The organism is Kineococcus gynurae (assembly GCF_042433995.1).
GTDB lineage: Bacteria > Actinomycetota > Actinomycetes > Actinomycetales > Kineococcaceae > Kineococcus > Kineococcus gynurae.
Map to the genome: position 1 here is coordinate 1 of NZ_JBHLUI010000012.1, position 56,118 is coordinate 56,118.

Annotated in this window: 56 protein-coding genes (1 of these 56 only partly in view); 35 read left to right on the forward strand and 21 right to left on the reverse strand. The window is 74.0% G+C overall.

All coding sequences use genetic code 11. The features are described 5' to 3' along the window. The 8 genes from ACFFKU_RS15975 to glgX form a co-directional block, all read left to right on the forward strand. A partial coding sequence (locus ACFFKU_RS15975) for an HNH endonuclease signature motif containing protein (RefSeq protein ID WP_380139475.1) occupies positions 1–499 on the forward strand: 499 nt, incomplete at its 5' end. 217 nt (positions 500–716) lie between these two features. Beyond that, a complete protein-coding gene (locus ACFFKU_RS15980; protein WP_380139476.1) occupies positions 717–1,112 on the forward strand; it encodes a glyoxalase superfamily protein in 396 nt (131 codons plus the stop codon). Then, on the forward strand, positions 1,109–1,816 hold the full coding sequence (locus tag ACFFKU_RS15985) for a dihydrofolate reductase family protein (protein WP_380139478.1): 708 nt from the start codon (positions 1,109–1,111) through the stop codon (positions 1,814–1,816). The genes ACFFKU_RS15980 and ACFFKU_RS15985 overlap by 4 nt, the downstream gene beginning before the upstream one ends. A gap of 48 nt (positions 1,817–1,864) precedes the next feature. Next, positions 1,865–3,085: an acetate/propionate family kinase gene (locus tag ACFFKU_RS15990; protein WP_380139480.1), complete on the forward strand. Its 1,221-nt coding sequence runs from the start codon at positions 1,865–1,867 to the stop codon at positions 3,083–3,085. A gap of 25 nt (positions 3,086–3,110) precedes the next feature. Then, the gene (gene pta / locus ACFFKU_RS15995; protein ID WP_380139482.1) at positions 3,111–5,222 is read left to right on the forward strand and encodes a phosphate acetyltransferase; all 2,112 of its coding nucleotides are present in this window, start codon (positions 3,111–3,113) and stop codon (positions 5,220–5,222) included. Positions 5,223–5,447: 225 nt separating this feature from the next. After that, positions 5,448–7,061, forward strand: coding sequence for a DEAD/DEAH box helicase (locus ACFFKU_RS16000; protein WP_380139484.1), 1,614 nt, complete (start codon positions 5,448–5,450; stop codon positions 7,059–7,061). Positions 7,062–7,177: 116 nt separating this feature from the next. Next, positions 7,178–7,621, forward strand: coding sequence for an OsmC family protein (locus tag ACFFKU_RS16005; protein ID WP_380139485.1), 444 nt, complete (start codon positions 7,178–7,180; stop codon positions 7,619–7,621). Positions 7,622–7,727: 106 nt separating this feature from the next. Beyond that, complete coding sequence (glgX, locus tag ACFFKU_RS16010) at positions 7,728–9,764, forward strand: glycogen debranching protein GlgX (protein ID WP_380139487.1); 2,037 nt, start codon at positions 7,728–7,730, stop codon at positions 9,762–9,764. A 3-nt stretch (positions 9,765–9,767) separates the two neighbouring features. Here the strand turns inward: glgX and ACFFKU_RS16015 are convergent, their stop codons facing one another. Further along, positions 9,768–10,604, reverse strand: coding sequence for a DUF4394 domain-containing protein (locus tag ACFFKU_RS16015; RefSeq protein WP_380139489.1), 837 nt, complete (start codon positions 10,602–10,604; stop codon positions 9,768–9,770). Positions 10,605–10,741: 137 nt separating this feature from the next. Here ACFFKU_RS16015 and ACFFKU_RS16020 point away from each other — a divergent pair, with 137 nt between their 5' ends. From ACFFKU_RS16020 to ACFFKU_RS16035, 4 genes are all read left to right on the forward strand, one after another. Then, the gene (locus ACFFKU_RS16020; RefSeq protein ID WP_380139491.1) at positions 10,742–12,331 is read left to right on the forward strand and encodes a metallophosphoesterase family protein; all 1,590 of its coding nucleotides are present in this window, start codon (positions 10,742–10,744) and stop codon (positions 12,329–12,331) included. A gap of 94 nt (positions 12,332–12,425) precedes the next feature. Then, the gene (locus ACFFKU_RS16025; protein ID WP_380139493.1) at positions 12,426–12,644 is read left to right on the forward strand and encodes a hypothetical protein; all 219 of its coding nucleotides are present in this window, start codon (positions 12,426–12,428) and stop codon (positions 12,642–12,644) included. An 89-nt stretch (positions 12,645–12,733) separates the two neighbouring features. Further along, a complete protein-coding gene (locus ACFFKU_RS16030) occupies positions 12,734–13,354 on the forward strand; it encodes a hypothetical protein (RefSeq protein ID WP_380139494.1) in 621 nt (206 codons plus the stop codon). Positions 13,355–13,356: 2 nt separating this feature from the next. Next, positions 13,357–14,352, forward strand: coding sequence for an inorganic phosphate transporter (locus tag ACFFKU_RS16035; protein WP_380139496.1), 996 nt, complete (start codon positions 13,357–13,359; stop codon positions 14,350–14,352). 79 nt (positions 14,353–14,431) lie between these two features. On the opposite strand, the gene pstB is transcribed toward ACFFKU_RS16035, so the two are convergent. From pstB to ACFFKU_RS16075, 8 genes are all read right to left on the reverse strand, one after another. After that, on the reverse strand, positions 14,432–15,211 hold the full coding sequence (pstB, locus tag ACFFKU_RS16040; RefSeq protein ID WP_380139498.1) for a phosphate ABC transporter ATP-binding protein PstB: 780 nt from the start codon (positions 15,209–15,211) through the stop codon (positions 14,432–14,434). Between the two features lie 56 nt (positions 15,212–15,267). Beyond that, on the reverse strand, positions 15,268–16,353 hold the full coding sequence (pstA, locus tag ACFFKU_RS16045; protein WP_380139500.1) for a phosphate ABC transporter permease PstA: 1,086 nt from the start codon (positions 16,351–16,353) through the stop codon (positions 15,268–15,270). Continuing rightward, on the reverse strand, positions 16,350–17,306 hold the full coding sequence (pstC, locus tag ACFFKU_RS16050) for a phosphate ABC transporter permease subunit PstC (RefSeq protein ID WP_380139502.1): 957 nt from the start codon (positions 17,304–17,306) through the stop codon (positions 16,350–16,352). The genes pstA and pstC overlap by 4 nt, the downstream gene beginning before the upstream one ends. 154 nt (positions 17,307–17,460) lie before the next feature. Then, complete coding sequence (gene pstS, locus ACFFKU_RS16055) at positions 17,461–18,570, reverse strand: phosphate ABC transporter substrate-binding protein PstS (protein WP_380139503.1); 1,110 nt, start codon at positions 18,568–18,570, stop codon at positions 17,461–17,463. A gap of 254 nt (positions 18,571–18,824) precedes the next feature. After that, positions 18,825–19,805 (reverse strand): NUDIX hydrolase, encoded by a 981-nt coding sequence (locus tag ACFFKU_RS16060; RefSeq protein ID WP_380139505.1) that lies wholly within the window; start codon positions 19,803–19,805, stop codon positions 18,825–18,827. Continuing rightward, positions 19,802–21,976, reverse strand: a complete 2,175-nt coding sequence (locus ACFFKU_RS16065; RefSeq protein ID WP_380139507.1) for an RNA degradosome polyphosphate kinase — start codon at positions 21,974–21,976, stop codon at positions 19,802–19,804. Before ACFFKU_RS16065 ends, ACFFKU_RS16060 begins: the two co-directional genes overlap by 4 nt. A gap of 48 nt (positions 21,977–22,024) precedes the next feature. Then, complete coding sequence (mshD, locus tag ACFFKU_RS16070; protein ID WP_380139509.1) at positions 22,025–22,933, reverse strand: mycothiol synthase; 909 nt, start codon at positions 22,931–22,933, stop codon at positions 22,025–22,027. Beyond that, entirely contained in the window at positions 22,930–23,817 is an 888-nt protein-coding gene (locus ACFFKU_RS16075) for a response regulator transcription factor (RefSeq protein ID WP_380139511.1), read from the reverse strand. The genes mshD and ACFFKU_RS16075 overlap by 4 nt, the downstream gene beginning before the upstream one ends. Positions 23,818–24,077: 260 nt before the next feature. Between ACFFKU_RS16075 and ACFFKU_RS16080 the strand changes: the two genes are divergently transcribed. The 5 genes from ACFFKU_RS16080 to ACFFKU_RS16100 all read left to right on the forward strand — a co-directional run bounded on the left by ACFFKU_RS16080 (position 24,078) and on the right by ACFFKU_RS16100 (position 27,748). Next, positions 24,078–24,854, forward strand: coding sequence for a hypothetical protein (locus ACFFKU_RS16080; RefSeq protein ID WP_380139513.1), 777 nt, complete (start codon positions 24,078–24,080; stop codon positions 24,852–24,854). A 184-nt stretch (positions 24,855–25,038) separates the two neighbouring features. Continuing rightward, positions 25,039–25,572, forward strand: coding sequence for a heme-binding beta-barrel domain-containing protein (locus ACFFKU_RS16085; protein ID WP_380139515.1), 534 nt, complete (start codon positions 25,039–25,041; stop codon positions 25,570–25,572). Next, positions 25,569–26,651, forward strand: a complete 1,083-nt coding sequence (gene ygfZ / locus ACFFKU_RS16090; protein ID WP_380139517.1) for a CAF17-like 4Fe-4S cluster assembly/insertion protein YgfZ — start codon at positions 25,569–25,571, stop codon at positions 26,649–26,651. Before ACFFKU_RS16085 ends, ygfZ begins: the two co-directional genes overlap by 4 nt. A gap of 97 nt (positions 26,652–26,748) precedes the next feature. After that, positions 26,749–27,330, forward strand: a complete 582-nt coding sequence (locus tag ACFFKU_RS16095; protein WP_380139518.1) for an RsiG family protein — start codon at positions 26,749–26,751, stop codon at positions 27,328–27,330. A gap of 61 nt (positions 27,331–27,391) precedes the next feature. Beyond that, the gene (locus ACFFKU_RS16100) at positions 27,392–27,748 is read left to right on the forward strand and encodes a DUF2516 family protein (RefSeq protein WP_380139520.1); all 357 of its coding nucleotides are present in this window, start codon (positions 27,392–27,394) and stop codon (positions 27,746–27,748) included. Here ACFFKU_RS16100 and ACFFKU_RS16105 read toward each other — a convergent pair. Continuing rightward, on the reverse strand, positions 27,733–28,032 hold the full coding sequence (locus ACFFKU_RS16105; protein WP_380139522.1) for a hypothetical protein: 300 nt from the start codon (positions 28,030–28,032) through the stop codon (positions 27,733–27,735). The genes ACFFKU_RS16100 and ACFFKU_RS16105 overlap by 16 nt on opposite strands. Before the next feature lie 73 nt (positions 28,033–28,105). Here ACFFKU_RS16105 and dtd point away from each other — a divergent pair, with 73 nt between their 5' ends. After that, the gene (dtd, locus tag ACFFKU_RS16110) at positions 28,106–28,543 is read left to right on the forward strand and encodes a D-aminoacyl-tRNA deacylase (protein WP_380139524.1); all 438 of its coding nucleotides are present in this window, start codon (positions 28,106–28,108) and stop codon (positions 28,541–28,543) included. Between the two features lie 2 nt (positions 28,544–28,545). Further along, a complete protein-coding gene (locus ACFFKU_RS16115) occupies positions 28,546–29,061 on the forward strand; it encodes a macro domain-containing protein (RefSeq protein ID WP_380139526.1) in 516 nt (171 codons plus the stop codon). A 21-nt stretch (positions 29,062–29,082) separates the two neighbouring features. Here the strand turns inward: ACFFKU_RS16115 and ACFFKU_RS16120 are convergent, their stop codons facing one another. After that, positions 29,083–29,865, reverse strand: coding sequence for a class I SAM-dependent methyltransferase (locus ACFFKU_RS16120; RefSeq protein WP_380139528.1), 783 nt, complete (start codon positions 29,863–29,865; stop codon positions 29,083–29,085). A 144-nt stretch (positions 29,866–30,009) separates the two neighbouring features. Between ACFFKU_RS16120 and mshA the strand changes: the two genes are divergently transcribed. From mshA to ACFFKU_RS16135, 3 genes are all read left to right on the forward strand, one after another. Beyond that, positions 30,010–31,317, forward strand: a complete 1,308-nt coding sequence (gene mshA, locus ACFFKU_RS16125) for a D-inositol-3-phosphate glycosyltransferase (RefSeq protein ID WP_380139529.1) — start codon at positions 30,010–30,012, stop codon at positions 31,315–31,317. Beyond that, positions 31,314–32,066 (forward strand): phosphoglyceromutase, encoded by a 753-nt coding sequence (locus ACFFKU_RS16130; RefSeq protein ID WP_380139531.1) that lies wholly within the window; start codon positions 31,314–31,316, stop codon positions 32,064–32,066. Before mshA ends, ACFFKU_RS16130 begins: the two co-directional genes overlap by 4 nt. Positions 32,067–32,129: 63 nt before the next feature. Further along, on the forward strand, positions 32,130–33,197 hold the full coding sequence (locus tag ACFFKU_RS16135; RefSeq protein WP_380140266.1) for a glycosyltransferase: 1,068 nt from the start codon (positions 32,130–32,132) through the stop codon (positions 33,195–33,197). A gap of 18 nt (positions 33,198–33,215) precedes the next feature. On the opposite strand, the gene ACFFKU_RS16140 is transcribed toward ACFFKU_RS16135, so the two are convergent. Further along, positions 33,216–33,857, reverse strand: a complete 642-nt coding sequence (locus ACFFKU_RS16140; RefSeq protein ID WP_380139533.1) for a hypothetical protein — start codon at positions 33,855–33,857, stop codon at positions 33,216–33,218. A gap of 23 nt (positions 33,858–33,880) precedes the next feature. Then, a complete protein-coding gene (gene phoU / locus ACFFKU_RS16145) occupies positions 33,881–34,549 on the reverse strand; it encodes a phosphate signaling complex protein PhoU (RefSeq protein ID WP_380139534.1) in 669 nt (222 codons plus the stop codon). Between the two features lie 183 nt (positions 34,550–34,732). Between phoU and ACFFKU_RS16150 the strand changes: the two genes are divergently transcribed. Both ACFFKU_RS16150 and ACFFKU_RS16155 read left to right on the forward strand, forming a co-directional pair. After that, positions 34,733–35,974: a sensor histidine kinase gene (locus ACFFKU_RS16150; protein ID WP_380139536.1), complete on the forward strand. Its 1,242-nt coding sequence runs from the start codon at positions 34,733–34,735 to the stop codon at positions 35,972–35,974. 14 nt (positions 35,975–35,988) lie between these two features. Beyond that, complete coding sequence (locus tag ACFFKU_RS16155; protein WP_380139538.1) at positions 35,989–36,669, forward strand: response regulator; 681 nt, start codon at positions 35,989–35,991, stop codon at positions 36,667–36,669. 67 nt (positions 36,670–36,736) lie between these two features. Here ACFFKU_RS16155 and ACFFKU_RS16160 read toward each other — a convergent pair whose 3' ends face one another. Further along, the gene (locus ACFFKU_RS16160; RefSeq protein ID WP_380139540.1) at positions 36,737–37,384 is read right to left on the reverse strand and encodes a hypothetical protein; all 648 of its coding nucleotides are present in this window, start codon (positions 37,382–37,384) and stop codon (positions 36,737–36,739) included. Between the two features lie 253 nt (positions 37,385–37,637). Here ACFFKU_RS16160 and ACFFKU_RS16165 point away from each other — a divergent pair, with 253 nt between their 5' ends. Genes ACFFKU_RS16165 through ispF form a run of 3 tightly spaced genes read left to right on the forward strand, consistent with a single transcriptional unit; the run spans position 37,638 to position 39,306 of the window. Then, on the forward strand, positions 37,638–38,120 hold the full coding sequence (locus ACFFKU_RS16165; RefSeq protein ID WP_380139542.1) for a CarD family transcriptional regulator: 483 nt from the start codon (positions 37,638–37,640) through the stop codon (positions 38,118–38,120). A 2-nt stretch (positions 38,121–38,122) separates the two neighbouring features. After that, positions 38,123–38,815: a 2-C-methyl-D-erythritol 4-phosphate cytidylyltransferase gene (ispD, locus tag ACFFKU_RS16170; protein ID WP_380140267.1), complete on the forward strand. Its 693-nt coding sequence runs from the start codon at positions 38,123–38,125 to the stop codon at positions 38,813–38,815. Beyond that, positions 38,812–39,306: a 2-C-methyl-D-erythritol 2,4-cyclodiphosphate synthase gene (ispF, locus tag ACFFKU_RS16175; RefSeq protein ID WP_380139544.1), complete on the forward strand. Its 495-nt coding sequence runs from the start codon at positions 38,812–38,814 to the stop codon at positions 39,304–39,306. Before ispD ends, ispF begins: the two co-directional genes overlap by 4 nt. Here ispF and ACFFKU_RS16180 read toward each other — a convergent pair. Next, a complete protein-coding gene (locus ACFFKU_RS16180; protein WP_380139546.1) occupies positions 39,296–40,474 on the reverse strand; it encodes an AI-2E family transporter in 1,179 nt (392 codons plus the stop codon). The genes ispF and ACFFKU_RS16180 overlap by 11 nt on opposite strands. A 67-nt stretch (positions 40,475–40,541) precedes the next feature. Between ACFFKU_RS16180 and cysS the strand changes: the two genes are divergently transcribed. The 3 genes from cysS to ACFFKU_RS16195 all read left to right on the forward strand — a co-directional run bounded on the left by cysS (position 40,542) and on the right by ACFFKU_RS16195 (position 43,550). Further along, on the forward strand, positions 40,542–41,954 hold the full coding sequence (gene cysS, locus ACFFKU_RS16185; RefSeq protein ID WP_380139548.1) for a cysteine--tRNA ligase: 1,413 nt from the start codon (positions 40,542–40,544) through the stop codon (positions 41,952–41,954). A 3-nt stretch (positions 41,955–41,957) separates the two neighbouring features. Further along, positions 41,958–42,929: a 23S rRNA (guanosine(2251)-2'-O)-methyltransferase RlmB gene (gene rlmB / locus ACFFKU_RS16190; protein ID WP_380139550.1), complete on the forward strand. Its 972-nt coding sequence runs from the start codon at positions 41,958–41,960 to the stop codon at positions 42,927–42,929. A gap of 66 nt (positions 42,930–42,995) precedes the next feature. Beyond that, positions 42,996–43,550, forward strand: coding sequence for a MarR family winged helix-turn-helix transcriptional regulator (locus ACFFKU_RS16195; RefSeq protein WP_380139552.1), 555 nt, complete (start codon positions 42,996–42,998; stop codon positions 43,548–43,550). A gap of 13 nt (positions 43,551–43,563) precedes the next feature. Here the strand turns inward: ACFFKU_RS16195 and ACFFKU_RS16200 are convergent, their stop codons facing one another. Beyond that, positions 43,564–44,838 carry a DUF4032 domain-containing protein gene (locus ACFFKU_RS16200; protein ID WP_380139554.1) on the reverse strand — a complete coding sequence of 425 codons (1,275 nt, stop codon included), beginning with the start codon at positions 44,836–44,838 and terminating at the stop codon, positions 43,564–43,566. Between the two features lie 139 nt (positions 44,839–44,977). Then, on the reverse strand, positions 44,978–46,054 hold the full coding sequence (locus tag ACFFKU_RS16205; RefSeq protein WP_380139556.1) for an ABC transporter ATP-binding protein: 1,077 nt from the start codon (positions 46,052–46,054) through the stop codon (positions 44,978–44,980). A gap of 302 nt (positions 46,055–46,356) precedes the next feature. On the opposite strand from ACFFKU_RS16205, the gene ACFFKU_RS16210 reads away from it, so the two are divergent. After that, entirely contained in the window at positions 46,357–46,839 is a 483-nt protein-coding gene (locus ACFFKU_RS16210) for a cation:proton antiporter regulatory subunit (protein ID WP_380139558.1), read from the forward strand. A gap of 7 nt (positions 46,840–46,846) precedes the next feature. After that, positions 46,847–48,058 (forward strand): cation:proton antiporter, encoded by a 1,212-nt coding sequence (locus ACFFKU_RS16215; RefSeq protein ID WP_380139560.1) that lies wholly within the window; start codon positions 46,847–46,849, stop codon positions 48,056–48,058. Here ACFFKU_RS16215 and otsB read toward each other — a convergent pair. Further along, positions 48,018–48,794, reverse strand: coding sequence for a trehalose-phosphatase (gene otsB, locus ACFFKU_RS16220; RefSeq protein WP_380139562.1), 777 nt, complete (start codon positions 48,792–48,794; stop codon positions 48,018–48,020). The two genes, ACFFKU_RS16215 and otsB, sit on opposite strands and share 41 nt — an antisense overlap. Further along, the gene (locus ACFFKU_RS16225; protein WP_380139564.1) at positions 48,791–50,236 is read right to left on the reverse strand and encodes an alpha,alpha-trehalose-phosphate synthase (UDP-forming); all 1,446 of its coding nucleotides are present in this window, start codon (positions 50,234–50,236) and stop codon (positions 48,791–48,793) included. Before ACFFKU_RS16225 ends, otsB begins: the two co-directional genes overlap by 4 nt. Positions 50,237–50,386: 150 nt before the next feature. On the opposite strand from ACFFKU_RS16225, the gene ACFFKU_RS16230 reads away from it, so the two are divergent. Next, positions 50,387–52,219, forward strand: a complete 1,833-nt coding sequence (locus tag ACFFKU_RS16230) for a serine/threonine-protein kinase (RefSeq protein WP_380139566.1) — start codon at positions 50,387–50,389, stop codon at positions 52,217–52,219. Between the two features lie 494 nt (positions 52,220–52,713). Here the strand turns inward: ACFFKU_RS16230 and ACFFKU_RS16235 are convergent, their stop codons facing one another. Next, positions 52,714–53,019 (reverse strand): GNAT family N-acetyltransferase, encoded by a 306-nt coding sequence (locus ACFFKU_RS16235; protein WP_380139568.1) that lies wholly within the window; start codon positions 53,017–53,019, stop codon positions 52,714–52,716. 56 nt (positions 53,020–53,075) lie between these two features. Between ACFFKU_RS16235 and ACFFKU_RS16240 the strand changes: the two genes are divergently transcribed. After that, complete coding sequence (locus ACFFKU_RS16240; protein ID WP_380139570.1) at positions 53,076–53,567, forward strand: DnaJ family domain-containing protein; 492 nt, start codon at positions 53,076–53,078, stop codon at positions 53,565–53,567. Positions 53,568–53,648: 81 nt separating this feature from the next. On the opposite strand, the gene ACFFKU_RS16245 is transcribed toward ACFFKU_RS16240, so the two are convergent. Beyond that, complete coding sequence (locus ACFFKU_RS16245; protein WP_380139572.1) at positions 53,649–54,698, reverse strand: LacI family DNA-binding transcriptional regulator; 1,050 nt, start codon at positions 54,696–54,698, stop codon at positions 53,649–53,651. A 453-nt stretch (positions 54,699–55,151) separates the two neighbouring features. On the opposite strand from ACFFKU_RS16245, the gene ACFFKU_RS16250 reads away from it, so the two are divergent. Further along, positions 55,152–56,118, forward strand: the 5' portion of a protein-coding gene (locus ACFFKU_RS16250; RefSeq protein ID WP_380140268.1) for an extracellular solute-binding protein. The gene runs 317 nt beyond the window's last position; 967 of the gene's 1,284 nt are visible here — the first part of the coding sequence; it begins with the start codon at positions 55,152–55,154; the stop codon falls past the right edge of the window.

The following is a 56,118-nucleotide window of genomic DNA, read 5'->3' on the forward strand; positions in this document are numbered from 1 at the left end:
CCCGGTGACGCACGTCCGGACCCACCGCCCCGCCTCCAGCACCACCGTCCACGTCACGATCGCCGCCCGGACGTTGCTGGGGTTGGACGACGAACCGGGTGAGGTCGCCGGGATCGGCCCGGTCCCCGCCGCGCTGGCCCGCGCCCTGGCCGCCGACGGGGACTGGCGAAGAGTCCTCACCGACCCGGTGACGGGCGACGTTCTGGACGTCTCACCTCGGGTCTACCGTCCCGGCGCCGCATTACGCCGTTTCGTGCAGGCGAGGGACAAGACGTGCACCACGCCGGGCTGCCTGGTGCCCGCGATCGATTGCGACCTCGACCACCGGGTCCCGTTCGAGGAGGGCGGGCGGACGGTCCGGTCGAACCTGCACGCTTCCTGCCGACGGCACCACCGGCAGAAGACGATGTACGTGTTCGAGCACCGCGCTGCCCACCGACGCCGGGTCTGCGACGCCGTGACGTCGAGCTGGGGCGGCGGTGACGCGCCCCCGTTCTGAACGACGGGAAACGGCCCGGCTGAAGATTCCCCGGGGTCTGCAGCTGACGGACGCGGCCGATCGGGCGCAGGGTGCAGCGGGAGGAACGGCGTTCCATCTGGACCGGCCAGGCCAAGATCGGACTCGGGCGGGCCCGGATCCTGGTGAGCCGGGCCGGTGGGGAGCCCCGCGGCCGACATCTTGACGCCCGAGAGGTGCCGCTCTCCACAATGACGTCATGACGACACCCCGACTCGGGTCGGTCGTCCCCGTCCTGCGGGTCCAGGACGGGGACCTCGCCCTGGAGTTCTACGAGGACCGGTTGGGTTTCACCCGGCAGTGGGAGCACCGTTTCGAACCGGATCTTCCGCTCTACACCCGGATCGCGCGGGACGAGGCGGTGCTCGACCTGTCGGAGCACTACGGGGACGGGACCCCGGGCACCGGGGTCTGGATCCCGGTGCACGACGTCCGGGCCCTGCACGCGGAACTCCTGCCCCGGTTGGCGCCACGACAACGGCCCGGGATGGACGAGGACGCGCCCGGTGGTCCCACCTTCGCCGTGCTGGACCCGTTCGGGAACGTGCTCCGGTTCTGCGGGACCGACGGGACCGACGGGTCGGGGCTGTCGTGAACGACCAGGGCGGACTCGTCCGGGTCCACAACTTCAGCGTCTCGCTCGACGGTTTCGCGACGGGGGAGGGGCAGAGCCTCGAATCCCCCTTCGGTCACGCCGGGCACCGGTTGCACGAGTGGGCCTTCCGGACCCGCACGTTCCGGGCCATGTTCGGCGCCACCGGCGGCAGCGTCGGGGTCGACGAGGCGTTCGCGAGCGCCTGGGACGGGTCGATCGGTGCGGAGATCATGGGACGCGGGAAGTTCGGTCCGCAGCAGGGGCCCTGGGCCGACCACGAGTGGCGGGGGTTCTGGGGCGAGGAGCCGCCGTTCCGCACCCCGGTCTTCGTCCTGACCCACCACCCGCGCCCGTCGTTGGAGATGGCCGGGGGGACGACGTTCCACTTCGTCGACGCGACGCCGGCCGAAGCCCTCGCCCTGGCCCGGGAGGCGGCCGGGGGCCGCGACGTCCGGATCGGGGGCGGACCCAGCACGGTCCGGGAGTTCCTGGCGGCCGATCTGGTCGACCACCTGCACGTGGTGGTGGTCCCGATCCTGCTCGGCCGCGGGGTGCGGCTGTGGGACGGGCTGGAGGGCGTCGAATCGCGCTTCGACGTCGAGGCCACGGCCTCCCCGACCGGCGTCACCCATCTCACCTTCACCCGCCCCGCGCCCCCGGTCGCGCCCCCGGGAGGTCCGGCGGAGGGAGACCTGACAGGCTGACCTCCGGAGGATCAGCGGGCGCGGGCCCGACGGACCTGGGGGTGGGACGTGTCGGACGGTCACGGCTGCGTCGTCGTGGTGAACTGCGGCAGCTCGTCGGTGAAGCTGGCGCTGGTCGACCCGCGGACGGGGCGACGACCCGTCTCGATCCTCGGCGAGCGGTTGGGCAGCGACGACGCCGTGCTGCACGTCAGCACGGCGGACGGGAAACGTTCCCTCGCCCCGGGCCGCTCCGACCATGCGGGGGTGCTGGCCGAGGCGCTGCCCTTCCTCACCGGGGCGGGCATCGACCTGCTCGGGGTCGGGCACCGCGTCGTCAACGGGGGTGCGCGCTACAGCGCCTCGGTGCCGGTGACCGACCGGGTGCTCGCCGACATCCGGGAGCTCTCGGCCCTGGCCCCGCTGCACAACCCGGCCAACGCGGCCGGCATCGACGCGGCCCGGGCGGTGCTCCCCGACCTGACCCACGTCGCCGTCTTCGACACGGCCTTCCACCAGACGATGCCCCCGGTCGCCTACCGCTACGCCGTCCCCGGGGCCTGGTTCTCCGACCTCGGGGTCCGGCGCTACGGCGCGCACGGCACGAGTCACCGCTACGTGTCCGCCCGGGCCGCCGAACTCCTGGAGGCCTCGGGGCGGTCGGTGAACGGGTTGCGGCTCGTGGTGGCCCACCTCGGCAACGGGTGCAGCGCGACGGCCGTCCTCGGCGGTCGCTCGGTCGACACGACCATGGGGTTGACCCCGCTGGAGGGTCTGGTGATGGGGACCCGCTCGGGCGACGTCGACGCGGGGGTCCTCGACCTGGTGGCCCGGCGCACGGGGGCCGACGTCCACGAGATCGTGCGGCAGCTGAACTCGGAGTCGGGGCTGCTGGCCCTGTCCGGTCTGAGCAACGACGTGCGCACGTTGACCGAGCAGGCCGGGGCCGGGCACTCCGGGGCCCGGCTGGCGCTCGACGTGTTCGTCTACCGGGCGGCCAAGCACGTGGCCGCGCTCACCGTTCCCCTGGGCGGGCTCGACGCCCTGGTCCTCACGGGCGGGGTGGGGGAGAACGCCGTCCCCGTCCGTTCGGCCCTGCTCGCCCGGTTGTCGCACCTCGGGTTGCGCGAGGACCCGGCGCTGAACGCCGACCACGGCCGGGGGTCCGACCCGCGCGGTCGCATCACCGAGCCCGACCCGACCGATCCCGCCGCACCCCTGGCGATGGTGGTGCCCACCGACGAGGAACTGCTCATCGCCCGCGACACGGTCGCGCTTGTCCCCGCCTGAGCCCGCCCCGCCCGAGGAGACCCTGATGGCCCGCACCCTGCTCGTCGTCCCCACCGGCCACGGCGCCGGACTCACCTCGGCCTGCCTCGGGCTGGTGCGCGCCCTGGACGCGCGCGGGGTCGACGTCGGGTTCGCGAAGTCGCTCGGTCAGCCGGGGCGCCGCATCGACGCCGGCCACGACCGGTCCAGCTCCCTGGTCCGGTTGGTCACCTCGCTGAGCCCGGGGGAGCCGGTGGCGGCCGAGACGGTGGCCGACCTGCTCAGCCACGGGCAGGTCGACGACCTCATGGAGCAGGTCCTCGCCCGGTTGGAGGACGACCTCGCCGCGCACGACGTCGTCGTGGTCGAGGGGCTCGCCCCGACCCCGGGCGTCCTCTACTCCTCGCGCATGAACCAGGCCCTGGCGACCGCGCTGGACGCCGACGTCGTGCTGGTCGGCTCGGCGGGGATCGACGGCTCGGAACCGGGTGCGGCGGAACGGATCGCCGAGTCGATGGCGGTCACCGCCGAGACCTACCGGCGCGGGGAGGGGTTCCGCGTCATCGGGGGGATCGTCAACCGCTGGCCCGTGCCCGACGACGTGGACGTGGCGACCAGCCGACGGGCGGCCCTGCGCGGGGCGCTGGAGGTGCACGGGATCCCGCTGGTCGCGGCCGTGCCGTTCCGCCCCGACCTGACCTGGCCCCGGGTGCGCGACCTGGTCCGGGAGCTCGACGTGACCGTGCTGACCGCGGGGGAGCAGACCCGGCGGATCAAGGAGGTCGTGGTCGCCGCCCAGGCGGTGCCCGGCATGCTGCCGCTGCTGCGCGAGGGGCGCCTCATCCTCGTCCCCGGTGACCGGCACGACGTCGTCATGTCGGCCTGCCTGGCCGCGCTGAACGGGACCCGCCTGGCCGGGCTGCTGCTGACCGCGGGCGTCGAGATGGACCCGCGGGTGGCCGACCTCACCGCGGCCGCGGCCCAGACCGGGCTCCCGATCCTGCTCTCGGAGCGCAGCACGTACGCGACCGCCTCCGCGGTCGGCAACCTCGACCCGGAGGTCCCCGCCGACGACGCCGAACGGGCCCGGGCGGTGTCGGCGGCGGTGGCCGACGCGCTGGACCCGTCCTGGCTGACCGCCCTCCCGACCCCGCAGCACGCCCCGCGGCTCTCCCCGGCCGCGTTCCGCCGTCGGCTCACCACGCTGGCCGCCGAGCGGCAGCAGCGGATCGTCCTGCCCGAGGGGGCCGAGCCCCGCACGCTGCAGGCGGCCGTCATCTGCGCGCAGCGCGGCATCGCCCGCCCGGTGCTGCTGGCCCCGCCCGCCGAGGTCGAGCAGGTCGCCGCCGGTCTCGGCCTGACCCTGCCCGACGGGGTCGAGGTGGTCGACCCGACCGAGGACGTGGAGAAGTACGTCGACGTCCTGGTGGAGGCGCGCAAGCACAAGGGCCTGCAGCCCGACGTCGCCCGCGACACCCTCGCCGACCCCATCTGGCTGGGCACCACGATGCTGGCCGCCGGGGACGTGGACGGCCTGGTCGCGGGGGCCGTGCACACCACCGCGGCCACGGTGCGACCGGCGCTGCAGATCATCCGCACCCGGCCGGGGGCGAGGCTCGTCTCGTCGGTGTTCTTCATGTGCCTGCCCGACGACGTCGTGCTCTACGGGGACTGCGCGGTCAACCCGGACCCGGGGCCCGAGGAGCTCGCCGACATCGCCCTGCAGAGCGCCGCCTCCGCCCGGGCCTTCGGTATCGAGCCCCGGGTGGCGATGATCTCGTTCTCGACCGGGACCTCGGGGGCCGGGTCGTCGGTGGACAAGGTGGCCGAGGCCACCCGCATCGCCAAGGAGCGCGAACCGGACCTCGTCATCGACGGACCGTTGCAGTACGACGCGGCCGCGGTCGCGTCCGTGGCCCGGGCCAAGGCGCCGGACTCGCCGGTCGCCGGGCGGGCCACGGTGTTCGTCTTCCCGGACCTGAACACGGGCAACACGACCTACAAGGCGGTGCAGCGCAACGCGGGTGTCGTCAGCGTCGGGCCGATGCTGCAGGGTCTGGCCAAGCCGGTGAACGACCTCTCGCGCGGCGCGCTGGTCGAGGACATCGTCTACACGATCGCGCTCACGGCGATCCAGGCCAGCGCGCAGCAGGGCTGAGCGAGACCCGGATCACGGCCGGGGGTCCCGGCGGGGGAAGGGGGCCGGGGGTGAAGCCTGTTAAGCTTCTCCAGACGGTTCCATGCCGTCCACTCAGCGGGCGAGTCGCCCGTGAGGTCGCTTGAGTCCATTCCGCCGGACATCCGAGTGCGCACCACTGCTGCGCGCCGATCAATCCCGGGGGACGACCGCGTGCGGCCGACGTCCACGTGGAGCACTTTCTTCATGCCCCAGTACGACCAGTCCACCGACCGTTCCTTCGGCCGTCCCGCGGCCGGCGGCGGTCTTCCCCGCCCTCGTCGCAGCGACGAGCGCGGCCCCCGTCGCGAGTTCCGCGGCGAGCGCACCGAGCGCGACTTCTACGGTGACCGCGACACCCGCGGTGGCTCCAACGGCTTCCGCGGCAACGCCGGCCCCCGCCGTCGGCAGGGCCCGCCGCGCAGCCCGCGGTCCTTCGCCCCGTCCCCGATCGAGCAGGCGCTGACCGCGGCCGAGCAGGTCGAGGTCACCGAGGCCACGTTCGCCGAGCTCGGTCTGCCCGAGGAGCTCGTCGCCGCGCTGGAGAAGCGCGGCATGTCGGCGCCGTTCGCCATCCAGTCCCGCGTCCTGCCCGACGGCATCGCCGGGCGCGACATCCTCGGCCGGGCCCGCACCGGCTCCGGCAAGACCCTCGGCTTCGGTCTGCCGATGCTGGCCCGCCTCGCCGCCGGCCCCCGCAACCGCATCACCGGGGCGCCCCGCGGCCTGGTGCTCGTCCCCACCCGTGAGCTGGCCATGCAGGTCGCCGACGCGCTGCGCCCCCTGGGCGACTCGCTGAACCTGCGGATGTCCGTCGTCGTCGGCGGCGTGCCCTACGGCAAGCAGATCTCGGCCCTGCAGCGCGGCATCGACGTGCTGATCGCGACCCCGGGTCGCCTCGTCGACCTCATCGAGCGCGACGCCGTCTCGCTGGAGGAGGTCCGGGTGGCCGTCCTCGACGAGGCCGACCACATGGCCGACCTCGGCTTCCTGCCCAACGTGCGCTCGATCCTCGAGGGCACCAAGCCGGGCGGGCAGCGGATGTTCTTCTCGGCCACCCTCGACCGCGGGGTCGAGGCGCTGGTGACGGACTTCCTCACCGACCCCTCCTTCCACGCCGTGCCGACCCCGGCCGACGCGGTGGGCAACATGGAGCACCGGGTCTTCGCGGTCCGCCCGCACGACAAGCTGCCGATCCTGACCGAGATCAGCCACCGTCCGGCGCGGTCGATCTTCTTCGTCCGCACCAAGCTCGGCGCCCAGCGCCTGGCCGACCAGCTGCGCGAGGCGGGCGCCCCCGCCGAGGCGATCCACGGCGACCTGCGCCAGTCGCAGCGGTCCAAGGCGATCGACGCCTTCTCGGCGGGGGAGACCCGCGTCCTGGTGGCGACCGACGTCGCGGCCCGCGGCATCCACGTCGACGACGTGGACCTCGTCGTGCACGTGGACCCGCCGAACGACCACAAGGACTACCTGCACCGCTCCGGGCGCACCGCCCGGGCCGGGGCCAAGGGCACCGTCCTCGCGATCGCGCTGCCCGACCAGGTCCGCAAGTACGGCTGGCTGCACCGCGACGCGGGTGTCGAGGCCAACGACGTCGAGCGCGTGGCCGCCGGGGACGAGATCGTCCGTGCGGTCGCCGAGTCCGGCGAGCCCGTGGTGATCAAGCCGCGTCGGACCACCGAGCGGCGCGAGGGCCGGGGCCAGGGTCGCGGCCAGGGCGGTTTCCGCGGTGACGGCCGGGGCCCGCGCGGCCCCCGCCGCGACGGCGGGTTCCGCGGCTCGCGCGCTCCGCGTCGGGACGCCGCCCCTCGCGACTGAGGTCGCTCCACCGATCGCCCCGTCCCCCTGTGGCGGGGCGATCGGTCGTTGTGGAGGATGGAGATCGGGTCCGAGCACCGGGCCCCGTAGGACCATCCGAGCGACGGAGGAACAGCATGCCCACGCGTACCGCGCGCACCGCCTGGAACGGGACCCTCGAGGAGGGCTCGGGCCAGGTCGAGCTCTCCAGCTCCAAGGTCGGCACGTACGACGTCTCCTTCCCGAAGCGGGCCGCGGACGAGGCCGGGGGCACCACGAGCCCCGAGGAACTCATCGCCGCCGCCCACTCCTCCTGCTACGCCATGCAGTTCTCGGCGCTGCTCGCCGAGGCCGGCGGGACGCCGGAGAGCCTCGAGGTGACCGCCGACGTCTCCCTCGGGCCGGACAAGGAGGCCGGCGGGTTCAAGCTCACCGGCATCAAGCTCACGGTCACCGGTGAGGTGTCGGGCATCGACGCCGACACCTTCGCCCGGACCGCGCAGGCCGCCAAGGAGTCCTGCCCCGTGTCCAAGGCGCTGACCGGGGTCGAGATCACCCTGGACGCCTCGCTGGACGCCTGAGCGCCACGAGGTTCCGGACCCCCGTCGACCTCCGGGTCGGCGGGGGTTCGTCCGTCCGGGGCACGTTCGGGTCGCGCTCTTGGGGGGTGTCCAGCACGCTCCTGAGGTGTCCACGAAACCTGATTCCACCCCGTACCCCCTCGGCGTCAGCCTGCGCGAGGGCGCCGTGAACGTCGCCGTGCACTCCGAGACGGCCGAGAAGGTCGAGGTGGCCGTCTTCGACGGTCCCGACGGGGCCGAGCGTCGGGTCGAACTGAGCGAGCGCACGGGCCACGTGTTCCACGGGCTGGTTCCCGACGCCGGCGTCGGCACCCGGTACGGTCTGCGGGTCCACGGTGAGTGGGAACCGGGGGAAGGGTTGCGGCACAACCCGGCCAAGCTGCTGCTGGATCCGTGGGCCCGTGCGGTGGAGGGCATGTGGACCCTGGAGGAGGAGGACTTCGGGCACCTGCACGCCGACCCCGAGGCCCGCAACGACACCGACAACGGCGCGAGCGCGCCCCGGGCCGTGGTCGTGGACCCGGCCTTCGACTGGGGCGACGACCGTGCCCCGCGGACCCCGCTGGCCGACACCGTCGTCTACGAGGTCCACGTCAAGGGCTTCACCCAGCAGCATCCCGACGTGCCCGAGGAGATCCGCGGCAGCTACGCGGGCCTGGCGCACCCCGCGGCGATCGAGCACCTCACCTCCCTGGGGGTGACCGCGGTCGAGCTGCTGCCCGTGCACCAGTTCGTCCAGGACGACCACCTCGTCGAGAAGGGCCTGCGCAACTACTGGGGCTACAACTCGATCGGGTTCTTCGCCCCCCACAACGAGTACAGCTCCGCCGGCCAGGGCGGGGAGCAGGTGCGGGAGTTCAAGGAGATGGTCAAGGCCCTGCACGCCGCAGGGCTCGAGGTCATCCTCGACGTCGTCTACAACCACACCGCCGAGGGCAACCACCTGGGCCCGACCCTGTCGCTCAAGGGCATCGACAACTCCGCCTACTACCGGTTGGTCGAGGAGGAGCCGGAGAACTACTTCGACACCACCGGTACGGGCAACTCGCTCAACGTGTCGCACCCCGCGGCCCTGCACCTGATCATGGACTCGTTGCGCTACTGGGTGACCGAGATGCACGTCGACGGGTTCCGGTTCGACCTGGCGACCACGCTGACCCGGCAGGGTGGCGACGCCGATGTGCACAGCGCCTTCCTGTCCCTGTGCCACCAGGACCCGGTCCTGGCCCGGGTGAAGCTCATCGCCGAGCCCTGGGACACCGCGGGGTACCAGGTCGGGGGGTTCCCGGCGGCCTGGTCGGAGTGGAACGGGAAGTTCCGCGACGACGTCCGCGACTTCTGGCGGGGGCACGGCACGCTGGGCGACCTCACCCAGCGGCTGACCGGCAGCCCCGACGTGTACGAGGCCAGCCGCCGGTCCCCGGTCTGCAGCGTGAACTTCGTGACCGCGCACGACGGGTTCACCCTGGCCGACCTCACCATGTACGACGAGAAGCACAACGACGCCAACGGCGAGGACAACAACGACGGCGAGAGCGACAACCGCTCCTGGAACTGCGGGGCCGAGGGACCGACCGACGACGAGGAGATCAACCACCTCCGCAACCGGCAGCGGCGCAACCTGCTCACCACACTGCTGCTCTCGGCGGGGGTGCCGATGATCCTCGGGGGGGACGAGCTGGCCCGGTCCCAGGGCGGGAACAACAACGCCTACTGCCAGGACTCGGAGATCTCCTGGTTCGACTGGGACGCCGTCGACGACGACCTGCTCGAGTACACCCGGAAACTGATCGCGCTGCGCCGCTGCACGCGGGCCCTGCGCTCCACGGTGTACCGCGGCGACGGCCGGGACGGCAGCGCGGACGCCGTCATCGCGCTGCGCGCCGACGGGGAACCGATGACCGACGCGGAGTGGCAGGACGCCAACGCCAAGGCCTTCTCGTTGCGCTTCGCGGCCGAGGGGTCGGCCTCGATCCTGCTGCTGGTCAACGCGGCCGACAACCCCGTCGAGTTCCAGGTCCCCGACCCCGACGGCAAGCCCTGGACGCTGGCGATGTCCAGCGACCCGGAACAGGCCGTCGGGGCCGAGGTGCAGACCCTGCTGGTGCGGGACTACTCCACCACGGTCCTGCTGTCGGAGTAGGACTCAGGAGAGCCGCAGGGCGAGGTCGCCGACGGCGGCCTTCACGTGGCCCTTCTTCGTGGCCTGGCCGGTGAGCAGCGAGACCTCGTAGACGGTCGAGCGCTCACCGGCCGGGACGACGAGGTAACCGGTGGTCCCGCGGACGTCGAAGGCAGGGTCCTCACCCAGGTCGACGCCGAGGTTGCCGGTGGCGGCCAGGGTGCCGGCGTTGGCGGGGGACTGGATGGCGAGGGCCCCGGTGTCGGCGTTCACGACGAACAGGGTGGTTCCGGTCTTCTCGTCGAGGTCGTTGTTGGTGTACCCCGCGGCCGTGACGCCGGTGGTGGTCCCGGCGGTCGGCGGGGTGGTCAGCGGCGTGTCGGCGACGGTCGCCGCCCCGGGGGTGGCGAAGGGCTGACGCAGGTTCTGCCCGGTGTCGCTGACGATGCGCAGGGCGTTGGCCGCCGGGTTGAAGTCGACCCCGAAGCGGGTGCCGTCGAGCTCCTCGGTGAGGCGCAGGACGAACTCGGCCCGGGCGGAGTGGACGTCCAGCTTGTAGACGCCGCCGGCGTTCCCGACGCCGTAGACCCCGCGGTCCTGGACCCGGGCGTCGATGCCGACCAGTTCGGTGTCACCCCCGGTCAGGCCCCGCACGGTGCCGGTCTTGCGGACGTCCCCGGGACGCGACACCGAGAACGTCACGAGCTGCGTGCCGTCGACCAGGCCGACGGCCCGGACGTCGGACTGGTGGTGCCCCCGGGGCGGGGACGCCGGGCGGTCGCCGGCCACGGCCACGGTGGGGGTCAGGGCCAGCGCGGCCACGGCGGCGGTCGCGATCGAGATCCTGCGGATGGTGCGCACGTCGTCCTCCTCGACTCGATGTTCGGTCGAGAAGGGGTACGACGGGGGTCGGCGCCGCGTTCAACCATCGGCCCGGTGGATCCGATGGATTCCCGGGCGGATGTCCGGGCGGCGGGGGCTGGGAGAGGATGGGGCGGATGCGTGATCGACGTCGGTGGCTGCCGCGCCCCCTGCTGCGCCGGATCCCGGCGCTGCTCGGCCTGCTCGCCGTGACCGTGCTGGGCGCGGGCGCGGGCTTCGCGCTGGCTCCCGCGACGACGACCTGGGTGGGGCCGCTGCAGACCGACGTGCGGGTGCTCCCGAGCCTGCACCCCGGGGTGCGGGTCGAGCTCCCCCCGGTCGGCGAGGTGTCCTTCGACACCCACCGGGCCCCGGTCGCCGTCACCGCCAACATCGCCTCGGTCGACCTGGACGCCGCCTCGCGGCTGGTGTCCTCCCCCCAGCAGCTGCTCGCCCTGGAGCTCACGGTCACCCAGACGATCCGCTCGGCCACCATCCGGGCGGCGCTGACGTCGGCCGGGTGCGGTCTGGCCGGGGCGCTCGTCGCGGGGTTCGTCGTCTACCGCGGGGCCCGCCGCGCGGCGCAGACCACCTCCCTGGTACTCGTCGCCGTGCTGGTCACCGGCGGGACGACCGCCCTGACCCTGGACCCGGCGGCGCTGCAGCAGCCCCGGTTCACGGGGCTGCTCTCCCGCGCGCCCTACGTGGTCAGCTCGACGCAGTCGGCCATGGACCGGTTGGAGTCCTACCGCAGCGGGTTGTCCGACATCGTCACCAGCGTCTCCACGCTCTACGCGGTGTCCGGCGACCTGCCCGTGCTCGGGGACGCGCAGAGCGGCCCGAGCGGGCTCGGCGAGGACGTCACCACCGTGCTGCACATCTCCGACCTGCACCTGAACCCGCTGGGTCTCGACCTGGCCCGCACCCTGGTGCGGCAGTTCGGGGTCCAGGCCGTCGTCGACACCGGCGACATCACCACGTGGGGGACCGCGGTCGAGGCCACCTACCTCGACGGCATCTCCGAGCTCGGCGTCCCCTACGTCTTCGTGCGGGGCAACCACGACAGCCGGCAGACCGAGGCGGCCGTCGCGGCCGAGCCGAACGCGGTCGTCCTCGACCAGGGCCGGACCGCCGAGGTGGCCGGGTTGCGCTTCGCCGGCCAGGGCGACCCGGTGTTCACCCCGGACGGGGAGGGCCAGGTCGCCTCGGGCAGCGCGGAGGACGTCCAGCGCGCCGCCAACCGGGTGCTGGCCGCGGGGATCGCCCAGTGGGACGCGAGCGACCCCGACGACCCGGTGGACGTCGCCCTCGTCCACCAGCCGACCGGCCTGGAACCCGTCCTCGGGCGGGTCCCCCTCGTCCTGGCCGGGCACCTGCACGCGCGCTCGGTCACCCTCGACCCCTCGGGGACCCGCGTCATGGTCGAGGGCAGCACCGGGGGTGCGGGCATCACGGCCGCCGGGCTGGCCCGGCTCGGCGACGGTCGCCCCGTGCCGCTCTCGGCGACCCTGCTGTACTTCGGCCGGTCCGGACCGCAGGCCGGACAGCTGCTCGCCTACGACGAGGTGACCGTGGGCGGACTGGGCCTGGCGTCGGTCAACCTCCAGCGCACCGTCCTCGGGGCGCAGGACCGACCCGCGCTGCAGCCGGCGGCGGACCCGGTCGGGACCCCGAGCACGGCCCCCGGGCTGGAACCGGTGACCCCCACCCTCGACCCCGCCCGATGAGCGCCCCCGCGACGGCCGGCGGACGGTCGCGCGCGTGATCGAAAACGCCACTACCAGGACGGCGGGCCGATCTGGTCGTACCGTTGGCCTCATCATGACTGCCGACGAGGTCCACCCCGCGGCCCGCCCGGGCACCTCCCCGGCCTCGACCGAGGAGCTGGCCGACGCCGCCCTGGCCGCCGAGATCGAGCTCTACGCCGACGTCGTGGTGGCCGCCTCGGAGAGCGAGGGGCCGATCCGCGGTGGGGACCTCGACCGGGCCCTGGGCATCGTCGCCTGGACGACCCGCCCGGTGCTGCCGCCACCCGGCTGAGCGACCGGGCGGTCTGTTCACCTGGAGGCCCTACCATCGGCCACTCCGCCACCCCCGGCCCCGGCCGGGACCCGAGAGAGACCGAGAGCGTGCGCCTGCGAGTCCAGCCCCGAGACCCGTCCTTCCTGGACGCCGCCGCCTCCGTCGGGGGGCAGCTGGTCGAGGCGACGAACCTGCTGGCCTCGGTCCTCGGGGCCGACGAGAGCCTGCGCCAGGACCTCGGTCAGCGGATGGTCGAGCTCCAGGTCGAGGCGACCGAGACCGGCCACGGCGCGCTGGCCGGGGTCGGTCGCAGCTGGGTCACCTCCCTCGACCGCGACGACTCCTACCGGCTGATCGCCGCGGTGGTCGACGTCCTCGACGTCCTGCAGAGCACCGCCGACCTGGTCATCGTGCTGCGGGCCGAGGTCAGCCACGGTCTGGCGGCCGACCTCGTCGAGGTCGTGCAGCGGCAGAGCGAGTTGTGCGAGCACGCGCTGCGGCAGTTGCGCCGTCCCTCGGGCGGCCCCGAGCGGTGGACGACGTCGCGGCGGTTGGCCCGTCAGGCGGCCACCCTCGGCAACCGGATGCTGGCGCTGAACCTGGAGACCAGCCGCGACGTCGGTGACCTCCGGCGGCGCGAGGAGATCCGCCTGGCGCTGCTGCGCTGCAGCGACACCCTGACCCGGCTGGCGCGCACGATCGACGCGATCGTCATCAAGGAACACTGAGCGTGGAGTCGTTCCTGCTCGTCCTGGTGGTCGCGGTCGCCCTCGGTTTCGCCTTCACCAACGGGGCGCACGACGCGGCGAACGCGGTGGCCACGTCCATCTCCACGCGGGCCCTGACGCCCGGCATCGCCCTGCTGCTCGCCGCGGTCTGCAACACGGCCGGGGCCTTCCTCGGGGAGGGGCTCGCCGCCTTCATCGGCAGCGGGATCGTCGACCCCGGCCGGGGATCGAGCGGTCTGGTCGTCATCCTCGGCGCCCTGCTCGGGGCCACGGCCTGGAACCTCCTGACCTGGCACCGCGGACTGCCGACGTCGTCCTCGCACGCGCTGATCGCGGGGCTGGCCGGTTCCGGTCTGGTGGCCGGGACGACGGTCCGCTGGGACGTCATCCTCACCTCCATCGTGCTGCCGATGGTGGCCTCGCCCGTCTTCGGGTTCGTCGCCGCGGGACTGCTCATGCTCGCCCTGCTGCGGGTCCTGGCCCCGGTCCCGGCGGGCGTGGTGAACCGCCGCTTCCGGGTGGCCCAGGTCGTCTCCGGGGCGGCGATGGCCCTGGGGCACGGGCTGCAGGCCACCCAGAAGACGATGGGGGTCGTCATCCTCGCGCTGGTGGCGGTCGGTTCGCTGGAGGGTTCGGGGCGGATCCCGCTCTGGGTCAAGCTCAGCGCCGGTCTCGCCCTGGGGTTCGGCACGTGGGTGGGGGGTCGGCGCATCATCCGCACGCTGGGGCAGCGGCTGGCCGGCACCGACCCGGCCCGCGGCTTCGCGGCCGAGGTCGTCTCGGCGACCGCGCTCTACGTGGCGGCCCTGGGCCTGAACACGCCGATCTCCTCGACCCACACCATCACCGCGGCCGTGGTCGGCGCCGGGGCCACCCGTCGCCGCTCGGCGGTCCGCTGGGACGTCGTGCGCGCGGTCGTCCTGGGCTGGGTGCTGACCGTGCCCGGCGCGGGGCTCGTCGCGGCCGGCACCACCGCCCTGCTGCTGCACCTGGTCTGAGCCACCGACGACGACGGCCCGCCCCCCGTCGGGGGAGCGGGCCGTCGTCGTCGGTCGTGGTCGTCGTGGCGAGGTCGAATCAGCCGAAGCGCCCGGAGATGTAGTCCTCGGTGGCCTTCTGCGACGGGTTGGAGAAGATCGTCGCGGTCGAGTCGATCTCGACCAGCTTGCCGGGCTTGCCCACGCCGGCCAGGTTGAAGAACCCGGTGCGGTCGGAGACGCGGGCCGCCTGCTGCATGTTGTGGGTCACGATCACGATCGTGTAGTCGCTCTTCAGCTCGCCGATGAGGTCCTCCACGGCGAGCGTCGAGATCGGGTCCAGCGCCGAGCAGGGCTCGTCCATGAGCAGGACCGAGGGGCGGATCGCGATCGCGCGGGCGATGCAGAGCCGCTGCTGCTGACCGCCGGAGAGGCCCATGCCCGGCTTGTCGAGCCGGTCCTTGACCTCCTTCCAGAGGTTGGCCCCGCGCAGCGAGCTCTCCACGAGGTCGTCCAGGTCGGACTTCTTCATGCGCTTGGCGTTGAGCCGCACCCCGGCCGCGACGTTGTCGTAGATCGACATGGTCGGGAACGGGTTCGGCCGCTGGAAGACCATGCCGATGTGCTGGCGGACCGAGACCGGGTCCACGTCACGGTCGTAGAGGTCCTGGCCGTCCATGACGACCTTGCCCTCGACGCGGCCGCCGGGGATGACCTCGTGCATGCGGTTCAGGGTGCGCAGGAACGTCGACTTGCCGCAGCCGGACGGCCCGATGAGGGCGGTCACCGCGCGGGGTTCGATCGTCATGTTGACGCCTTCGACGGCGAGGAAGTCGCCGTAGAAGATGTTCAGGTCGCTCACGTCGATGAGCTTGGCCACTGCGGGGCTCCTCAGGTTCTCTCGGGTGTCAGGTCTCGAGCTGCGCGGGAGCCCGCTCAGCGACTGCCCTTGGGGGCGAAGTAGCGGGAGATCATCCGGGCGACGAGGTTGAGCAGCATCACCAGGATGATCAGGACCATGGCGGCTGTCCAGGCCCGGTCGTAGCCGGCCTGGGCGGGGATGCCCGGGTTCTGGTACGAGAAGTACGCGAAGGTCGGCAGCGTCGTCATGCGGCCCTCGAGCACGTTGAAGTTGGTCCCGGTGATGTAGCCGATCGTCAGCAGCAGCGGCGCGGTCTCCCCGGCGACGCGGGCCACGGCCAGGGTCACGCCGGTGGCGATGCCGGAGACGCTGGTCCGCAGCACGACCTTGACGATCGTGCGCCACTTCGGGACGCCGAGCGCGTAGGCGGCCTCGCGCAGGTCGTTCGGGACCAGCTTGAGCATCTCCTCGGTCGCCCGGACGACGACCGGGATCATCAGCACCGACAGGGCCAGGGCGCCCATCAGCCCGATGCGCATCTCCGGCCCGACGAGGAGCACGAAGACCGCGGCGATGAACAGACCGGCGACGATCGAGGGGATCCCGGTCATGACGTCGACCAGGAAGGTGATCGCCTTGGCCAGCTTGGACCCGGCGCCGTACTCGATGAGGTAGACCGCGCAGAGCACGCCGACCGGCACCGAGATCAGGGTCGCGAAGAGGGTGATGAGGATCGTGCCCCAGATCGCGTGCAGCCCGCCGCCGCCCTCGCCGACGACCCCGGTCATCGTCCAGGTGAAGAAGGTCGGGTCGAAGCGGGCGATGCCCCGGCTGACCACGGTCTGCACCACCGAGACCAGCGGCACCATGGCCAGCAGGAAGGCCATCGTCACCAGGGAGGTGACCAGGCGGTCCTTGGCCTTGCGGGCGCCCTCCTTGGCCCGGGAGACGGAGACGATCAGGACGAGGTAGGCCAGCGCCGAGACGACGGCCAGGGATCCCCAGGAGAACCCGCCGGGGACGGTCAGCGCGGCACCGAGGGCCACCGCGACCAGGACGAGGACACCGGGCACCCAGCGGGGCAGCTTGCCCGCGGTCAGCGAGGTGTCGAGCGCGGCCAGGGTGTCCCGCGACGGCTGCGGATCGGTCGTCGTGGTCATGCCTTCACTCCAGAGCGCGAGACGATCCAGCGGGCGAGGAAGTTCACCAGGAACGTGATGACGAAGAGGGCGAGACCGCTGGCGATGAGGACGTTGACGGTGATGCCGTAGGCCTCGGGGAACGCCAGCGCGATGTTCGCGGCGATCGTCGAGGGGTTGGTCGTGCTGATCAGGTTCAGGGTCACGATGTTGGAGGTCGAGAGGACCAGGGCGACGGCCATGGTCTCGCCCAGCGCACGGCCGAGGCCCAGCATCGCGGCGCTGGTGACCCCGGAGCGGCCGTAGGGCAGCACGGCGTACTTGATCATCTCCCAGCGGGTGGCGCCGAGGGCCAGGGCGGCCTCCTCGTTCAGCCGCGGGGTCTGCAGGAAGACGTCGCGCGAGATCGCGGTGATGATCGGCAGGATCATCACGCCGAGCACCAGGCCGGCGGTGAAGATCGTGCGGCCCGACGCCGAGGCCGGCCCGGCGAAGAACGGGATGAACGACGCGTTCTCGGCCAGCCAGGCGTAGACCGGCACCATCCACGTCGAGAGCACGACGATGCCCCAGAGGCCGTAGACGACCGAGGGGACCGCGGCCAGCAGGTCGACCAGGTAGCCGAGGCTCTGGGCCAGCCGGCGCGGCGCGAAGTGGGAGATGAACAGCGCGATGCCGACGGCGACCGGGGTCGCGGTCGCCAGGGCGATGATCGCGGCCAGGATCGTCCCGAACAGCAACGGCCAGATGTAGGCGACCAGGCCCTCACCGCCGGGGATGTCCGCCGGGGCGGCGACGATCGCGGGCAGCGACTGGATGATCAGGAAGGCGGCGACCAGGGCGAGCACCAGCAGGATGGTCACCCCGGCCGCGGTCGCGATCCCGCGGAACACGCTGTCGCCGATGCGTTTGGTCCCGGTCGCGATGGGCGAGCCGATCGGCTCGCTCCTGGGCGGTGGTGCGGTGGTGCTCACCCGTTCCTCCTGAGTCGTGCGGTGAGTGCGGCGGCCCGGGACGGTTCCCGGTGATCTCACGACGACGGGCGGTCCGGCGGCTGCCGGGACCGCCCGTCGTCGTGTCGGTCCTGCGGTGGAGCTACCCGGCCCGGGGACCGGGGGTGGATCTGGGTCAGGCGCCGATCCGGTTCAGGGACTCGGTGATCTTGCCGCTCAGCTCGTCGGAGATCGGGGCGTTGCCCGCGCTCTTGTTCGCGGCCTCCTGGCCCTCGGAGCTCGCGATGTAGGACGCGTAGGCCTTGACCAGCTCGCCCTGCTTGGCGTCCTCGTAGGAGGAGCACACGACCAGGTAGGAGACCAGGACGACCGGGTAGGCGCCGGCCTCGGTGGTGGCGCGGTCGATCTCGATGGCGATGTCGCCCTCGGGACGGCCCTCGGCCTCGGGGGAGGCGTCGACGGCCTTGGCGGCGGCGTCGGCGGTCGGGCCGACCCACGCGTCGCCGACCTTGACCTTGGCGGCGCCGAGCTGGGTGCCCGCGACCTGGCTCTCGTCGGCGTAGCCGATGGCGCCCTCGCCGGCCTGGATGGCCTGGACGACACCGGAGGTGCCCTGGGCGGCCTCGCCACCCTGCAGCGGCCACTCGCCGTCGGCCTCGTTCGTCCACACGTCGCCCGCGGTGGTGTGCAGGTAGTCGGTGAAGTTCTCGGTGGTGCCCGAGTCGTCCGAGCGGTGCACGGGGGTGATGCCCGTGGCGGGGAGGGTCTTGCCCGGGTTGTCGGCGGCGATCTCGGCCGCGTTCCAGCTGGTGATCGTGCCCGCGAAGATGCCGGCCAGGGTGGCGGGCGAGAGCTGCAGGTCGGTCACGCCCGGCAGGTTGTAGGCGATCGCGATGGGGGAGACGTAGACCGGCAGGTCCATGGCGTTGCCGTTGTTGCACCGGGACTCGGCCTGGGTCAGCTCCTCGTCCTTCAGGGCGCGGTCGGAACCGGCGAACGGCACGGCGCCGTTGAGGAACTGCTCGCGGCCACCGCCCGAACCGACGGCGTCGTAGCTGACCTGCACGTCGGGGTTGGCGGCGTTGAAGCCGGCCTGCCACGCGGTCTGCGCGGCCGACTGCGAGGTCGCGCCGGCGCCGGCGAGGCTGCCGCTCAGGGTGGAGGCGCTCTCGGTCGAGCCGGACGCCCCGGTCTGGGTCTCGTTCGCGCCGGAGCAGGCCGCCAGGCCGAAGGTCAGGGCCAGCGCGGCCGGGAGGGCGGCGCGGCGGAGGACGGTGCGGTTCACGGGAGCTCTCGCTTTCACTCGTCGGGCGCGCGGGATCGGCGCGCACCTGGGCTCGACGTGATGGCACGCTAAACAGACGAGGTGAAGCGGTGGCTCGGCCCGGGTGAACGGGGCGTGAACCTGGCGGGTCAATGGTCAGACATGATGACCAAGGGAGGATGACCGGAAGGTAAACCACCGCGACTTATGACACCTGGTGCATCTCTCGTCGCTCACCGTGTGCCCTGGTCGCCCGCCCGGGTGGGGTCGACGTGTCAGGCGTCGTGGCGCTCCACGGCCGCGACCCGGGCCTGGGGTCCCTGGCCCACGACGTGCGCGACGACGAACTCGCCCTTGCCCAGCTTGGCCTCCAGCACCGCCGCGGCGGAGACGGGGGACAGGTCGGCGAGGCGGGCCTGCAGGTCGGGCAGGAGCGGCCCGTGGGTGCACAGCACCACCCCGTCGGCCCGCTCGTAGACCTCCTCCAGCGCCGCGTGCCAGCCGCGCGGGTCCTCGGCGTGGGCGGCCTCGGTCAGGGCCGGGTCCTCGTGCACGGGCCAGTCGTTGAGGTCGGCGGCCGGAAGCACGGTCTGCACGCAGCGCGCCCAGGGAGAGGTGCGCACCCCCCGGACGTCCCAGCAGGCCAGCAGCGGGGCCAGCCGGTGGCTCTCCTCGTGACCGCGGTCGAGCAGCGGGCGTTCGGCCTCGCCGCCCCGGAAGTCGCTGCGCGACATCGCCTTCGCGTGCCGCAGCACGATGAGCGGCCAGGTCGGGACCCCCTCGCCCAGCCGGTCCAGCTCGGCCAGCGCGTCGTCCAGCAGCTCGACGTCGTGGGCGTAGGACAGCCGCTCGCGGGCGGCCGCGGCGGTGAGCCACTCGACGTCGTCCACCTCGTCGGGCGCCGGGGTGGTGGCCGTGTCGTCGTCGGCGGCGAAGGCCAGCCAGTAGCGGATCCGCTTGGAGCGCCCGTCGGCGACGCGGTAGCGACGTTCGGGCAGCGGCAGGGAGAGCCGGGGGCGCAACCCCGTCTCCTCCCAGGTCTCGCGGACGGCGGCGGCGGGCGGGGCCTCCCCGCCGTCGAGCTTGCCCTTGGGCCAGGACCAGTCCCGTTGGTGGTTGACCGTGGTCGGGCGGTGCACCAGCAGGAACTCCGGCCCGCCCGGCCCGGGACGGACGACGAGGCAGCCCGCCGCCTCGATCTCCGGCCGGGGGGCGTCCGTCGCGCTCCTCGTCGGGGCCGCGCTGGTGACGGTCATCGCCGGCGCGGGCTGGGGCGACGACCGGGTCGGGTGGCGATGATGTGCTCCTGCAGGTCGAGCAGGCGCTTGCCGTCGGCCGTGCGCGCGTGCCGGACCCACTCCCCGTCGGGCTGCAGGTGCCAGGAGCTCGTCGTGTCGCTCATCCCGGTCTCCAGCAACGTCGTGACCTCGCGCACGTGACGGGGGTCGGACAACCGCACGACGGCCTCGACGCGGCGGTCCAGGTTGCGGTGCATCATGTCGGCGCTGCCGATCATCACGACCGGGTCTCCGCCCGAGGCGAACCAGAAGATGCGGCTGTGCTCGAGGAAGCGACCCAGGATCGAGCGGACCCGGATGTTCTCGCTCAACCCCTCGATGCCCGGGCGGAGCGCGCAGATCCCGCGGACGAGCACGTCGACCGGCACCCCGGCCTGCGAGGCGCGGTAGAGGGAGTCGATGACCGCCTCGTCCACGATCGAGTTCATCTTGAACTTCACCCCGGCGGGCAACCCCTGCCGGGCGTTCTCGATCTCGCGGTCGACCCGGTCGACCAGTCCGGTGCGCAACGAGCGGGGCGCGACCAGCAGACGCTTGTAGGCCGTCTTGGGGGCGTACCCGGAGAGCTGGTTGAACAGCCGGGTCAGGTCCTCGCCGACCTGCGGGTCGTCGGTGAGCAGCCCCAGGTCCTCGTAGATGCGCGCGGTCTTGGGGTTGTAGTTGCCCGTCCCCACGTGGCAGTAGCGCCGCAGCCCGCCGGACTCCTGCCGGACGACGAGGCTGAGCTTCGCGTGCGTCTTCAACCCGACCAGGCCGTAGACGACGTGCACCCCGGCCTGCTCCAGCTTGCGGGCCCAGGAGATGTTGGCCTGCTCGTCGAAACGCGCCTTGATCTCGACCAGCGCGAGCACCTGCTTGCCGGCCTCGGCCGCGTCGATGAGCGCGTCGACGATGGGGGAGTCGCCCGACGTCCGGTAAAGGGTCTGCTTGATGGCGAGGACGCGGGGGTCGGCCGCGGCCTGCTCCAGGAACGCCTGGACGCTCGTGGAGAACGAGTCGTAGGGGTGCTGCAGCAGGACGTCGCGGTTGCGGATGGCCGCGAACAGGTCCGACGGCTTGGCCGTCTCGGCCCCGTCGGTCAGGTCCCGGTGGGTGCGGGCCACGAACTTCGGGTACTTCAGCTCCGGGCGGTCCAGGTCGGCGATGTCGTTCAGGCCGCGCAGGTCCAGGGGCTCGGGGAGCTCGTAGACCTCCTGCTCGTGCACGCCGAGCTCGCGCACCAGCAGGTCGCGGACGGTCGGGTCGATGTCCGGGGCGACCTCGAGCCGGACCGGCGGGCCGAACCGGCGCCGCAGCAGCTCCTTCTCCAGGGCCTGCAGCAGGTTCTCGGCGTCGTCCTCCTCGACCTCCAGGTCCTCGTTGCGGGTGACCCGGAACGTGTGGTGCTGGACGACCTCCATGCCGGGGAACAGCTGGTCGAGGTGCACGGCGATGACGTCCTCGAGCGGCACGAAGCGCGCCGCCCGCACGGGGGTGTCCTCGTCGGCCCGGTCCACGGCCACGAACCGCGGCAGCAGCGGCGGGACCTTGACCCGGGCGAAGTGCTCCTTGTCCGTGGTCGGGTTGCGCACCACCACGGCGAGGTTCAGCGAGAGCCCGGAGATGTAGGGGAACGGGTGGGCCGGGTCCACCGCGAGCGGGGTGAGCACCGGGAACACCTGGTCGCGGAAGAACCCGTGCAACCGGACCTGGTCCTGCGAGCCCAGCTCGTCCCAGCGCACGATGGTGATGCCCGCCTCGGCCAGCGCCGGGCGGACCTGCTCGGCGAAGGTGGCCGCGTGCTGCTCCGTCAGGTCGTGCGCGCGCACGCTGATCGCGTCGAGGACCTCGCGCGGTTCCAGCCCCGAGGCGGCCGTGACGGCGAGCCCGGTGGCGATGCGCCGCTTCAGCCCGGCCACCCGGACCATGAAGAACTCGTCGAGGTTGGCGGTGAAGATCGCCAGGAAGCGGGTCCGCTCCAGCAGGGGCAGGTCCGGGTCCTGGGCCAGCTGCAGCACGCGCTCGTTGAACGCCAGCCAGGAGACCTCGCGGTCGGCGAACCGGTCCGGGGGGAGTTCGGCGGTGGGGGTGGAGGAATCGTCACGCGGGAGGGCCGGACGGGGGGTGGTGGCCCGGGTGGTGGCGCTCATGGCCAGCATCCTGCCACTGCCCCCCGGATCAGGGTGCGGGCGCGGTGCTCACGCGGAGGGGACGCGGGCGTACTGCACGTCGACCCCCGCGACGCGGAATCCCAGACCCGTGTAGAGCCTCACCGCCGCGGTGTTGTCCCCGTCGACGTACAGCTCGACGACCCGCAGGTCGGGAGCCCCGACCAGGCCGCGCAACCCGTGGCGCAGCAGGGTCCGGCCGAGCCCCTGCCCGGCCGCGGCGGGGGAGACGCCGAGGACGTACAGCTCGCCGACGCCGTCCTCGACCTTCATCCAGCAGAACCCGAGCAGGTCGCCGGTCGGGTCCTCGGCCAGGGTCAGCCGGTCCGCCTCGAACCAGGGTTCGCGCTGCCGCGCCCGGAGGTCGTCGACGGTCCACGCCCCCTGCTCGGGGTGGTGGGCGAAGGCCGTCGCGTTCAGCGCCGTCCAGGCCGCGTCGTCCGGCCCGGGGCGGAACGCCCGCAGCCGTACCCCGGCGGCGGGTTCCGGGGCGGGCACGTCGGCCAGGTCGGCCGCGGGCCGTTCCATGCGCAGCAGCTCCCGCTGCCGGCTCCACCCCCGTCGCGCGGCCAGGGCGCGAGCGCCCGGGGTGTCCCCGTGCGACCACAGCAGGGCCCCGTCGGGAGCGAGGTCCTCGACCTCGGCCAGCAGGGCCGCGCCGTGGCCCCGGCCGCGGTGGGCCGGGTCGACGAGCAGCTCACCGGTCAGCGGTCCGCCGGCGGTCGACGTGACGAGCTGGGCGTAACCGACGACGGCGTCCGCCCCACCCTCGGTGCGCAGGAGGTGGAGCACCCCCTCGCCCGGGGTCGCGAGGGCCAGCCGGGCGTCCTCGCTGAGCGAGGTGGCCCCGTCGGCGCGCGAGGCGGCGGCGGCCAGCGCCTCGACGGCGGCGACCTCGGCGGGCGCCGGCCGGTCCCGACGGCGGGTCCGGCCGCTCACGGGCGGCTGCCCGCCCCGCGCAGGGGGCTGGGCCGGCGGGCCGCGGCGGGGACGACGGGGGCGGTCGAGCCGATGACGGCACGCGGGCGCTCGCCCGGCACCCCGGCCAGGGTCGGGCCGGCCGCGGGCCCGCCCGGCGCCGCCGCGCCCCCCGCGGCCTCGCCCGGCGTCGACGCGTCCTCACCCGGCTCCTCGTCCTCACGTCCGCTGGCGACGAAGCGGTACCCGACGTTGCGGACGGTGCCGATGGTGTTCTCGTGCTCGGGGCCGAGCTTGGCCCGCAACCGGCGCACGTGGACGTCGACCGTGCGGGTGCCGCCGAAGTAGTCGTAACCCCAGACCTCCTGCAGCAGCTGGGCGCGGGTGAACACGCGGCCCGGGTGCTGGGCGAGGTGCTTGAGGAGCTCGAACTCCTTGTAGGTGAGGTCGAGGTGGCGGCCCTTGACCCGGGCCGAGTAGGCGGCCTCGTCGATGGTGACGTCCCCCGCGCGGATCTCCCCGGGCGGCTCGTTCTCGGCCTCCTCGGCCGGACGGCGACGACGGCCCGCCGCCAGCCGCAACCGGGCGTCGAGCTCGGCCGGCCCGCAGGTGTCGAGCAGGACGTCGTCGGCGCCCCAGTCGGCGGCGACCGCGGCCAGGCCCCCCTCGGTGAGGACGAGGAGCACGGGTTGCACCAGACCGGTCGTGCGCAGCAGGCGGCAGAGCGAACGCGCGGCGGCGAGCTCCCGGCGACCGTCGACCAGCACCGCGTCGCCGGCGGGTTCGTCGACGAGGACGGAGGCCTCGGCCGGGAGGACGCGGACGGTGTGCGGCAGCAGCCCCAGGGCGGGCAGCACCTCGGTGGAGGGACTCAGCGCGTTCGTCAGGACGAGGATCTGGGCCACGGGTGTCCGGTCCTCCTTCACCTGGTTCGGGCCGACCGGCGGGGGACGCCGGTGGCGGGGGCCTGACCCGTCGGAGGGTCGGGGCCACCGCGCACGGGGGCCTCGCCCGGCTCCGTCGCGCCTCGTTCACCTCGAGGTTACCCGGCGGGGGCGGCGGCCGACCCCGTGACGCCGAGCTTGCCCCCGAGCTCATCCCTCGAGCTCATCGATCGAGCTCGCCCACCGGGGACGTCGCGGCAGGCTCTGCGAGACTGCGGGGCGTGAGCACCTCTTCGACGGCCGTCGGCGCGACCGCTCTGGCCGTGGTGCTCGCCGTCGCCGGGTACGCGCCGGGGTCGGTGGTGGTCGTCCTGGCCGTCCTGCTGGGGTCGGTGGTCTTCGCCCTCGGCTGGCCCGAGCTCGTCGACCTGCCGAGCCCGCGGGGCAGCACCGCCGTGGTGGCCGGGACCGGACTGGCCGCGGCGGTCGTGGTCGCGATCGGGGTCCGGACGTCCCTGGACCTGCTCGACTGGCTGCCCGCGACCGCCGCGGTCGCCCTCCTCGCCGCCTTCGTCCACCAGCTGCTGCGGCGCGACGGCCGGCCGCGCATGGTCGAGTCGGTGGCCGGGGTGGTCGCCGCGCAGGCGGTGGTCGTCCTCGGCGCCGTCTGGGTCGCGCTGCCCGCCACGGTCGCCAGCTGGGACTTCGCGGTCGTCGCGCTCACCGGTCTGGTGGCGGCCGTCGCGGTCAACGCCTCCGCCTGGCCGTTGCGCATCTCCGGCCCCCTGGGGCTGGTCGCGGCCGGCGCCGCGGCCTGGGTCGCGGCCACCGCCTTCGAGCTGACCGGCACCGACCCGGAGAGCGCCACCAGCCTGCGCTGGGCGCTGAGCGGGGTCGTCGCCGGGATCGGCGCCGGCCTCGTCGTGGCCGCCTGGCGCGCGCACCTGACCCGGTTGCCCGCGGCGCACCGGACGCCCCCGGCGCTCGCGGTCGCCGCCGCCCCCGTGCTGGTCACCGGCGGGGTCGCGTTCGTGATCGGGCGGCTCGCGGTCGGCTGAGGGCGTGCCCCGGGCGTCGTGACCCTCACCACCGTGACCGGCCCGGGGGCGGGGCCGCGGGTAGGCTCGGCCCGTGCACGCTCTCGAGGTCTTCTTCCTGGTCCTGCTGATCGTGGTGACGCTCGTCATCACCTGGTTCGCGGGTTTCGTGGTCTACCGGCTCTACAAGGGCCAGCGCTGAGTCGTGCCCATCCCGCTCAGCACGGACACCCCCACCGACCTCGTCCCCCTCGCCTGGCTCATCGGCCGGTGGGAGGGCGCGGGCGTCCTCGGACACCCGGGACGGGGTGAGGAGGACACGCGCTTCGGCCAGGAGGTCGAGTTCCGGCACGACGGTCGCGGGTTCCTGCACTACTCGGCGACGAGCTGGGCCCTCGACGGCTCCGGGGCGACGACGCACCCGCTCGACGTCGAGACCGGGTACTGGCGTCCCGTCGGGCTCGGCCCCGCCGAGGGCGACGGCCCCCGCCCGGTCGAGCTCGAGGTGCTGCTCAGCCACCCCACCGGGGTCGTCGAGGTGCTCGTCGGCCGCGCGGTCGGCCCCCGCATCGACCTGAGCACCGACGTGGTGGCCCGGACCAGCACGGCGCACGAGTACACCGCCGCGCAGCGCATGTACGGCCTGGTCGAGGGCGACCTCCTCTGGGCCCTGGACGTCGCCGCCGACGGCCACCCGATGCGCTCCTACGCCTCCGCGCGGCTGAAGCGGGTCCCATGACCCGGTCCCCGCTGCTGCAGCGCCCCGGCGCCGTGGCCGCCGAGGGGCCGGACGCGGGGGTCGCCTGGCACTACGGCGACCCGACGGGTGAGCAGCGGGCCCTGGTGGCCGGGACGGCCGTCGTGGACCTCTCCCACCGCGGCACCGTCGTCGTCACGGGTCCGGACCGGTTGTCGTGGTTGCACAGCATGACGACGCAGGCGCTCACCGGGCTGTCGCCCGCCTCGGGGGTGGAGAGCCTCGTCCTCAGCCCCAAGGGGCACGTCGAGCACGCCCTGCACGTCGTCGACGACGGGGCGGCGACCTGGGTCGGCGTCGAGCCGGGCACCGCCCCCGCGCTGCTGGAGTGGTTGCAGCGCATGCGCTTCATGCTGCGGGTCGAGGTCGAGGACGTCAGCGCCGACTGGGCCGTGCTCGGCGAACCGAGCGCCGCGACGGGCGACGGGACGGTCTGGGTCGACCCCTGGCCGGGGGCCACCCCGATCGGTGAGGGCGGCAGCGCCGACACGGCGAGCTACAGCGCCGTGAGCACCCTGGAGCACCCCGGCGCCGCGCGCCCGTGGCGCGAGGTCCGGGTGCCGCGTGCGCAGCTGGCCGAGGCGGTGGGGGATCGCCGGTTGGCCGGGACCTGGGCGGCCGAGGCCCTGCGCGTCGAGGCCTGGCGCCCGCGGCTGGGGCGCGAGACCGACCACCGGACCATCCCGCACGAGGTCGACTGGTTGCGCAGCGCGGTCCACCTGCACAAGGGCTGCTACCGCGGCCAGGAGACCGTCGCCCGGGTGCACAACCTCGGGCGCCCGCCGCGCCGACTGGTCTTCCTGCACCTGGACGGCTCCGGGCACGACCTCCCGGCGCACGGGGACGACGTCGTGCTCGCGGGGAGGAAGGTCGGGCACGTGACCACCGCGGCCCGCCACCACGAGCTGGGCCCGGTCGCCCTCGCCCTGGTCAAACGCTCGGTGGCGGTCGACGCCGAGCTGTTCGCCCTGGCCGGCAGCGCACCCGGCCCGTCGCCGGAGGAGGAGCGCGACGCCCCGCGTCCCATCGCCGCGGCCCAGGAGGTCGTCGTCGCGCCCTGACGGGTCCCCGCCCGGCGACGTCACTCTTCCGTCATACTCCTTGCACGGATTGTTGCTGGGCGACGGCGCTGCGCCGTCGCCAGGAGAGGAGACGGCCATGAGCACGGGGTACCAGGCCGGCGGACGCCGCCCGCTCGACCGGATCCTCGCGCCGGAGTTCCTCGCGGGGGTCGAGGACCTCCCGCTGGAGGAGGTCCGGGACCGGCGCAACCTGGCCGAGCAGGAGGAGGCCGACCTGTCCTACGCGCGCCGGCTGCTGCAGGGACGGCTGGACATCCTCGGCTCGGAGTCGCGGCGCCGCGCCGGCGACGACGGCGCCGTGGCCGTGACCGGGACGCGCACCGACGCCGAGCTGGTCCTGGCCCTCACCGACGTCCTCACCGAGGCCCGGCGCAGCGACCACGGTTCGGGACGGCACACCTCGGTGGCGCCGAGCCGGGTGGGCGAGCACCGTCGCCGGGCCGAGGCCGCCGTCGCCGACCCGCAGCTGTCCGACCCGGGCGCGCTGGACGACGAGGCGCTGGAGGAGGCCACGGCGCAGCTGCAGGAGCTCGAGAGCGAGCTCTCCGGCGACCGGCACCGGGTGCAGGTGGTCATGGACAGCCTCACCGAGGAGATCAGCCGCCGCTACCGCGACGGGGACGTCTCGGTCGACGACGCGCTGCGCACCGCTCGCTGAGCGGCACCCGGCGGTCCCCGCGCAGCGGCCCCGTCGCCGACCCGGCCCGTAGGATCGCCTCGTGGACATCTTCGTGGGAGCCCAGTCGCTCGTCCTGTTCGTCCTGACCATCGGCATCTTCGCCGTCGAGGTCTGGGCGCTGGTCGACGCGGTCCGGCGCCCGGCGGCCGCCTACACGGCCGCAGGCAAGAAGACCAAGACGTTCTGGGTGGCGATCCTGGCCGTGGCGGCTGCGATCGGCCTCGTCTTCCTGCCCACCAGCTTCTACGGCGCCGGCTTCCCGAACATCTTCGGCATCGTCGCGGTCGTGGCCGCCGCGGTCTACCTGGCCGACGTGCGGCCCGCGGTCCGGCAGTTCTCCGGTCGCCGTCGCGACGACCGCGACAACCGTCACCAGGGCCCCTACGGCCCCTGGTGACGCGCGGGGGTCCGCGCCCCCGTGAGCGAGCGGTATCCGCAGCGCAGCGCGGTCACCGCCGCCAGCAGCAACGCCAGCACCGACAGCACGTCGGCCTCGGTGAACCCGCGCTCGGCGTTGAAGACCACCAGCACCCGCCCCTCGACGGGTTGGTTCACGCGCGACCAGACCGCCGCGAGGATCCCCAGCAGCAGCGCCAGGTCCCACCGCGGACGCAGCAGCGCCCCCAGCCCGGCGACCGCGAGGGCCAGCAGGACCAGGGGAACCACGATCGGCACGTCCACCTCGGCAGCCTAGGTGGCCCGGCCGGGACGGGTGGGACGGGCGCGGGTCGGGGACGAGGGTGAAGATGATCGGGTGCGAGCGGTGGTGCAGCGGGTCGTCCGGGCCGAGGTCCGGGTGGACGGACCGGAGGGTCCCGAGGTCGTCGGAGCCCTGGACGGGCCCGGCCTGCTCGTCCTGCTCGGCGTGACCCACGACGACGGTCCCGACCAGGTCGCCTTCATGGCCCGCAAGATCGCCGAGCTGCGCCTGCTGCGCGAGGAGGTCTCGGTGGCCGCCTCGGGCGCCGGGGTGCTGCTGGTCAGCCAGTTCACGCTCTACGGCGACACCCGCAAGGGGCGCCGACCGACCTGGAACGCGGCCGCCCCCGGCCCGGTGGCCGAACCCCTGGTCGAGGCCGTGGCCCTGGCGCTGCGCGAGCGGGGCGTCCCCGTCGAGACCGGACGCTTCGGCGCCGACATGGCGGTCGAGTCCGTCAACGACGGGCCGTTCACGCTGCTGCTGGAGGCCTGAGGGTGCAGATCGAGGCCGTCCGCGGCGACATCGTCGAGCAGACGCTCGACGTGGTGGTCAACGCCGCCGACCGTCGTCTGCTCGGCGGGGGCGGGGTCGACGGGGCCATCCACCGGGCGGCCGGACCCCGGCTGCTGGACGAGTGCCGCCGCCTGCGCCGCGACGTCCTCCCCGACGGCCTCGGGCTCGGGCAGGCGGTGGCCATGCCCGGCTTCGACCTCCCCGCCCGCTGGGTGGTCGCCGTCCGGGGGCCGAACCGGTTGCGGGGGGAGCGGGACCCGGCCGACCTGCACTCCTGCGCGGTGCAGGCGGTGCGGGTCGCCCGGGGGCTCGGGGCGGACACCCTGGCCCTGCCCCTGGTCGGGGCCGGCGTGTTCGGCTGGTCGCCCGAGGAGTCGGCCCGTGCCCTGGTCGCCGGGGTCCGGGCCGGGGCCGGTCTGGAGCTCGTGCGGTTCGTGCTCGCCTCGGCGGCCGCCCTGGAGGCGACCCGGGAGGCCCTGGCGGCCCGGGACGCGTGACGGCACCGGACCGGACGGGGCTCAGCGGGGCGCGACCGCGGACCAGTCCAGGGTCAGCTCGCCGAGGCGCCAGCGGGCCGCGGAGTCCAGCACCGGCCAGTCCGTGGCCAGGTCCCGGCACGTCGCGATCCACCGCTGGCGCACCCCGAAGGTCCCGGCCGGGGCGGCCCGCGCCCACGCCGACTCCGCCGCGCGCAGCAGGTCGTGCACGCCCTCCCCGGGCACGTTGCGGTGGATCAGCGCCTTCGGCAGCCGCTCGGCCAACGCGGCGGGGCCGGGCAGGTCGGCCAGCCGGGCCGCGAGCGTCAGGGAGACCGGACCCCGCTCGCGGTCCAGGGCCACCCAGGTGCTGCGGCGGCCCAGCTCGTCGCAGGTCCCCTCGACCAGCAGACCCCCGGGGGCCAGCCGCGAGCGCAGCAGCTCCCAGCTCGCCGCGACCTCGGCCTCGTCGTACTGCCGCAGCACGTTGAAGGCCCGGACCAGCACCGGGGCGCCCCCGCCGGGGACCCCCAGCTCGAACCCGCCGAGGTGGAACTCCGGGGCGTCGGCCCGGGCGGCGACGTCGGCCCGGGCCCGCTGCACGCGCTCGGGGGAGATCTCCAGCCCGACCACCCGGACGTCGGGACGGACGCGGCGCAGCCAGCGCTGCAGGTCGAGGGTCGTGAACGCCCGGGCGCCGTAGCCGAGGTCCACCACCAACGGGTCGACGGAGGCCCGCAACCGGCGGGCCTGGGTCTGCGCCAGCCACCGCTCCACCCGGCGCAACCGGTCCGGGCCGGTCGTGCCCCGCGTCGGCGAGCCCACCGGGACACCGACCCGATCACGCCGGTGCGCGCGGGGGGCGGCAGACTGCTCGGGCGGCCGGGGCACCGGCCGACGGTAGCCCAGCCCGGCCGCGGTCCCGGGTCGGCCGGGCGCCGTGCGGACGGATCGGACAGGACGGTGCCGGTGGAGCCGGTGGAAGTGCGGCGGGTGGCGCTGGTCTCGGTGCACACCTCCCCCCTGGAGCAGCCGGGGACCGGGGACGCGGGCGGCATGAACGTCTACGTGCTCGCGCTCGCCGAGCGGCTGGCCGCGACCGGGGTCGAGGTCGAGGTGTTCACCCGACGGACCTCCTCACGGCTGCCGCCGGTGATCGAGGCCGGCCCGGGCATCCTGGTCCGCCACGTCGACGCCGGCCCCTTCGAGGGGCTGGCCAAGGAGTCGCTGCCCGGGCAGCTCTGCGCGTTCACCGCCGGGATGCTGCACGCCGAGGCCCGCCGCCCCGAGCGGCACTACGACGTCGTGCACAGCCACTACTGGCTCTCCGGGCAGGTCGGCTGGTTGGTGGCCGACCGCTGGGACGTCCCGCTGGTGCACTCCATGCACACGATGGCCCGGGTGAAGAACGCGCACCTGGCCCAGGGCGACACCCCGGAACCGGACGGCCGCATCATCGGCGAGCAGCAGGTCGTCGACGCCGCCGACCGGCTGGTGGCCAACACCGAGGAGGAGCGGGCGGACCTGATCCGCTGCTACGACGCCCCGCCGGAGAAGGTCCGGGTGGTCACCCCCGGGGTCGACCTCGCGACCTTCGTGCCCACCCGGCCGGGCGACCCGGACGGACCCGGGGAAGGGCGCCGGGCCGCGCGTCGGCGGCTGGGGCTGCCCGAGGACGCCGAGATCGTCCTCTTCGTGGGTCGCATCCAGCCGTTGAAGGCTCCGGACGTGCTGGTCCGGGCCGTGGCCGACCTGCTCAGCGCCGAACCGGAGCGTCGGCACCGGCTGCGGGTCGTCGTGCTCGGCGGTCCGAGCGGGTCGGGGTTGAGCAGTCCGCGGGCGCTCGCCGAGCTGGTCCGCGCGCTCGGCCTCGAGGACGTGGTGACCCTGGCCCCGCCCGTGCCCCGGGCCCAGCTCGCCGAGCACTACCGCGCGGCCGACCTGGTCGCGGTGCCCTCCTACAACGAGTCCTTCGGGCTGGTGGCGCTGGAGGCGCAGGCCTGCGGGACCCCGGTCCTGGCCGCCGACGTGGGCGGGCTGCCCAGCGCGGTCCGCGACGGGACGACGGGCCGGCTGGTCCGGGGGCACGAGGCCTGGGCGTGGTGCCGGGCCCTGCGGGAGCTGCTGGACGCCCCCGAGCTGCGCCGCCGGATGGGCGGGGCCGCGGTCCGGCACGCCTCCGGATTCGGCTGGGACCGCACGGCTGAGGCCACCCTGAGCGTGTACCGCGATGCGGTGGAGGCCCGGGGTCGGCGCTGGATAGGGTCTGGAGCATGACCCAGAGCGCGCACACCCTGGTCCTCCTCCGCCACGGCGAGAGCGAGTGGAACGCCCTGAACCTGTTCACGGGCTGGGTCGACGTCCCCCTGTCGGAGAAGGGGCGGGCCGAGGCCGCCCGCGGTGGCGTGCTGCTGCGCGAGAGCGGCGTCCTGCCCGACGTCATGCACACCTCGCTGCTGCGTCGCGCGATCACCACCGGCCACCTGGCCCTGGACGCGGCCGACCGCCTCTGGATCGACGTCAAGCGCAGCTGGCGGCTGAACGAGCGGCACTACGGTGCGCTGCAGGGCAAAGACAAGAAGCAGACCCTCGCGGAGTTCGGCGAGGAGCAGTTCATGCTCTGGCGCCGTTCCTACGACACCCCGCCCCCGGAGATCGAGCTCGGGTCGGAGTTCTCCCAGGACGCCGACCCGCGCTACGCCTCGCTGGGGGCCGACGCGCCCCGCACCGAGTGCCTGGCCGACGTCGTGGCCCGCATGGTGCCCTACTTCGAGTCCGAGGTGGTCCCCGACCTCCAGGCGGGCAAGGTCGTGCTGCTCGCCGCGCACGGCAACTCGTTGCGGGCGCTGGTGAAGCACCTCGACGGCGTCTCCGACGAGGACATCGCCGGGCTGAACATCCCCACCGGCATCCCGCTGGTCTACGAGCTGGACGCGGCACTGCGCCCGGTGACGCCCGGTGGGCGCTACCTGGACCCGGAAGCGGCGGCCACCGCGGCCGCCGCCGTCGCCGCCCAAGGGCGCTGACTGCCGGCCCGACCACGGCTGCTGGTCGTCGAGGGGGCCCTGCGGGACAACGGGGGCCTGCGGATCAGCCATGACTTCGCGTTCCGCTGGACGCGGGAGGGCCACCGGGTCCGGTTCCTCGTGCTCGAGGCGGTCGCGGACGGGCCGGGGGTCTTCACCCCCGAACCGGAGCTGGACGTGGTCTTCGCCTCTCCCCGCCCGGGCCGCTTCCGGCGCACCGCGCCGCGCATCCTGGCCGAGACCTTCGGGCAGGTGCGCCGGGCCGACGTCGTGGTCTCGGGCAGCGAGGTCGGCTACCAGCTGCTGTTCGGCTGGCTGGCCACCCGGGTGCTGCGCAAGCGGTTCGTCATGCTCGTGCAGAGCCGGCTGCCCGACGCGGTCGCGGCCTGGACGCCGGGCCGGCTGCGCCCGTTGCTGTCCTTCGTCCACCGCCGGGTGGACGCGGCCGTCTGCGTCTCCCCGGGTCTGGTGCCCGACGTGCTGGCCGCGGGGGTGCCCGCCGAGCGGATCCACGTCGCCCGGGTCGGCATCGACTCCGACGAGGTGCTGCGGCGCGCGGGCCGCGACGGCGGCCCCGAGCGCGGCAGCCGTCCGCGGATCGTGGCGGTCGGGCGGTTGGCCCGGCAGAAGGGTTTCGACGTCCTCCTCGACGCGTTCGCCCGGGCCCGCGGTGCGGGCCTGGACGCCGAGCTGGTCGTCGTCGGCGAGGGTGAGGAACGGGAGGCGCTCGAGGCGCAGGCGGCCGAGCTCGGCGTCGCCGACCGCGTCCACCTGCCGGGGCACGTCCCCGACGCGCAGACGATCATCGCCGGAGCCGACCTCTTCGTGCTCTCCTCGCGCTACGAGGGGCTGGGGCTGGTGCTGCTCGAGGCCCTGGCCCACGGCGTCCCGGTGATCGCCACCGACTGCCCGACCGGCCCGCGGCACGTCCTGGACGACGGGCGCCACGGCGAGCTGGTGCCGGTCGAGGACGCGGACGCGCTGGGCCGGGCGATCCGACGTCACTTCGAGCGCCCGCAGGACCGGCGCGGGGGCGGGGTGCCGTCGCAGCAGCGGGCCCGCACGTTCGACCAGGCGGCCGCGGCCGAGGACCTCGCCGCCTACCTGGAGTCGCTGGCGAGCACCGGCTGACCCGGCGACGGGCGTCCGTCAGCCGGTGGTCGTCGCCGTGCCCGCGCAGGCGGTGTCGACGGCCTGCTGCAGGCGTTGCTGGGCCGCTACGGCGTCCGCGCCCGAGGGGGCCGCGGGGTCGGTGCCGGCCAGGGACGCCCCCGCCTCGTCGAGCCGGTCCAGCGCCGCGGTCAGGGCCTGGGTGGACCCGTCGCCCAGCGAGACGTCTCCCGCGGCGGCCGCGAGGCGGGCGAAGTAGGCCTGGACCAGGCGGGCGTCGGGCAGGTGCTCGGCGTCGGCCGCGTCCACGACGGCCGCGTAGTAGTCCGGTCCGTCCTGGACCGTCACCAGCGCGTAGACGGACTGGGCCCGTGGATCTCCCCGGGAGATCCCGAGCTCGTCCAGCGTGCGGCTGAACTCCTCGTCCAGGACGCGCTGCGCCGAGGCCACGGCCGCGCAGTCCAGGCCGCTCGTCCCCCCAGGGGTGGCGGTCGCCCCGGTCCCGGCGCCCGTGGTCGTGGCGCTGCCGGGGTCCGGGGCGGGGGTGGTCGTCGTCGCGGCGACCGTCCCGGTGTCGGAGGGTGGGGCCGTCGGCCCGGTGCAGGCGACGACGGCCCCCGCCGCGCCGGCCACGAGGCCCACGACGAGGGCGAACCGGCGCCCGGCCCGTGCAGCCTCCACGGTCCGGACGCTACACCGGTGGGTCAGCCCGCGAGCTGGTCGCGCCGCGGGACCTCGTGCTCGCCGGTGACCAGGAAGACGACCGAGCGCGCGACGGACACGGCGTGGTCGGCGAAGCGCTCGTAGTAGCGGCTGCACAGGGTCAGGTCGACGGCGACCTCCGTGCCGACCTCCTGCCCGTGCTGCTGCAGGAACGTGAAGACCGCACGGTGCAGACGGTCCATCTCGTCGTCGTCGATCTCCATCTCGCCCGCCACCGCGATGTCGCGCGAGGCGATGACGCTGCCGGCCTTGGCCACGATGCGCTGGGCCACCTGGCCCATCTGCAGGATGGTGGCGCGGATCTCGGGCGGGACGACGCTGCCCGGGTGGCGCAGCCGGGTCAGCTTGGCCACGTGGCGGGCCAGGTCGCCCATGCGTTCGAGGCTGGAGGCCATGCGCAGGGCGGTCACCACGACGCGCAGGTCGGTGGCCACGGGCTGCTGGCGGGCCAGCAGGAGCAGCGAGCGCTCCTCCAGGTCGCGCTCGAGGGCGTCCAGGCGGGAGTCGGCGGCGATGACGGACTCGGCCAGCGCACGGTCGGAGTCCAGCAGGGCGGTGGTCGCCCGGCTCATCGCGGACTCGGCGAAGTGGGTCATCTCGACCAGGGTGTCGACCAGACCCGCCAGCTCGTCGTGGAAGACGTTGCGCACTGCGATCCCTCACTTCTGCGGACGATGTCGCAGGATTTGCGGCACCAGTGCTCGAAAGGCTGTCAGCCGGCGGTGAACGATCGGCCGCCCGCAGATGAACGTTGCCCGGCCCGACCCCGACATCATGCGCCGGAACGGCTCGCGCGTCAGGACGGCGGACGGTACAACCGTACGCTGTCCGACGTGGTGACGGATCTGACGACCTCGATCGCCGCGGCGGTCGGGGTGGTCACCGGCGCCGCGGGGGTCCTGGCGTTCCGGTTCTCGGAGCGGCGCCAACGTTCCACGGAACCGGCCGCGGGGTCGCGCCCGCTGCCCCCCGGGGTGAGCGACGTCCTGCAGGCCCTGCGCACGTCCGCGGTCGTCGTCGACGTCGACGACGCCGTGGTCAAGGCGAGCGCGGCCGCCTACGCCACCGGCGTCGTCAGCGGCGGGGAGCTCGTCCACGCGAACCTGCGCGAGATGGCCCGCTCGTGCCGGCGCGACGGGCTGATCCGCGAGCAGGAGGTCGAGCTGGAACGTCGGCTCGGTCGTCCCTCCCTGGTCGTCCTCGCCCGGGTCTGCCCGCTGGGTCCCGACCACGTGCTCCTGCTGCTGGAGGACCGGACCGACGCCCGTCGTGTGGAGGCCGTGCGCCGCGACTTCGTCGCCAACGTCTCCCACGAGCTCAAGACCCCGGTGGGGGCCCTGTCCCTGCTCTCCGAGGCCGTCGAGGACGCCGCCGACGACCCGGACGCGGTCCGGCACTTCTCCCAGCGGATGCGGCGGGAGTCGCGCCGGTTGACCCAGCTCGTGCAGGAGATCATCGACCTGTCGCGGTTGCAGGCGGCCGAGGGTGTCGTGCAGCCCGCGCTGCTGCCGGTGGACGCGCTGGTCGCCGAGGCCGTGGACCGGGTCTCCAGCGTCGCCCAGCAACGGGAGTCCGAGGTCGTCGTCGCCGGGGAGCGCGGGCTGCAGGTCGTCGGCGACCGCGAGCTCCTCATCACCGCCGTGCGCAACCTGGTCCACAACGCCCTGGCCTATTCCCCGGAGGGCAGCCGCGTCGTGGTCGAGGTCCGGCGGGCGACGGAGTCGCAGACCCGGGAGCGGGCCGTGGACATCGCCGTCTCCGACCGCGGCGTCGGGATCGGCCCGGCCGACCTGGAACGCATCTTCGAACGGTTCTACCGCGTGGACCCGGCCCGGTCCCGATCGACCGGCGGGACCGGGCTGGGTCTCTCGATCGTCAAGCACGTGGCGAGCAACCACGGGGGCGACGTGCGCGTGTGGAGCGTGGAGGGCGAGGGCTCGACCTTCACCTTCCGGCTGCCCGAGGCGGCCGCGGCCACCGGCTCCACGCCGGCCGCGTCCGTGACGACCCGAACGTCTGCAACGACCGGAACGACCCTGCCGCGGCCCGTTGGCCGCGCAGCCGACGACGCCTGAGTGGAGGCCCGACCGTGACCCGGATCCTGGTGGTGGAGGACGAGGAATCGTTCTCCGACCCGCTGTCGTACCTGCTTCGCAAGGAGGGCTACGACGTGGCGGTGACCGACAGCGGTCCGGCCGCGCTCGACGAGTTCGACCGGGCCGGCGCCGACCTGGTGCTGCTCGACCTGATGCTCCCCGGCCTGCCGGGGACGGAGGTGTGCCGGCAGCTGCGCACCCGCTCCAGCGTCCCGGTCATCATGCTCACCGCGAAGGACTCCGAGATCGACAAGGTCGTGGGGCTGGAGATCGGGGCCGACGACTACGTCACCAAGCCCTACTCCTCCCGGGAGCTGCTGGCCCGGGTCCGGGCGGTGCTCCGGCGGGGCGCCGAGCCCGAGGACCCGGTGCTGACCACGGTCGAGGCCGGTCCGGTCCGGATGGACGTCGACCGGCACGTCGTCACCGTCCACGGGGAGCAGATCTCGTTGCCGCTGAAGGAGTTCGAGCTGCTGGAGCTGCTGCTGCGCAACTCCGGGCGCGTGCTGACCCGGGTCCAGCTCATCGACCGGGTGTGGGGCTCGGACTACGTGGGCGACACCAAGACGCTGGACGTCCACGTCAAGCGGCTGCGGGCCAAGATCGAGGTCGACCCGTCCAACCCCCAGCACCTGGTGACGGTGCGGGGTCTCGGGTACAAGTTCGAGACCTGAGCACGAAGGGCCCGGACCTGAGCGGTCCGGGCCCTTCGTCGTGCTGCTGCGTGCGTGCGCCGGCGGTTCAGTGCTCCCCGCCGAGGAGGTCGCCCTCCTGGGGGCCGCAGGTCGCGGAGGCGGTCGGCGCGGCCGTGGCACCGGGCGCGGCGGTGGGCAGCAGCTCGGAGTACTCGAAGCACGGCAGCACGATCGGCACCGCGAGCGTGATCTCGTCCCCGCCGGCGCTGAAGGTCAGCGGCGTCGTCTGACCCGGGACGTCGGGAACCTGGGGGAGCTGCAACCAGCCCGGGAGCGTCTGCCCGGCGGCGGCCTCGGTGGCGGCGGCCTCGGTGCTGCCCTCGGTGGCGGTGCTCGTGGCCGCCTCGGGGTCGCCCACGCGCAGCACCCCGCCCGCGGGCACGTCGAACTGGGCCGAGGGGGCCGAACCCGAGGCGACGTCGCTCGCGACGGTGACGGTGGCGGCCTCCTCGCCCGTGTTGACGAGCGTCACCGAGACCACACCGGGCTGGTCGACCCCGGAGGAGACGATCAGGGCGTTGCGGACGTCGACGTCGCCGAGGTTGCCCTGCAGGCCGTCACTCGGGTCGTAGGGCTTGAGCACCGTCGGGGGGGAGAACACCGCGCAGCTGCTGAGGCCGAAGGTGCCGGCCACGGCGAGCAGGAGCGGCACGGCCCGCACGGTCCGACGGTTCTTCCCAAGGCTCAGCATCACGTCCGCCAGCGTAGCGGGCGGTGCCGCAGCAGGGGCGGCGGGCCGCAACGACACGGCGTCGTTCTCGCCGGTCCGGGGCGCGTCGGTCGCGACCACCGGGCCCCGACGCGGCTGCTCGATGCACGTCGAGGCGGGGCTGTCAACCCCCGATGGTCCCGCCTCACCGGCTCTGACCTGCACAAACGTCGACGTGAGGGGTACCTGGCCCCACGGTGCCGTGGTAAAGTAGAGCCAGGGAAAGGGGTCACTCTCTATGGCTTTCACAGTCGGCGAAACGGTTGTCTACCCCCACCATGGGGCCGCACTGATCGAGGAGATCAAGACCCGCACCATCAAGGGCGAGGAGAAGCTCTACCTCGTCCTCAAGGTTGCTCAGGGCGACCTGACGATCGAGGTGCCCGCGGACAACGTGGACCTCGTCGGGGTTCGCGACGTCGTCGGGCGCGAGGGGTTGGACCGGGTGTTCTCGGTCCTGCGCACCCCCTACGCCGAGGAACCGACGAACTGGTCGCGCCGCTACAAGGCCAACCTGGAGAAGCTGGCGTCGGGTGACGTCATCAAGGTCGCCGAGGTCGTCCGTGACCTGTGGCGCCGTGACCAGGACCGCGGCCTCTCGGCCGGGGAGAAGCGCATGCTGGCCAAGGCCCGGCAGATCCTCGTCTCCGAGCTCGCGCTCGCCGAGAACACGAACGAGGACAAGGCCGAGACGCTGCTCGACGAAGTTCTCGCCTCCTGAAGATCGGTCTCGTCGTCCCGGCCGCCGGCCGGGGCGACCGTCTCGCGGCCGGACGCCCGAAGGCGTTCGTCCTGCTCGCCGGTGAACCGCTGCTCGTCCACGCCGTCCGCGGCGCCCTCTCGTCGGGCGTCGTGGACGTCGTCGTCGTGGTGGTGCCCGCCGGGATGCGTGACACCGTGCTGGAGCTGCTCGCCCCCCTCGACTGCCCCGACCTGCGGGTCGTCGTGGGCGGCGGCGAGCGGCAGGACTCGGTCCGTGCGGGCGTGCACGCCCTCCCGTCCGACGTCGACGGGGTCCTCGTGCACGACGCCGCGCGCTCCCTCGCCCCGCCACGGGTGTTCGTCGACGTCGTCGCGGCCCTGGAGGCGGGAGCCGTCGCCGTCGTCCCCACCCTCGCCGTGAGCGACACCATCAAGCGCGTGGTCGACGGGGTCGTGGTCGAGACCGTCGACCGGCGGGAGCTGGCCGTCGTGCAGACCCCCCAGGGCTTCCGCCACGACGCGCTGCACGCGGCGCACGAGGCGGCCCGCGGAGCCGCCCCCGCCACCGACGACGCGGGCATCCTCGAGGCGCTCGGTCACGAGGTCCGGGTCGTGCCCGGTGCCCCCGAGGCCATCAAGATCACCCTCCCGCAGGACCTGCTGCTGGCCGAGGTGCTCGTCGGTGCCGCCCCGACCGCCCCGGTGGCCCCGTGAGCACGCCGCTGCCCCGCGTCGGGACCGGCGTCGACGTCCACGCCTTCGAGGTGGGCCGGGAGTGCTGGGTCGCCGGGTTGCACTGGCCGGGCGAACCGGCCGGGCTGGCCGGGCACTCCGACGGCGACGTCGCGGCCCACGCCTGCGCCGACGCGCTGTTCGCCGCGGCCGGGCTCGGCGACCTCGGGCAGCACTTCGGCACCTCGCGACCCGAGTGGGCCGGGGCGGCCGGGACCGCGCTGCTGGCCGAGGCGGCCCGGCTGGTCCGCGCCGCGGGCTTCGAGATCGGCAACGTCTCGGTCCAGGTCGTCGGTCTGCGCCCGAAGATCGGCCGGCGCCGCGACGAGGCCCAGGCCGCCCTCTCCGCCGCCTGCGGGGCTCCCGTCGCGGTCTCCGGGACCACGACCGACGGGCTGGGCTTCACCGGCCGCGGTGAGGGGCTCGCCGCCGTCGCGACCGCCCTGGTCGTCGCCGGACCGCTCACCAGCTGATCGTCGGCCCGCCCGGCCGGGGCACGGGGTCGAGGCTGCGACGGAGGAAGCGCAGGACCGTCACCACCGCGGTCGTCAACGGCACCGCCAGCAGGGCGCCCACGAGCCCGGACAGGCTGAGGCCCACCACGACCGCGGCCAGCACCACGGCCGGGTGCAGGCGGGTGGGGCGCCCGGGCAGCCGCGGGGCCAGGAGAACGCCCAGCAGCAGCTGACCGAGGACGAGGACGGTCGCCACGGCGAGGCCCGTCCCGACGTCCACCGTGACGGCGGCGACCAGCACGGCGACGACGCCGACCGCGGCCGCCCCCACGACCGGGACCCAGGCCGCGGCGAAGGCGAGCACCGCCACCGGCAGCCACAGCGGCACCCCGGCCAGCAGCAGCGCCACCCCCACCAGCACCGCCCCGGCCCCGGCCGTCGCCGTGCGTTCGACGACGTAGTGCTGCGTGCCGGTCCAGAGCTGGTGGGCCAGGGCGGCCGCGCGGCGCGCCGAGGTCTCGTCCAGCCACCGCCGCGACCACGGCAGGATCCGGTCGCCGTCGCTCAGCAGGAAGAAGGCCAGCACCCCCACCAGCAGGACGGTGAGCAGACCGCCGGCCAGGGTGGCCCCGATCGTGGTGATCCCGCCCAGCACGTAGAAGGCGATGGCCTGGGCGTTGGCCTGCATCTGGGCGAGGACGTCCTCGACCAGCCCGCCGAGCGCGTCGTCGCCGAGCGACAGCGGCGGCCCCGTCACCCAGACCTGCAGCCGGTCCAGCCCGCTCACCACGGAGAAGGCCAACCGCCCGACCTGGGTGGCCAGCTGGGGCAGCGCCGTCGAGAGCGCACCCAGCGCGACGACGGTCACCCCGAGCAGGCAGACGAGGGCCGCGACGACCCGGGGGAGCACCATCCGCAGCAGCGCGACCAGCGGCCAGAGGACGGCGGTGAGCAGGACGGCCAGGATCAACGGCAGCAGCAGCGGCCAGGCGAGCGCGAGCAGGTAGACGCTGCCGACGCCGACGAGGGCCAGCACGAGGACCCGCAGCGCCCAGACCGAGAGGCGCCGGAGGAGCTCGGCCAGGCGCACCGGGGCCGAGGGGCCCGGCCCGGGACCCTCGTCCGGGGCCCGGGGAGGCTCGGGGAGCGGGGCGGGGCGGGCGCCCGTCGACGGTGTCCGGCCCATGCTGCGGACCCTAGTCGTCGGCTCGGACCCGACCGGGGCCGGGCGGCCCGCCGGTAGCCTTGCCGCCGTGACCCTGCGGATCTACGACAGCGCCTCCGGTGCGGTGCGCGACTTCACGCCCCGCCGTCCCGGTTCCGTGGGGATCTACGTCTGCGGGGCGACACCGCAGGGGGCCCCGCACCTCGGGCACGTCCGGGCCCAGGTGGCCTTCGACGTGCTGCGGCGCTGGCTGCTCGCCGGTGGCCTCGACGTGACCATGGTCCGCAACGTCACCGACATCGACGACAAGATCCTGACCAAGGCCGCCGAGGCGGGCGAGGAGTGGTGGGCCCACGCCTACCGGTTCGAGCGCGAGTTCGCCGCGGCCTACGCGGCCCTCGGCGTCCTGCCCGCCACCTACGAGCCGCGGGCGACCGGCCACGTCACCGAGATGGTCGAGCTGATCGAGCGCCTGATCGGGCGCGGGCACGCCTACCCGGCGGCGGACGGTTCCGGCGACGTCTACTTCGACGTGCGCAGCTGGCCGGCCTACGGCGATCTCACCCACCAGAGCCTCGACGCCATGGAGCCCGCCACCGACGCCGACCCGCGGGGCAAGCGCGACCCGCGCGACTTCGCGCTCTGGAAGGGGGCCAAGGCGGACGAGCCGGCGACCGCGTCCTGGCCGACGCCCTGGGGGCGGGGCCGGCCCGGGTGGCACCTGGAGTGCTCGGCGATGGCCGGCCGGTACCTCGGGGCGGAGTTCGACATCCACGGCGGGGGCCTCGACCTGCGCTTCCCCCACCACGAGAACGAGCAGGCCCAGTCCCGGGCCGCGGGCGACGGCTTCGCCCGGTACTGGATGCACAACCACTTCGTGACCATGGCCGGCGAGAAGATGAGCAAGTCGCTCGGGAACGTCCTGGGCATCCCGGTCCTGCTGGCCGAGCACCGGGCCGTCGTCCTGCGGTACTACCTCGTCGCCGGGCACTACCGCTCGCACCTGGAGTACAGCGCCACCTCGCTGGTGGAGGCCGAGGCCGCCTACGGTCGGCTGGAGGGCTTCGTCCGGCGCGCAGCCGAACGGGTCGGCGCGCACGCCCCCGGGCCGGTCCCGCCGGCCTTCGCGACGGCCATGGACGACGACCTGGCCACGCCCGCGGCGCTCGCCGTCCTGCACGAGCTGGTCCGTCACGGCAACCAGGCCCTCGGCGGGTCGGACGACGGCGCGATCCGTGACACCCTGGAGCAGGTCCGCGCCGGGCTCGGCGTCCTCGGGCTCGACCCCCTCGACCCGCAGTGGTCGGGTGGGGGCGGCGACCAGGGGGCGGCCCGCGGTGCGCTGGACGTGCTGGTCCGGGCCCGCCTGGCCGACCGGTCGGCCGCCCGCGCCGCCCGGGACTTCGCCACCGCCGACGCGGTGCGCGAGGAGCTGAAGGACGCGGGCATCGTGATCGAGGACACCCCCACCGGTGCACGGTGGTCGCTGGAGGGCGAGTAACTGATGGCAGGCAATTCCCAGCGTCGCGGCGCGGTCAGCAAGGGCAAGAAGGGCCCGAGCGGCGGCACCGGCGGCAAGAACCGGCGGGCGCTGGAGGGCAAGGGGCCGACCCCCAAGGCCACCGAGCGGACCGGCCACCCCGCCGCCGCCCGCGCGGCCCGGGCCGCGCACCGGGCCGCGACCACCAACCGACCGGCCGGGCAGCGTCCCCCCGCGCGGCGCACGACGAAGAAGAGCGACGGTCCGGAGTACATCGCCGGGCGCAACTCCCTGGTCGAGGCCCTGCGCGCCGAGCTGCCCGTCACCGCGATCTACGTCGCGAGCCGGATCGACTCCGACGAGCGGGTCAAGGAGATCCTGTCCGCGGCCGGTGACCGCGGGATCCCGCTGCTGGAGGCTTCGCGCGCCGACCTCGACCGGTTGACCGAGGGGGCGGTGCACCAGGGGGTCGCCGCTTCGGTGCCGGCCTACGACTACGCCCACCCCGAGGACCTCCTGGAGATCGCCGCCGACGCGGGCCGTCCTCCGCTCATCGTGGCGCTGGACGGGGTGACCGACCCGCGCAACCTCGGGGCGGTCATCCGCTCGACCGCGGCCTTCGGCGGCCACGGCGTGGTCGTCCCCGAGCGTCGCGCGGCCGGGGTGACCGCCTCGGCCTGGAAGACCTCGGCCGGGGCCGCGGCGCGGCTCAAGGTGGCCCGGGCGACGAACCTGACCCGGACCCTGCAGGCGTACCAGGAGGCCGGGCTGTTCGTCGTCGGCCTGGACGCCGACGGTGACGTGGAGCTGCCCGACCTTCGGCTCGCCGACGGCCCGATCGTCGTCGTGGTCGGGGCCGAGGGGGCGGGGTTGTCCCGGCTCGTGCGCGAGACCTGCGACCAGGTCGTCAGCATCCCGATGAGCTCGGCGGTGGAGTCCCTCAACGCCGGGGTCGCCGCCGGGGTCGCGCTCTACGAGGTCGCGCGTCATCGTTGACCCGGGAGCGGTGGTTGCCGCGAGCTAAATGTTGAAGCTGAAAATAAAATCGGCTAGGATCCCGGGATGACCGCACCCCGCTGGCTGGACCCGGACGAGCGTCGGCTGTGGCTGCGGGTCAGCGCGCTCATCGAGCTGCTGCCGGCCGCCCTCGACGCCCAGCTGCAACGGGAGAGCGACCTCACGGCGACCGCCTACCTGGTCCTGGCGATGCTCTCGGAGGAGCCCGGTCAGTCCCTGCGGATGAGCGAGCTCGGGGCTCGGTCCAACGCCAGCCCGTCGCGGGTGTCCCACGTCGTCGCCCGGCTCGAGCGCGACGGCTACGTGCGCCGCGAACGTTCGCGCGAGGACGGTCGCGGACAGGTCGCCATCCTCACCGAGGCCGGGTGGCAGAAGGTCGTGGACTCCGCGCCCCAGCACGTCGAGCGGGTGCGCCAGCTGGTCTTCGACCCCCTCGACGCCGAGCAGCGCCGGGCGCTGGACGACGCGGCCACCCAGCTGCTCGCCGTGCTCGACCCCGACGGCCGGTTCGCGGCGACGGCGCTCTCCCGCGGGCAGTGCCCGCGCTCGGAGTCCGCGACCGCGGCCCAGATCGCGCGGCAGGGCGACGCGGCCCGCTGAGGGGGCCGAGCGCTCAGTCGTCGTCGGCGACGACCCGGATGGCCTGGGTGTCGACGCCGAGCACGGCCCGCTCGTCGGGCTTGGCGGGCAGCACCGCCACCACGTAGGAGCGCGTCGCCTCGTCGAGCCCCACGTCCCGGTGGGCCTGCTCGGAGAGGTACCACCGGTGCTCCAGCACCTCGTGGAACAGCTCCGCGGCCTCGACGCGACCGCGCAGCTCGCGGGGGACCGCCCGCTGGACGGGTTCGAAGACCTCGGCCATCCAGTCGTGGGCCACGATCTCCTCGTCGTCGCCCTGCCGTCCGCTGGCGGCCTGGTAGGCGTCGAGGTCGTTGAGCAGGCGTCGCGCCTGGTTCTCCTCGGCGTCCAACCCGGTCAGGCGCAGCAACCGGCGCGAGTGGTGCCCGGCGTCGACGACCTTCGGTTCGATGCGGACGGTCGTGCCGTCGATGTCGGTGGTGATGGCCAGCTCGTCCACGTCGAAGCCGAGGTCGTTGAGCCGCCGGATGCGCGCCTCGACGCGCCACCGTTCGCCGCGCTCGAAGGACTCCGCCTCGGTCAGCTCACCCCACAGGGCCTGGTAGCGCGAGACGATCCGGTCGGCGATGTCGATGACCTCGTCGAGGTCGGCCTCCAGGGCCTCGGAGGCGACGACGTCCATGAGCTCGCCCGCGATGTTGGTCCGCGCCAGGTCGAGGTCGTAGTTGCGCTGCCCCGGGGACAGCTCGTCGTAGAGCTCCCCGGTCTCGGCGTCCACCAGGTAGGCCGCGAAGGCCCCGGCGTCACGCCGGAAGAGCGTGTTGGACAGGGAGACGTCGCCCCAGTAGAAGCCCGTCAGGTGCAGCTTCACCAGGAGCACGGCCAGCGCGTCGACGGCCCGGCGCGCGGTGTCGGGCCGCAACGTCTGGCTGTACAGGGCCCGGTAGGGCAGGGAGTACTGCAGGTGGCGCGTCACCAGCACCGCGTTCAGCGGCTCGCCGTCACGGTCGGTCCGCCCGGTGATGACCGCGACCGGGCTCACCGAGGGGACCTCGAGGCGGTTGAGCAGCCGCAGCATCCGGTACTCGCGGTGGGCGATGTCGGCGTTGGTCTCCTTGACCGCGATGACGCGGTTGCCGACCTTGACGAACCGCACGATGTGCCGGGAGATGCCGCGGGGGAGCGCCGCCAGGTGGTGCTCGGGCCACTCCTCCAGCGGGACGTCCCACGGCAGGTCGAGCAGCTCGGGGTACGGGCGGGCCGCGGTGATCGACAGCGAGGTCGAGGTCGGCGTGGTCACGGGGGCCATCATCCCCTTCCGGGCCGGTCACGGGTGCGCGGGGTCGGTCGCGGGTGCCGGGGTCGGCGTGGGCACGAGGACACCCGGGACGCGGACAGGGCCGCCACCGCGCGACGCGGTGACGGCCCTGCCGTGGTCAGGCCTCGGATCAGTCGCCGATGCGCTGGCCCGAGTGGTGGTCGAAGAGGTGCACGTGACCCTGCTGGGGCACGAAGTGCACGACCGACCCCTTCTCCGGAGGACGGCGACCGTCGACGCGGGCGATGATCTGCAGCGCGTCGCCGCGCTCCTGCGCCAGGGTGCCGTAGATGTAGGCGTCGGCGCCGAGCTCCTCGACGACGTCCACGGTGACGGGCAGACCGGAGGAGGACAGCTCCAGGTCCTCCGGACGGACCCCGAGGACGACCTTGTCGCCGGTGCCGGCGAGGGTCGAGCGCTCGATGGGGTGCACGGTGTCGCCGAACTTCACGCCGCCGTCGGTCACGTCGAGGGTCAGCAGGTTCATGGCGGGGGAGCCGATGAACCCGGCGACGAAGACGTTGTTCGGGTGGTCGTACATGCGACGCGGGGAGTCGACCTGCTGCAGCAGACCGTCCTTGAGGACCGCGACCCGGTCGCCCATGGTCATGGCCTCGACCTGGTCGTGCGTGACGTACACGGTGGTGACACCGAGACGACGCTGCAGCGAGGCGATCTGGGTGCGGGTCTGCACGCGCAGCTTGGCGTCCAGGTTCGACAGCGGCTCGTCCATGAGGAAGACCTGCGGCTGACGCACGATGGCGCGGCCCATGGCCACACGCTGACGCTGACCACCGGAGAGCGCCTTGGGCTTGCGGGTCAGGTACTGCTCGAGGTCGAGGATCTTCGCCGCCTCCTGCACGCGACGCTTGATCTCGTCCTTGGGGGTGCCGGCGATCTTCAGGGCGAAGCCCATGTTGTCGGCGACCGTCATGTGCGGGTAGAGCGCGTAGTTCTGGAACACCATCGCGATGTCGCGGTCCTTCGGGGGGACCGTCGTGACGTCGCGGTCACCGATGAGGATGCGTCCGCCGTTGACGTCCTCGAGACCGGCGAGCATGCGCAGCGAGGTGGACTTGCCGCAGCCGGAGGGGCCGACGAGCACGAGGAACTCGCCGTCCTCGATGTGCAGGTCGAGCGCGTCGACGGCGGGCTTGTCGCCCCCGGGGTACAGACGCGTGGCCTTGTCGTACGTGACCGTAGCCATGGTTCAGTCGTTCCTTCCACCGGCAGGTACGTGCCGGACGATCCGTCGTGGAATGGACCCGGTCGGCCCGCAGGCGTCCCGGGGGATGGAGTTGTACCGCAGCGGGGACCGGAGGGTCCGCGACAACGGTGTCGCGGATCGTCCTCACCGGCGGGGCCGGGGAGCGCGACGTCGCGATGCCCAGATTCTTGACGACGACGGGCCCTCGCGTCCAGGAATGTGACCGAGGCAACAGTCGTTGACGACCGCGGGTGCCGTCCGGGCGGACGGACGGGCCGTCGACGAGGGGGACACTGGGGAACGTGGACCTGGAAGAGACCAAACTGCCCGGGGTCGGGCTCCGGCACGACTTCACCACCGCGCGCGGGCGGCGCATCGGCGTGATCTCGCAGCGCAACGGGGAGCGCGAGCTGCTCGTGTACTCCCTGGACGACCCCGACGCCTGCCACTCGGTCGTCGACCTCGACGCCGACGAGGCGGAGGTGCTGGCCGAGCTGCTCGGCCAGCCGCGGGTGATCGAACGCCTCGCCCGCCTGCGCGAGCAGATCGAGGGGCTCGCGACCGAGGGGATCTACGTCGAGAAGGGGTCGCCGTTCGCCGGACGGACGCTGGCCGACGCGCAGATCCGCAGCCGCACCGGCGCCTCCGTGGTGGCCCTCGTGCGCAACGGGGAGGTCATCCCCTCCCCGGCCCCCGCCCAGGAGTTCCGGGCCGGGGACAAGATCGTCGTGGTGGGGACCACCGAGGGCGTGCGCGCCACCGCCCAGCTGCTCAGCCAGGGCTGACCCGCGCGTGCACACCGCCGCGCTCCTGCTGGAACTCGGGGCCATCATCTTCGGCCTCGGGCTGGTCGGCCGGCTGGCCGGGCGGCTGGGCATCTCACCCGTGCCGCTCTACCTGCTGGCCGGCCTCGCGTTCGGCGTCGGCGGCTTCGTCCCGCTGTCGACGCCCGAGGGTTTCCTCGACGCCGCCAGCGAGATCGGCGTGGTCATGCTCCTGCTGCTGCTCGGCCTGGAGTACGAGGCCGACGACCTGCTCGGGAACCTCCGCCGGCAGGCCCCGGTGGGGCTGCTGGACCTGTTCCTGAACGGGTTGCCCGGTGCGGCCATCGGGTTGCTGCTCGGGTACGGCCCGGTGGGGGCGCTGGCCCTGTTCGGCATCACCGCGGTGTCCTCCTCCGGGATCGTGGCCAAGGTCCTCGACGACCTGGGCCGGCTGGGCAACCGTGAGACGCCGGCGGTCCTCGGGATCCTCGTCCTGGAGGACCTCGGGATGGCGGTCTACCTGCCCGTGCTCACCGCCGTGCTGGCCGCCTCGACCGTCTGGGACGCGACGGGTTCGGTGCTGATCGCGCTGGCCTGCCTCGCGGTCGCGCTCTTCGTCGCCCTGCGTTTCGGCGCGACCATCAGCCGGTTCGTCTCCGGTCAGTCCGGCGAGGTGACGCTGCTGCGGGTGCTCGGCCTGGCGCTGCTGGTGGCGGGTTTCGCCGAGCAGGTCCACGTCTCGGCCGCGGTCGGGTCGTTCCTGCTGGGGATCAGTCTGTCCAGCGATCTCGACGAGGGCACCCGGCACCGGTTGGAACCGTTGCGCGACCTGTTCGCCGCGGTGTTCTTCGTGAGTTTCGGGTTGACCACCGACCCTCGCGCGCTGCCCCCCGTGCTGCTGCCCGCCGCGGCCCTCGTCGTCATCGGGATCGTCACGAAACTGCTCACCGGCTGGATGGCCGCCGAGCGCGCCGGGATCGCCGTCCCCGGCCGCATCCGGGCCGGGGCCGCGCTCATCCCCCGCGGGGAGTTCTCGATCGTCATCGCCGGGCTCGCCACCGCGGCCGGGGTCGACCCGCGGCTCGGGGCCCTGGCCGCCGCCTACGTGCTGGCGATGGCCGTGCTCGGCCCGCTGCTGGCCCGTGCCGCCGACCCCGTCGGGCGCTGGGTCGTGCGGCGCCGGCGCGAGAAGGCGGCCCTCAGCCTCGACCCGCGGCGCGCGAGCGGGCCAGGGCGCTGAGCAGCGCGGCCACCTCGGGCGGGCCGTCCACCCGGTGCTCGGCCAGCGTCGCGCCCTCCCCGACCTTGATGCGGACGTCGCCGGCCGCCGGGTCGAGAGCGGCGAAGGCGTCCTCGTCGGTCACGTCGTCGCCCGCGTAGAGCACGGCCTCGACGGGCACGTCGGCCGAGAGCTGCTCGCGCAACCGCCGCAGACCCGAGCCCTTGCCGAGCGCGACCGCGCCGAGCTCGACGACCTCCTTGCCCGCCAACGGGTGCACCCCGGTCCAGGTACCGGGCCCCTCCAGCGCGGCCGCGGTCGCCGCGGCCGCGACGTCGCGGGCGGCCCGGCGCGTGTGCAGCACGACCGACATGGGTTTGCGCTCGGCGTGGGTGCCGGGGTGGGCGGCCACGATCGCCTCGACGGCCTCCCGCAGCCGGGCGTGCAGGGCGGCCTCGGCGACGGACAGCTCCAGCGGGGCGGTCCCGAGCGAGCTCTGCGTGCCGTGCCCGCCGACGAGCACGACGCCCGCGGGTGGCTGCGCGCGGGCACGCAGGTCGTCGATGTCGCGCCCGGACACCAGGGCCACGTCGACCCCCGCGGCGACCAGGGCGGCGAGGGCGTCCGCGGCCTCGGGCAGCGGCGCGGCGGCCGCGGGGTCCTCGACGATGGGGGAGAGGACCCCGTCGAAGTCGAGGGCGACGAGGACCCGGCCCCGCGCGGCGAGACCGTCCAGCGCCTCCGTCAGCCCGCTCACGCGGGGTCCTCCGCCCGGTCCACGCTCTCGATGCCCCGGGTCCCCGCGTGCTCCTCCAGCGCCTGCAGGAAGGTGGTCGCCCAGCGCTGCACGTCGTGCTCCTGCACCCGCCGGCGCAGCGCCCGCATGCGACGCCCGGCCTCGCGCGGCGACATGCGCAGGGCCCGCACGACCGTCTCCTTGAGGCCGTCGATGTCGTGCGGGTTCACCAGCAGGGCCTGGCCGAACTCGTCGGCGGCCCCGGTGAACTCCGACAGCACGAGGACCCCGCGCTCGTCGTGCCGGGCGGCCACGTACTCCTTGGCCACGAGGTTCATGCCGTCGCGCAGGGCGGTGACGAGCATGACGTCGGCGGCCAGGAACAGCGCCGCCATCTCCTCCTTGTCGTAGGAGTGGTGCAGGTAGTGCACGGCGCGGTGGGCGATGGTCGAGTGGGTCCCGTTGATCCGCCCGACGATCACCTCGACGTCCTGGCGCAGCTGCACGTACTGCTCGACGCGTTCCCGGCTGGGCGTGGCCACCTGGACCAGGGCCGCCTCCGAGGCCTGCACCTTCTCGTCGGCCAGCAGCTCCTCGAACGCCTTGAGCCGGTGCGGGATGCCCTTGGTGTAGTCGAGCCGGTCGATGCCCAGCAGGACGAACTGCGGGTCGCCGAGGTCCCGGCGGATCTCCGCGGCCCGGGCCTTCACGCCCTCGGTCTGCGCCAGGTCGCTGAGGGCCCGGAAGTCGATGGAGATCGGGAACGAGGCGGCCCGGACCTCCCGGCCGCCCTCGGCGTCGAGCCGGATCCGGCCCGAGCGCGCCGGCAACCCCTTGGCCCGTCGGCAGGCCCGGGTGAAGTTCGCCGCGTCGGCCGCCCGCTGGAAGCCGACCAGGTCCGCACCCAGCAGCCCGTCGATGATCGCCGCGCGCCACGGCAGCTGCGCGAAGATCTCGAAGGGCGGGAACGGGATGTGGTTGAAGAACCCGATGTGCAGGTCGGGGCGGAGCTCGCGCAGCATCTGCGGCACCAGCTGCAGCTGGTAGTCCTGGACCCAGACGGTGGCCCGCTCGGCCGCCTGCTCCGCGGCCCGCTCGGCGAAGCGGCGGTTGACCCGGACGTAGCTCTCCCACCACCGCCGGTGGTAGTCCGGGGCCACGATCACGTCGTGGTAGAGCGGCCAGAGGGTTCCGTTGGAGAAGCCCTCGTAGTACTCCTCGACCTCGGTCTCGGACAGTCCGATCGGGACGCACCGCACGCCCTCGGCGTCGAACGGTTCCGGCGGGTCACCGGGCGAACCCGCCCAGCCGACCCAGGCGCCGTCCTCGCGCTGCATGACGGGCTCCAGCGCGGTGACCAGACCGCCCGGGCTGCGCCGCCACGCCGTCGTGCCGTCCGCCTCGGTGACGCGGTCGACCGGGAGCCGGTTCGCCACCACCACCAGGTCGTAATCGCCGGCCATGCCGTGACCACCCTCCGTGCTCGTCTGCGGCGACCCTACCGGGGGGCCGGTCGGGCCACCCGTCGCCGCCCGGGCCGGGCCGGACCCCCGTCGGCCCGCCCCCGCCGCAGGTCCCGGACACCGTCAGGTGCCTCGCGTACCGTGGGGGTCGTGGTCACCCCTCACCCGAACTCCCTCGGCGACGCGATGACGCGTCCCGTCGGCAGGGGGAGCCACCCGGCCCCGGGGACGCGGCTCGGGGACTACCGCCTCGACCGGGTCATCGGTGAGGGCGGCATGGGGGTCGTCTACCTCGGTCTGGACGCCGAGCACCACGTCGTGGCCGTCAAGGTCCTCAAACCCCACATCGCGGGCGACCCCCAGGCCCGGCAACGGCTCGCCCGCGAGGTGTCCACGCTCGAACGTGTCCGCTCGCCCCGCGTCGCCGAGGTCATCGCCGCCGACGTGGACGGCCCCTGGCCGCACCTGGTGACCCGCTACGTGCCCGGCCCCTCGCTGGAGACCGTCATCGCCGAGTCCGGGCCGCTGCGCGGGCCGGCCCTGCGCGAGCTGGGCCACGGGCTGGCCGAGGCGCTCACCGCCATCCACCGCGCGGGCGTCGTCCACCGGGACCTCAAACCCGCCAACGTGCTGCTGCTCGACGGCCGTCCCGTCGTCATCGACTTCGGCATCGCCCACGTCGCCGACGACGTCCGGCTCACCTCGACCGGCCTGGTCATGGGCACCCCCGGGTACCTCTCGCCGGAGGTCGTCGCGGGCGGCACCGTGTCCCCGGCCACCGACTGGTGGGGCTGGGCCGCGACGACCGCCTACGCCGCCACCGGGCGACCGCCCTTCGGTCGGGGCCCGATGGAGGCCGTCCTCGACCGGGTGCGCCGCGCCGACGTCGACCTGGCCGGGCTGTCCACCCCGCTGCGCGACGGGCTGCTGGCGGCGCTCGCGGTCAACCCCGCCCACCGCCCCTCCCCGCAGGAGATCCTGCGCGTCCTCGACGAGGTCGCCGCCGGGTCCGACGGGCGGACCTCGGCCTTGACCCACGGGGACCCGTCCTCCCGCTTCGCCTCCCTGATCGCTCCCGAGGAGGAGCGACCGCCCGCCGACGCGCAGCCGACGGCGGCGTTCGGGACCGGGGTCGGTCCGGACGCGACGACGGTCCTCCCGGCCTACCGTCCCGCCCCGACCGGCCCGGCCGCCTCCGGTGCCGCGCCGGCCGTCCCGCCCCCCGGCCCGCCGGCGGACGCGACCGCGCAGCTCCCGCGCGTGCAGCAGGCCCCGCCGGGCTGGATCCCGTCGGCGCCCGGCCCGGACCCGGCCCGACGACCGGTCCCGCCGCCGGTCGCGCCGACCCCCGGTCGCGGTCGGCCCGCCGGTCAGGCGGGCCCGCCGCTCGGCACGAACGGGCAACCGGCCCGTCCGCAGCGCACCTGGACGATCGCGGCCGGGTTGCTCGCCCTCGTGGGCGTCTTCGCCGTGGCCCCCACCGCGGGCCTCGTCATCGCCGTGCTCGGCGCGACCCTGTTCCGCACCGTCGACCGGACCGCGGCGGGGTTGTTCCGGCGTCGGTGGGAGGCCGGGCCCCGGGCCAGCGACGCCTGGGTGGCCGGGTTCAGCGCGCCGTGGAACGTCCTGCGCTCGTTGCTCAGCACCCTGCTGGCCTCGATCCTGCCCGTTCTGGTGGGGATCAGTGGCGCGTTCCTGGCCGGGCTCATCGCGGGGCAAGGGGTCGTGGACCGCCCCGACCGTCCCGTCCTGCTCGCCCTCGGCGGGCTGCTCGGTCTGCTCACCGGCTGGTTCGGGCCGGGCGGGGCCTCCCTGCAACGCGGTACCCGGGTCTCCGTCCGCCGCGTCCTCGCCGGCGAGCGCGCGACCGGGATCGTCGTCGGGATCCTGCTGCTCGTCGCCGTCGCCGCCGTGATCACCGCGGCGGGGGGATCCACGCCGGACTGGTACCCGCTGCCGGGGTCCCCGGTCGACCTGCTCTGACCCGCCCGTGGACCGCGGCCGGCGGAGACGCACACCGGCAGGAGCGTCGTCCGCTCGCGCTGAAGGTGATGGCGGAGTGGGACGACGGTGACCCGGCCTGGGACACGGACTCCGACCACTACGGTCCGGTCGACCTGGCCGCCCTCGGGGTGAGCGCCGACCTCGTGGCCCGGCTCCGGGCGTGAAAGGCGCGCTTCGAGGCCGTCGCCCGGACCGACTTCCGTTTCGCCGACGCGGAGGAGGAGCGGGCGTGGCAGGCCGAGGGGCTCCGGCTGGCCCACGCGCTGCGGGACGAGCTGTTCGACGTCGAGGTCAGCTACGTCGAGGACGGTGACGACCGGCCCCTGCGGGAACGCCGGGGCCGCTGAGCCGTGCCCCGCCGCTGCGACCCCGTCGGGGGAACCGTCAGACCGCCAGGTCGTCGATCACCTCCTTGGCGTCGCGCAGCCCCAGCCGCGGGTCCTCCTCCCGGACCGCCCACGGCGGCCACGCCCCTACCGGGGCGCGAGCACGTCGGCGAAGTCCTCCGCGTGCCGTCGCGCGTGCAGGCGGACGAAGGAGCAGGCCGGGACGATGCGCAGCCCTCGTTCGCGGGCGTCGCGGAAGGCCGCGTCGACGAGCGTGGTCGCCAGGCCCTGGTTCTCGTGGGCGGGCAGCACCTCGGTGTGGGTCATCGTGAGGCTGCGTCCGGTCTCGACGAAGTCGGCGATCGCGACCAGCTCCCCGTCGAGGCGCCCCTCGAAGCGCGACGCCTCGTCGTTGCGGGTGACGCGGAAACCGGCGGAACCAGGCTGAGTCATGCCGGGACAACAACGCCGCGGCTGCGTCCGCTTCCCGGCTCGGCGACGATGGGTCGGTGGACCGCAAACCGCCGCACGTGACCTTCGAAGACTGGGTGGAACGCCTCGTCCGCGAGGCGACCGAGCGCGGTGAGTTCGACGGGTTGCGCGGGGCCGGGCAGCCGCTGCCCGGATTGGACAAGCCGTTCTCGGGCGAGGACTGGGCGGCGGCGAAGGCCCGGGCCGAGGACCTCGACGTCTCGGCGATGCTGCCGCCCTACCTCGCCTTCCGGCTGGAACGGGCCCGCCTGGTGGAGTCGATGCCCGCCCGGGCCGACGAGCACGCGGTGACGGTCGTCGTCGAGGACTTCAACGAGCGGTTGCTGGCCGAGTACCGCCGCCCGCAGCTCGGCGTTCCCCTCGCGACCCCGTTGCTCGACCGCGAGCGGTGCCTGGCCGCCTGGCGCGCGGCCAACCCCGCCCCGCCCGCGCCCGAGGTCCACCCCGCGCCCACCGACCCGGCGCCGCGCCCGCGCCGGTGGTGGCGGCGGCGGCGCCCGCCGGGGTGAGGGCCGGCAGAGGGGGACCCTGCGCCCGGTGATCGAGCACAAGGCCCCCTGTGCCGTTCACGAAGGCGACGGGGCGGACGGTCAGCGGGGGGCGGGGCCGGTGGAGCCGCGGACGACGAGCTGGGTGGCGAGCTCGACGTGGTGGGAGTCGAGCGTCTCGCCCGCGGCCATCCGCAGGACGGTCCGCAGGGCGACCCGACCCATCTCGTGCAGCGGCTGGCGGATGACGGTCAGCGGCGGGGTCGCCGCGGCGGCGAGCTCGGTGTCGTCGAACCCGGTGACGCTCAGGTCGTCGGGGACGCGCAGGCCCCGGCGGCGGGCCGCCTCGATGACCCCGAGGGCGATCGAGTCGCTCCCGGCCACGATGCCGGTCGGCGGGTCGGGCAGGGCCAGGATCCGTGCCCCGAGCTCCAGCCCGCACTCGTAGTCGAAGTTCTGGTTGCCGATCAGCTCGGGGCGCGGGTGCACCCCGGCGACCTCGTGCGCGGCCCGGTAGCCGTGCAGACGGGCCTGGTTGCAGCCGGACTTCGGGGGCCCGCCGACGTAGCCGATCCGCCGGTGGCCGAGCCCGAGCAGGTGCTGGGTGGCGGTGAATCCACCGGTGAAGTTCGTCGACCCGACGCTGGTCACCGAGCTGCGCGGGAGGTTCACCGGGTCGATGACCACGAGCGGCAGTCCCACCTCGGCCAGGGCGTCCACGTGGTCGCCGGTGAGCTCGCCGGTCACGACGACGACCCCGGCCCGCCCGGCGACCTTCAGCTCGCGCGCCCAGACCCCGGGCGCCCGGCCCAGGCGGGAGGCGTCCTGCATCTTCCCGACGACGACCGACGTCCCGGACTCGGCGCCCTCGGTGATCACCCCGTCGACGACCTCGGTGGCGTAGGCAGCGAACACCCCGTTGATGAGGAACTCCACCGTGGTCCCGGCCGCGACCCGGCGGGTGGTGGGGGAGGCGTAGTCGTGCTGGCGCAGCAGGGCCTGGACGTGGGCACGGGTCTGCTCGGCCACGTCGTCGCGCCCGTTGACCACCTTGGACACGGTGGCGACCGACACCCCGGCCGAGGCCGCGATGGTCGCCAGGGTGGGTCGGGTCGTCCGACGGGCGGCCGGCGTCCCTGCCGAACTCGTCATGGCTGGCTCCTGCCTCTGGTCTGGACACGCCAGTGCCGGGTGGTCCCGCGCGGATCGGATGATCGTCACCGGTGGTTGCGGGGAGCGTAGGTGACCGCACCGCGTCGTCGCACCATAAGCCCACGAAAGTTTTCGAGACAAGGGACCGAAGCGATCGATCTCCCGCCGGTCCTGTGGGACGGTCCGAACTGCTGAACGGCGTCGTTCCGATACCTCGACTGGACCGTTAGCGACTCGTGACCCCGTCTCCCGCAGTCGTGCTTGACGTCCTCGGAAGGGGCGTCCTATGGTCCGGGGACGGACTTCCTAGCGAAATCTTTCGACAGGAATCGGCAAGCAGCGCGGGGTGGCGCACGGGCCCCCCGTCGGGACGCCGCGACGACGCGGCCCGGCTCAACGGAGATCGACGTGGATCAGAACCGAACTTCTCGACGGTCCTTCCTGGCCCTGGCGATGGCGGCGCCCGTCGGTGCGGGTGTCCTCGCCTCGTGCGGGGGGTCCTCGGGCCCGGGGCAGGCCGCCGAGGGTGGGGCCAGCATCTGGATCCTCACCGGGGCGCCCGGTGAGGCGATCCGCACGGCCGGCATCAAGGCCTTCAACGACGCCAACGCCGACACCCAGCTGGCCTCGACCGCCTTCCAGAACGACGCGTTCAAGACCAAGATCCGTACCGCCATCGGGGCCAACCAGGCCCCGACCCTGATCTGGACCTGGGGCGGCGGCGGTCTGGCCGACTACGTGAAGAACGACCAGGTCGAGGACCTGACCTCGTGGTTCGACGAGAACAGCGACTACAAGAGCAAGCTGTTCACCAGCGCCTTCGCGGCGGCCACCGTCGAGGACAAGATCTACGCGGTCCCGAACGAGACCGTCTCGCCGATCGTCATGTACTACAACAAGCGCGTCTTCGACAAGGTCGGCGCCGCCCTCCCCACCACCTGGGAGGAGGTCATGGCCCTGGTGCCGCAGTTCAACGCCGCCGGTGTCGCCCCGTTCTCCCTGGGCGGGCAGTCGCGCTGGACCAACATGATGTGGCTGGAGTTCCTCTTCGACCGCATCGGCGGGCCGGAGCTGTTCGACGCCATCTACAAGGGCGAGGCGAACTCGTGGTCGGCCCCCGAGGCGATCCAGGCCCTCACGATGGTCCAGGACCTGGTCAAGGCCAACGGGTTCATCAACGGTTTCGAGTCGATCACCGCCGACTCCAACGCCGACCTGGCCGTGCTCTACACCGACAAGGCCGCCATGATGCTCCACGGCGCCTGGACCTACGGCAGCATGAAGTCCGAGGGCGGCGACTTCGTCAGCGGCGGCAACCTGGCGTGGAGCAACTTCCCGTCCGTGCAGGGCGGCAAGGGTGACCCGAACAACACGGTCGGCAACCCCGCCTCCTACTACGCCATCTCCTCCAAGGCGACCG

Coding starts and splice junctions, on each gene's coding strand:
- ACFFKU_RS16225 (WP_380139564.1), bottom strand. CDS start 50,236: ATGGCCGGCGATTACGACCTGGTGGTGGTGGCGAACCGGCTCCCGGTC.
- ACFFKU_RS15980 (WP_380139476.1), top strand. CDS start 717: ATGACGACACCCCGACTCGGGTCGGTCGTCCCCGTCCTGCGGGTCCAG.
- ACFFKU_RS16025 (WP_380139493.1), top strand. CDS start 12,426: ATGACTGCCGACGAGGTCCACCCCGCGGCCCGCCCGGGCACCTCCCCG.
- ACFFKU_RS16245 (WP_380139572.1), bottom strand. CDS start 54,698: ATGACGAGTTCGGCAGGGACGCCGGCCGCCCGTCGGACGACCCGACCC.
- ACFFKU_RS16200 (WP_380139554.1), bottom strand. CDS start 44,838: ATGGCCCCCGTGACCACGCCGACCTCGACCTCGCTGTCGATCACCGCG.
- ACFFKU_RS16095 (WP_380139518.1), top strand. CDS start 26,749: ATGAGCACGGGGTACCAGGCCGGCGGACGCCGCCCGCTCGACCGGATC.
- ACFFKU_RS16195 (WP_380139552.1), top strand. CDS start 42,996: ATGACCGCACCCCGCTGGCTGGACCCGGACGAGCGTCGGCTGTGGCTG.
- ACFFKU_RS16065 (WP_380139507.1), bottom strand. CDS start 21,976: ATGAGCGCCACCACCCGGGCCACCACCCCCCGTCCGGCCCTCCCGCGT.
- ACFFKU_RS16130 (WP_380139531.1), top strand. CDS start 31,314: ATGACCCAGAGCGCGCACACCCTGGTCCTCCTCCGCCACGGCGAGAGC.
- ACFFKU_RS16165 (WP_380139542.1), top strand. CDS start 37,638: ATGGCTTTCACAGTCGGCGAAACGGTTGTCTACCCCCACCATGGGGCC.
- ACFFKU_RS16060 (WP_380139505.1), bottom strand. CDS start 19,805: ATGACCGTCACCAGCGCGGCCCCGACGAGGAGCGCGACGGACGCCCCC.
- pta (WP_380139482.1), top strand. CDS start 3,111: ATGGCCCGCACCCTGCTCGTCGTCCCCACCGGCCACGGCGCCGGACTC.
- rlmB (WP_380139550.1), top strand. CDS start 41,958: ATGGCAGGCAATTCCCAGCGTCGCGGCGCGGTCAGCAAGGGCAAGAAG.
- ygfZ (WP_380139517.1), top strand. CDS start 25,569: ATGACCCGGTCCCCGCTGCTGCAGCGCCCCGGCGCCGTGGCCGCCGAG.
- ACFFKU_RS16205 (WP_380139556.1), bottom strand. CDS start 46,054: ATGGCTACGGTCACGTACGACAAGGCCACGCGTCTGTACCCCGGGGGC.
- ACFFKU_RS16180 (WP_380139546.1), bottom strand. CDS start 40,474: ATGGGCCGGACACCGTCGACGGGCGCCCGCCCCGCCCCGCTCCCCGAG.
- ACFFKU_RS16235 (WP_380139568.1), bottom strand. CDS start 53,019: ATGACTCAGCCTGGTTCCGCCGGTTTCCGCGTCACCCGCAACGACGAG.
- ACFFKU_RS16000 (WP_380139484.1), top strand. CDS start 5,448: ATGCCCCAGTACGACCAGTCCACCGACCGTTCCTTCGGCCGTCCCGCG.
- pstA (WP_380139500.1), bottom strand. CDS start 16,353: ATGACCACGACGACCGATCCGCAGCCGTCGCGGGACACCCTGGCCGCG.
- ACFFKU_RS16020 (WP_380139491.1), top strand. CDS start 10,742: ATGCGTGATCGACGTCGGTGGCTGCCGCGCCCCCTGCTGCGCCGGATC.
- ACFFKU_RS16005 (WP_380139485.1), top strand. CDS start 7,178: ATGCCCACGCGTACCGCGCGCACCGCCTGGAACGGGACCCTCGAGGAG.